Source organism: Streptomyces sp. NPDC048484 (assembly GCF_040651415.1).
Lineage (GTDB): Bacteria > Actinomycetota > Actinomycetes > Streptomycetales > Streptomycetaceae > Streptomyces.
Genome location: NZ_JBEZJY010000011.1, coordinates 1 through 57,671 on the forward strand (window position 1 = coordinate 1; position 57,671 = coordinate 57,671).

Here is a 57,671-nt window from a genome sequence, read left to right on the forward strand (position 1 = left end):
CCGGTGCGGGAAGGTTTCCTTCCCGCACCGGGACCACCGCCGTGCGAGTTGCCGGTTAGGGCTTCTCCTCGCCGTGGAGGGCGCTCACCTCCTCGGCGGTGAGTGCCCGGTCGACGGCGTGGACCTCGTCGACCGCGCCGTTCCAGAAGTCGACGTTCGAGCCGTCCCAATGGGCGCGGCCGACGGTCAGCGGGCCGGTGCTCGGGAAGGCGGGGCCACCGGTGGTCGTCGCCGCGAGCTTTCCGTCGAGGTACAACCGGATCTCGTTGGTGTCGGCGTCCCGTACGCCGACGAGGTGGTACCAGCGGTCCGTCTCCGCGGCGACGGCCACCTGGGCACGGCGTTCACCGGGTGTGCTGAAGGCGAAGTTTCCGTGTCCGTACTGGAGGTAGAACGCATTGGCCGTAGCACGGGTGTCCTGGCTGACGGCCGTGCCATAGTTGCCGGGGATCCCGTCGAGCCGGACCCAGGCGGACACCGAGTAGCTGCCACTGGTGTCGAGCACCGGTCCCGAAGTCTCCGCGTACTGCTTCTGGCCGTCGAACTTCAGGGCGCTGCCGCTGACACCGTCGGTCCAGGATGCGCCCTCACGCAACGTGAGAGGTTTTCCGCCCGGGCCGGTGTCCTTGGCGGTGGTGCCGGTGCCCTCGTCGAGAGTCCAGCGCCCTCCCTTGAGTTCCTTCGTGCCCGCCGCGGCGCCGGCCGCGATCACCTTGAGGTTGACCTTACGCACCTCGGCGGCATCCATCTTGATGTCGCGCCGGTCGTACGTGTACAGGCCGTTGAGCTCGTTCTCCAGGTCGGTGATCTGTGTGTACACCGAACCCGACAGTTCGGCGCCGGCCTGCTCGACGTAGAACTTCTCGGCGTTCTCGACGTACTTGCGGGTCAGCTCCGCCTTGGTGGTGACACCGCTGTAGATCACGGTCGGGGCGCCCGGCCACATGTGGCCGGGAGAGCGGAGGGTGAAGCCGCCGTGCTCGCCGTCCATCGCGGCCCGTTTGTCGTCGGGGAAGGGCGGGTCGTCGTTGTTGTAGTCGTGGTGGTCGATGATGTCGCCCTTGCCCGAGTCACCTTTCGAGTTGCAGCAGTTGACACCACTGTGGGCATTGACGACACGGGACGGGTCGGCAGCCTTGGCGGCCTCGGCGAGGCGGCCGGTCTCCTCACGGTTCCACTCGCCCCAACCCTCGTTGAAGACGATCCAGCCGATCACGGAGGGGGAGTTGTGGTGCTGGCGCATCATCTCCCGGCCCTGATCGACGAACGCCTTCTGCCCCGTCTCGTTGGTGATGTTCCCGGAGACGAAGTCCTGCCAGACGAGCAGGCCGAGCTTGTCGGCGTGATAGAACCACCGCGCCGGCTCCACCTTGATGTGCTTGCGCACCGCGTTGAAGCCGAGCTTCTTGTGCGCCTCGAGGTCGAAGGCGAGGGCGTCGTCGCTGGGCGCCGTGTAGAGACCGTCGGGCCAGAAACCCTGGTCGAGGGTGGCGAGGGAGAAGATCGGCTTGCCGTTGAGGACCAGCTTGTTGAAGCCGCCCACCCTCTCGACGGCGATCTTCCGCATGCCGAAGTAGCTGCGGACCTTGTCGCTCGACCTGCCGTCGGTCAGGGTGACGTCGAGATCGTAGAGGTACGGGTCGTCGGGGCTCCACAGATGCTGCTTCGCCACGGGCAGGGTGAGCTTCTTGCCGGCCGCTCCGCTGACTCTGCCGACGACCTTGCCGCGGGCGTCACGGGCGACGGCCTCGACGCGGGCGAAGGAGGAGGAGCCTTCGGAGTCGACCGTCACCGCGAGGGTGCCGGTGTCGATGTCGGGCGTGGTGACGATGTTCTCGATCGCGGCGGGGGCCACGGGCTCCATCCACACGGTCTGCCAGATACCGGAGGTCTGCGTGTAGAAGATGCCGCCCGGGTTCGTGGACTGCTTGCCCATGGGCTGGTCCGCGCCGCCGGTGTCGGTGACGGCGACCACGATCTCCTGCTTGCCGGTCCCCGTCAGAGCGTCGGTGATATCGGCACTGAAGGCGTTGTAACCGCCGGTGTGGTCGGCGACCTTGGTGCCGTTGACGAAGACGCGGGCCTGGTAGTCCACGGCGCCGAAGTTGAGCTTGAGTCGGTTCGAGCGGTCGTCCTTGCCCACCTTCCAGCTCCGGGGCACGTCGACGACCCGGCGGTAGAACATGTGGTCCTCGTGCCGCTCAAGCCCGGACAGCTGCGACTCGACGGGGAACGGCACGGTGATCTTCTCACCGAGGTTCTTGCCGAAGACCGGCTGCTCACCCGCCTTGGCGGCGCTGAACTGCCAAGGCCCGTTCAGGTTCTCCCACTTGGACCGCTTCTGCTGCGGGCGCGGGTACTCGGGTAGCGGGTGCTTCTTGTCGACCTTGTCACCCCACTTGGTGGTGAGGCGGTGGGTGGAGGCGTTCTCCGCGTAGCGGATGACCTTCGGCACGGCCTTGCCGCCGGCGGTCAGACCGCCCGCACCGTCGTACGAGACCCGGACCAGTTGGTTCTTCTGGATGGGTTCCGAGAGGTTGACGTAGAGCGAGGAGGAGTCTCCGGGGGCGGACGCGACCGACTTGATCGGCATGGCGGTTGTGTCGGCCTCGACCTTCAGATGGTCCTTGACGGCCTGGAGGTTGCCCACCTTGCCATCGAACCGGGCGCGCAGCCGCTTCCCGTTCTCGGCGACGGTCAGTTCCACCGGGAAGACCTCGAAGTCGGCCGGCGGGGTGAACGCGGACATCGGCACGACCTGCTTGGCCAGCGTCGGCGTGGACCAGCGCAGATACATGTTGGCGCCGCCGGTGTCCTGAAACAGCTCCAGGCGGAACGTGTGCTCCTCACCCGCGGTCAGTTTGACGGCCTGGCTGGTCTGCTCCCGGTCCCAGTCGCCCACCCAGTGGTCGATGACGGGCTCGTCGTCGACGTAGAGCCGGAAGCCGTTGTCGCCGATGGCGTAGAAGGTGTAGTCACCCGTGGCCGGCGCCTCGATCTGGCCCGTCCAGCGGGCGGTGGTGTGCTCCGTCTTCCCGGTCAACTCCTTGAAGGTGTCGGTCAGACCCGAGAAGTTGATCTGCGGATCGAGCGTCGTACCACCGAGTTCGGCGAAGTCCCGGGCACCGGGCGCCGACATGCTGAAGTACTCACCTTTGAGACCATGTGTCTCGACGGCGGCCTGTCCGGCGGCGGCCGCCGAGGCACCGCTCGTCAACTCTGAGGCCGCCGCGGTGGGCAGCATTCCGCTCGGGGGCAGCACGAGGGCCGCCATGGCGAACAGCGCCAACACCCTGGCTCTGGCGCTGCTTCTGGCTCTGGGGCGGGTGACGTGTCGTGTCATCGAACCTTTCCTCGTATTGAGGCCATGACCCCGTTCGACTGCCGGAGCAGGGTTACGGGCTCCTGCGAGGTAGCCCGCAGGGGAGGAGCTGCACACAGGCTGAGGCACGTACGGTAAGGCGACCTTTTCAACGTTGGAAACCCTCTGCCAGCGGTATGACAACACGCTCTCAGAAGCCTGTCCAGACCTTGTGCAGCACTCTGTTACCCGGGCGTCACGACGAGGGGATGCCGGGGTGCCGCGAAGCTGTCGGATACGGCGAAGCGGCTTGTCGAGGGATGTGAGTGCTCGTCAAGGCGGTACGTGGATACGCCAGTTCGGGCGGGACGTGCGTCCACAGCGGACTGCAACCGTCCCGTTGAGGGCGGGCCACTGAGGGCCCGGCCGGGCCGAGCCGACGATCCCGTTGCCCGTCGCCACCGTTGGGCTGCGCATTGTAGTGTTGAGCAGTGCGTAGCCAAGACCGGCGGGGCGGCGGATCGCATGAGGATTTAGTACGGTCTACGCAGTCGGGTTGGTAGGTGAGCCGACGGTTCGGCTCCATTGTCCGACTGGGCGCCATGCCCCTTTCCGGCCCCCGCTTTGCGTCCGCAAGTACGTCCAGCAGGGAAGCGGCACCGTGGATGGACGGGAACCGGACGGCGGGGCACTCCGATGAGGTGGGCCACGGGTCAGGGCCAAGGGCTGGGTGGCGACAGCTGTGGCGGGCTCGGGTTCCGCCAATTCGAGGTACCTCCTGAAGTGGCAGACGAGGAACGCGATTCCGGTCCTGCCCCAAGTGCTTGGCGGCGGGTGTTCGCCGTCGGCGATGTGACACAGGCTCTGAGGTCCAGGAGGGCCTGCCTGGAGTCCACGGCGAGATCGGCCCCGGACATTCAGGGGGGGCACCGGATCTTGTGACGGCCACGGCCATGGACGGGCGCGGATACGGGCACGGGAAGCCCACCTGCCTGGCTTGGGCGGTGCGTAGGGTAGGGCGTTCTTGACCGTTCCCCGTAGAACATCGCACGAATCATACCGTCAAGATGCGGAGGCATAACGGGTTCGGGTTCGCCATAACCTGCGCGCCGCGTTCAATGTATTGACACGTCCATTACAAAGGCTTTACGTTCCGGTCATCTGAGAGCGCTCTCAGATGACCGTCGCGTAAGACGTGAGGTGTCGCATGCCATCCCCCCGCACCAGGTCGGCAGCCGGACTGCTCCTGGCCTCAGTCCTCGTCGCCGTCGGCCTCGGCCCGGCCGCCGTACCAGCGGCAGCCGCCACCGTCCCGGTAGGTTCCGGCAGTTACTCCGACACCCGGCCCGCCGGTACGTCGGGCCCCACCACCAACACCGGAACGCCGGTCACGCCCAAGCTGACCGCCGCCGCCAAGGACCGGCCCGTCCCCACCAATGACTGGTGGTCCTCGCTCGCTTTCCAGCGCTACGGCGACAACCCGTATTCGACTCCCATGTACGGGCACCCCCTCACCTACCAGGCAGCGGCCGGCGGTCTCGACGTCGGTTACCCGACGGCTCCCGCGATCGTCGGTGACGGCCGCCAGTACGAGTACGCTCACAAGCGCGACCTCACCATCGGACTGACCGGCCTCAACTCCCCCGACACCAAGGCCGACGACTGGTCCGACTGGACGGTCACCCCCCAGTGGTCCGACGGCACCCGCACCCTGCGCACCACCATCGGCCACGGCTCCCCGTTCGTGTACGCCACGGGCTCGGGCGGCAACGCCCAGGTCACCACCGCCGGCGCGCCCACCGTCTTCGCCGACCAGGACAACGTCCTCGGCATCACCGTCGCCGGACACCATTACGCCCTCTTCGCGCCGACCGGCAGCGACTGGAACGTCGCCGGCTCCACCGTCACCGCGGGCCTCGGCTCCAAGGACTACTTCTCCGTCGCCGTGCTGCCGTCCACCGACGCGCTGGCGACCTTCAAGAAGTACGCCTACAGCTTCGTCACCGACTCCAAGGCGACCTGGAGCTCCACCGGTGGCACCGTCAAAGCCACCTACACGCTCACCGCCGAGGCAAAGGAAGGCACCGAGCGCGGCACGCTCCAGGCCCTCTACCGCCACCAGTGGCTGAACACCACGGACTCCCTCACCTCCTACACCTATGTCTCACCACGCGGCACCATGAAGGTCCGCGAGTCGGCCTCCTTCACCACGACTCAGAAGGCGGCGGCGGTACTGCCCGGACTGCCCAAGTCGACCGGCGTGGACACCGCCAGGCTGCGCGGTTACCTGGACGAGGTCGTGAACGCCGCCGACCCCTTCTCCGGAGCCTCCGACACCTACTGGACCGGCAAGGCCCTCGGTCGCCTCGCCCAACTCGTGCCGCTGGCCGACCAGATCGGCGAGACCGGCACCCGCGACAAACTCCTCGGCCTGATCAAGGGCAAGCTCCAGGACTGGTTCACGGCGGGAGGCGCGAACGAGTTCAGCTACGACAAGGACTGGAAGACGCTCACCGGCTACCCCGCCTCCTACGGCAGCGACACCGAACTCAACGACCACCACTTCCACTACAGCTACTACGTATACGCGGCGGCCGTCGTCGCCCAGTACGACCAGGGATGGGCCGCCGAATCCGCCTGGGGTGGCATGGTCAAGACCCTTGTGCGGGACGCCGCCAACCCCAGCCGAACCGACACCACCTTCCCCTTCCTGCGCGGCTTCGACGTGTACGCGGGCCACAGCTGGGCCTCCGGCCACCAGGGTTTCGCCGCCGGCAACAACCAGGAGTCGTCCTCCGAGTCCACCAACCTCAGCGCGGCCCTCGTCCTCTGGGGCTCCGCGACCGGCGACACCTCACTGCGTGACCTCGGCACCTTCCTGCTGACCACCGAGTCGGAGTCGATCGCCCAGTACTGGTTCGACGCCGACGAGCAGGTTTTCCCGTCCACCTTCGGCCACGACACGGCCGGCATGGTGTGGGGCAGTGGCTCCGCCTACGCCACCTGGTGGACCGCCAACCCCGAAGAGATTCACGGCATCAACGTCCTGCCCGTGACCGGCGGTTCGCTCCACCTCGGCGGTGAGAAGGCCGCGATCCGGCGCAACATCGCCGAGATGGAGCGGGAGAACGGCGGGCCGGCCGCCGAATGGCGGGACATCCTCTGGGAGTTCCAGTCCCTTGCCGACCCGGGCACGGCCAAGGCGAAGTGGGACGCGGGCAACGCCGACTACACCCCGGAGCAGGGGGAGTCGAAGGCGCACACCTATCACTGGATCAACACCCTCGACACCCTCGGCGCCCCGGACGCCACAGTGACCGGTGACATTCCGACCTCCGCCGTCTTCACCAAGGGAACGACCCGGACGTACGCCGCCCACAACTACGGATCGACGGCCCGAACCGTCACCTTCTCCGACGGAAAGACCCTCGTCGTGCCGGCCCGTTCCAGCGCGAGCGGCACCGGGACCGGTTCAGGGGACCCGGACCCCGACCCCGAACCGCCGACCGGCAACACCTTCCAACTGCGCACCGGCGGCGCACTCACCACAACGACCAACGGCACGGCGGGTAGCGACACCCTCGTCTCCGGCGGCGGCGCCAACCATGACGGAACCCCGTACCAGCCCCTCCTCTACGAGGCCCGCGGCGTCAACGGCACACTCACCCCGGGCGCGCAGAGCGCGTTCCGGCTCCAGTTGGACGCGGACAGCGTGGTCGGACTCGGCCAACAGGCCCGGATCAGCTACGACTTCACCGGTGACGGTGACTTCGAACGCACCGAGACGTACAACTACTTCGCGACCGATCCGGTCACCGGATGGGAGGAATACACGCAGGCACGCGCACTCAAGGCATCCACGGGTACACAGGGCGACCTGGACGGCGGCACCGTGCGCCTTGAGGTGTGGAACGCCATCGGAAACGGCCCGTCAAAGCTGCAGACGGGCACGGACAAGTCCGTGCTGGTGATCCCCTACAGCTGAACCGGTGGAAAGCAGGCGTCGGGCACTGGCGTCAGTCCCTTGCCCGCCGCCGCACCAGCGTGGTTCGAGGTGATCCCAGCCACCGGGACCGTACCGCCTGGCGAAACTCGCAGAATCTGCGCCGGGAATCTGCGCGGAGCGTTCGCAATCCGCGTGTTCGTGGATGAGTCCGGAAACCGCCCCGACACGGTGGCGCCAAGGCCGCCGGACGAGCATGGCGGACCACACCCGGCCGAAGCACGAAGTCCTTGATGGCGGTGGCCCATTGTGGCTGGTCATCGCCGGCGCGCGATGACCGGCCAGGCGCGGGAGTCGAACCATACGCCGTTGCCGGTGTCGTGTGCGTCGAGAGTCGCGCAAAGCCGATCGAGTGCGCGCTTGGCGGACGCGGGATCCAGGTCGGTGACCAATGCCTTCGCCATCCACGGCTGGAGTACGGCGGCACGCGCGCGGTCGGCGTCCGGGCCGTAGCAGACGGGCTCGCGTACGTCGACGACGTCCGCGGCTGTGAAGCCGGCCGCGGTCAAGTGGCCGACCACGACGTCCGGATCAGCCAGTGTGAAGGGGTCGACGGCCGCTCCGGCCGACGTCGATGAAGCGTGCCCGCCGGAGAGCGCCGCCCGGATCGCGGCATACCACTCCTGGCGGTCGGCGGCTTGCCGGACCAGCTGCACGAAGCGCGCATCCGGACGCAGGGTTCGGCCGATGTGATGCATGCCGGTTTCCCTCGCCCAGGCGCTGCTCTCCCTCCACCTCTTGCACTTGGACATCGAAGCCGACGGCCTGCCGAGTGATCTTCGCACCACGTCCGTGCACCACACATGTTGCATCGGTTACGGTCATCCCGGCCGCCTCTGAGCTGTGTATTGCCGAACCGCACACGCGCGGCACCCCAGAGGGACGTCGGGGATTTTGACGAGTCCGGCGCCGACATCGAGCAGGGCTGGGTGGCCCGCACGGCCTGCTGGAGTGACATCGAGCGACGACTGGAGACGACACGACGAGCGGATGGCCCCCGTAGGCAGGCGGCAGCCCGTACGCAGACGGCAGCGTGACCGGCACGGTCACGCTGCCACCGAGCGACCTCGGCGATCGAAAGGCGAGGGCCGACGAACGTGCGGAGCCCTACCTGAGAGTGATCGCGTAGACCTGCACCCGAGGATCGTTCTGCAGGCCGACGGAACGCACCGTCTTCGACGCGTCGAGGTCGGCGGAGGCACCGAACAGCCGCACCGGCGGGCCGTCCACGCCCTGCCCGCGCTTGATCCGGTGCGGCATCTCCAGCGTCACGGAGGCGCCTTGTGGTGCCGCTCCCGCCCAGTCGCCCACGGGGATGGGCACTTCGGCGGTGGTTCCGTCGGTGTAGCGGACGGTGAGCATGGTCGTCACCGGGCCATGGTGAGCCACGGCGATCACGCGCAGCGCGTTGTACGAGTCGGCCGGGAGCAGCATGGCCTGACCGCGGGCCTCGACGAAGTTGGCAGCCGTCCCGGACGGATCGGGAGCGTCGTAGGTCACGCCGTCCCAGACGACCGGACCCGCCGCGGGCAGCAGATCACCGTCGAAGCTCCAGCCGCCTCCGTCGAAGTCGCCCTCACCGGAAGCCGCGACGGTCGCGGTTCCGTCGTGGTTCACCTCTTTGCCGAGGCCGACGGCACACTGCTCATCGATGTCCGCCGTGCAGTGGGCCGCGGCGCGCACCTCGATGGTCGCGACCCGTTCCACGGGTTTCACACCCTTCGCGGTCGCTGTGATCCGCAAGGTGTACGAACCCGGCGCGGTTCCGGCCGGCACGCTCACGTCCACCGCCGCGGTCCGCTGAACCGGAAGCCGATGGGACGTGAGCGAGAAGGGCGCGGAGGCCTTCGCGGTCCAGCCGCTGGGAGCCTTCGCGCCGACGCTCACCCGCAGCGTGCCGGGGGACTGGCCCAGCACGTCCAGCTTCAGACGGACGCTCTGTGCGCTGTCGGCCGATGGCAGGACGTCGGAGCTGGTGCGCAGGGAGGCGTCGAGGTGCCGGCGTGAATCGGCTGCCGCACGGTTCACGGACGGCGGTTCGGCGCCCTTGCCCGTACCCCATGCCGATGGCTTGTCGGCCATCTCGAAGGCGAGGTTCCCCCCCTTGGCGACCGCGTGCCAGTCCAGCCAGGTGGCGCGCAGGTTTTTCCCGTCGAACTTCGCCTGCTTCACGTAGCGTTGGGTGTCGCTCGTACCGGGTGCCTTGACGGTCAGGGTGCCGCCTTGCTTGTTCCCGTAGGTGCCGACGCGAATGACCGCGGAGGGGAACTGCGGGCTGGAGACGGCGAGAAAGTCGCCACCGTTCGTCGTCGGGTACAGGCCCAGGGAGGAGAAGACGTACCAGGCCGACATGGTGCCCAGGTCGTCATTGCCGGTCATGCCGTCGGGCCCGTCCGTGAAGAGCGTCATCGCGGCGCGGACCACGGTGGCGGTCTTGGCAGGTGCGCCGGCCCACAGGTACATGTACGGGGAGTGCAGATCGGGCTCGTTGTTCGGGTTGTAGGTCGGCTTCCCGTAGTAGTCGTACGGTGCGGAGATCCAATCCTTGCGAGCGGTTCCGGCAGGGTCCGTGAGGAGTTTGTCGTAGGCGAAGAAGGCGTCGAGCCGCTTCTCGGTCTCCCGCTTGCCGCCCATCAGGGAGACGAGTCCGGCCGGGTCCTGGGGCGCCAGCCACTGGTACTGGTAGGCGCCGCCCTCATGGAACTGGTGGCCCGCTTCGACGGGATCGTAGGGCGCCAGCCAGGTGCCGTCGGTCGTACGTGGCCGGAACTGCTTGATGGAGGAATCCCACAGGTTCCGGTACCACTGGCCGCGTGCCGCGAACACGCGGGCGTCCGCGGTGTGTCCCAGCCCCTTGGCCATCAGTGCCAGCGACGCGTCCGCCGCCGCGTACTCCATGGTCGCCGAAGCGGGATGGCGGCAGTCGTTGTCGCCGCCCTTGTCCGGGCAGTCCTTCCCCGGCTCCAGCCCGCTGGGTATGTAGCCACGCTCCTGGTACGCGGCGGCTCCCGCACGGCCGTTGTAGGGGGAATCGTCGGGCGGCGTACTGAGGGCGTTCTTCCTCAGAAGCGCGTACGCCTCCTTCTCGTAGCCCGCGAGCAGGCCCTTGGACCACGCCTCGACCAGGAAGGGCGTCACCGGGTCACCGGTCATGATGTTGGTCTCGCTGTTGGCGAGCGACCAGCGCGGCAGCCAGCCGCCGTCCCGTCCGATCGCGACGACCGACAGCGCGACATCACGGGCGACCTTCGGCTGCAGCATCTGGAGCAGTTGGTTCTGTGGCCGGTGGGTGTCCCACAGCGACAGGTTCTGGTAGGGCGTGAACCCCGACGCGAGATGGGTCTTCCCGTCGAAACCCGCATACCGGCCGTCGATGTCTCCGGCGAGGTTCGGGTGCAGTTGCGCGTGGTACAGGGCCGTGTAGAACGCGCGTTGCCGCTCGGCCGACCCACCGCCGACCTTGACGGCGGCGAGCTGCCGCTCCCAGGTCGTGTGCGCCGCCGCGCGAGTGGCGTCGAAGTCGTACGAGTCGTCCGTCTCCGCCGTCAGGTTCTTCCGGGCGCCCTCGACGCCCGTGTAGGAAAGTCCCACCTTGACGACGACGTCACGGTCCGCGCCGGCGTCGAAGGTCACCCAGGCACCATTCCCGCCCACGCCGGCCGCATCCCGCTCACCGGGCGCGGGAGTCGTACCACGCCAGGCGCCGTGCGAGGCGAACGGCCTGTCGAAGGTCGCCGTGAAGTAGACGGTGTGCTTGTCCTTGCCCGCGCAGAAGTTGCCCGCTTCGACCCGGCCCTCGACCGTCCGGTCGCCGACGACATGTACCTCCGAGCCGTACACCTTCTGGTTGGCCTTGCCCGTGTTGAACAGGACGTTGGCGCGGTCGGCCGAGGGGAAGGTGTAGCGCTGCCATCCCGTGCGGGGTGTGGCGGTCAGCTCGGCGTCGATGCCGTACGTCTTCAACCCGACTCGGTAGTAGCCGGGTTCGGCGTCCTCGTCGTCGTGCGAGTAGGTCGAGCGGTAGGCATCGGGGTCGACGCTGTCGACCGCTCCGGTCGTCGGCATGATCGGCAGCTCACCCATGACGGAGCAGCCGACACCAGAGAGGTGGGTCTGGCTGAATCCGTGGATCTTGTTCTGCTGATAGTCGTAGCCTCCCTGGCCGCCGGTGTCCGGGCTGACCTGGACCATGCCGAAGGGGGCACTCGCGCCGGGAAAGGTGTTGCCGAAGTTCTGTGTGCCGATGAACGGGTTGACCAGAGAGGTGAGTTGCGGAGCGGCCGCGGACTCGGCGGGGGCTTGGGCGATGGCAGGGGCTGGGCCCAGGACACCGCCGGCGACGAGCAGCGCGGCGAGGACTGTCGATGCGCGGTTACACAACCGGTGGAGGGGTCTGTGCATGGAAGCGGTCTCCTGTTCCTCACCCGTCATGTGCTGCGCGACATGAGAGGTGATCTGCAAGTGACAGACGAGTGGCCACATGCGATCGGTCGGACGTACAGGGCTCGGGTGGGGGTGTTGGGGGTCTCGGGGTATGGGCTGTTCGGTCCATGTGCTGGGTGTTCGCCGTGTATACGGCTCCTGCACGGTCCAGGCATGCGAGATGCACTCGCAGGCGCCGTACGCGTCCGCTTCCCCATCGCTGGTGACGGCGTGTCGGTGAAAGCTTCGTGCGTGGGCCAGGGGGCGAGGCCCACGGGATGGAGCGCCGGCCCGAGGGGCCCGGCGCTCGTACATCTGCTTGTCTCATGCACGGGAAGGGGGCGGTGTGCAGGTCATCGTGGTGAGCCCCCTTCGCAGCACAATCAGCGGCACATGGCTGGATGGAAGCGGACTAGATCACGCGTCTGACATCGTTGTCAAGACTTCTGACGAGTTGACTGCGACCTAGGAAAGGACAGCTGACGCGAGGTGGTTGAGGTTCGCCCGCCGGTACGGGTTCGGCCGGTCCTGCGGGAAGTCGAGGCGCCGGCCCCTGCTGTGCGCCTTGACGCAGCGGGCGTCGGCCGGCGCGGACGATCTCGCCCGGTAGGCGGACCCGCGTGCCGCCGTCTTCTTCTTCCGTTTCCGTCCGGTGCCGGCGTGGCTGGATGTCCTGGACGGGCACGCCGAGCGTCTGCTGCCGCCGGGCGTGCAATGGCAGCACCTGGTGGAGAGGGGGTGTCCAGGCGCGGCGTGGAAGGTGGAAGGTGGAAGGTGGAAGGTGGAAGGTGGAAGGTGGAGCGTACTGTGCCGACGTTCGCCGGCGCCCGTATCGCCGCCGATGGACAGCTTGCCGGAGCCGAAGGTGTTTCCTGCGCCTTTCCGACCAGGCGGTAGAGGTGGCCTGGTGCGTGGGGGCTGGGCTGACTTCGCAGGCGAGTCGTCGTCGCGAATGTTTTGTGGGTGATGGTGGCGCCGAAGTGCGCAAAACTCCTGTGCGCCGGTTCGTACACCTCTGGGACTTGCCGGTGCCGGAGTCCCCGATCGGACGCAGCGGGTGGCCCACAGGTCCGTGGTGCCGGCGCCCCTCGCGCGGGCCCTCCGGTGCGGCGTCCCGCCCTGCCGCCCCAGATCCTGCTCCGGGACGCTACTGCGGGGTAGAGCCTGCTGGATCAGCTTGTCCAGGTCTTGAGCTGAGCGGCAACCTCCCGTACGGGGAGCCCGTCCCGGGCCGCGCGGGCCAACGGAAGAACGGTGTCCGGACCGGGGCTCACCGGAAGGCCGCACGCCGACAGGTAGGCCGCGGTCATGGGTGTGCTCGTCTGCGCGTACGACGGCGAGGAAAGCGTGCGCGAGCATGGCCAGGGTGACCCAGCGGGACCAGGAGGCATAGCGGCGGACCTGGTGCTCGTCGAGTGCGGCCAGGCCCTTGCCCCACTGGGTGCTCCACCACGTAGCCGCACGCGTCGTCGCGGACCTGATCGGCATCCCACTTGGCCCTGCCCAACAAGTGCTGCATGCCGTCCTGAGTGCTCTCGCCGGCCCACTCGGCGATGGTCCAGCTGTTCTTGCGCGGCAGGTCGGCCAATAGACCGAGCACCAACCGCGCCGCCCTGCGCCGGGGTTCGACCCGGGCGAAGCGCCCCGCGATCCGGCCCATCAGGCCCATCAGGCCCTCGAACGCGTCCCGCCAACGGGCGGGTTCAATGCTGTGACCTGCGGCCACCGTCTCTTCGTCAGTCCACACAACTCACGATGATCGACGGTGGCCGCACCCGTCTCCACAACGCGTCAGGGTCGCGCAGTTCCGCCTGCCGTCCTGAGTCAGGAGGACATGTGCAACGTGGTGAAGTCTGGTGGGTGGAGTTCGACGAGCGGCGGCTGGTCGTACTGCTGGCGGCAGACGACGCGTCCAGGATCCGGGCGATGCAGGTCGTCACTCCTGCGGGCGTCGACATCAGCGGTCTGGGCGTCGAAGTGCAAGTCGGCGCCATGGAAGGCCTGCCCTTTGAAGGCGTGCTGCGGTTCGCGTTCCCGCGCCCGGGCTTTACCCCCTGCACGTGGCTGACCACCGTGTCCCGGGACGACCTGATCGAGCGGGCAGGCGTCCTGTCCTCCGCGAAGCTCAGCGAGATAAGGGACGCCCTCCGTCTCGGTGAACTCGGGTAGGCGGAGAGGCGCCACTCACCATCGAGATCACGATCTGTGGCTGGAGTACTAAGCGCTCGCCCCAATTCGGCGAAAACACCGAGGAAAGTCCAGATCCAGCTCTCCGCGAGAGCAGAGATAAACCGATTCATCCCCACACGCTGGCGGGGACCACATGGTCGTGCCGGTGGTCGGGTTCAGTTCACCCCCAAGTCGGCAGGGACCACGGACCCTCTTCTGTCTGAATCTGATACGCGATCGGTTCACCCCCGCGTCGGCGGGAACCACTGCATCACCTACGAGTGGGAGCACGCACTCGACGGTTCACCCCCGCGGACGCGGGGGGGCAGCCGAAAGGCCAACTGCACAGGTCAACGACACACAGCCACCCAATGCGGCATGCCACAGGGGCAGCTGGTCCCTTCCAGGACAAATAACCACGGATACGCCCCCTCGTCCGACCACGTCCCCTCATGCCCGAACACTGCAACTCGGACAGTGCCCTCCCGAGCTCGATCGGGGCGCTCGTAGAGCGCTGGGGCGACGCCCTCATGGTGGCCGCACGCACCTCAGCACGCGAAACTATGGTGTCCCACCACATGTGCCGCTGACCTGGGGATTCCTACGGTATGGCGACACGAAAACGTCCCCGCCAACCGCTTGGAAGTGGTGCCGATGTCCTCCCCCGCGACCGCTCCCCCACCACCCGCCAGCCTCAAGCGCATCGTCGCCGCCAGCCTCATCGGCACGACTATCGAGTGGTACGACTTCTTCCTCTACGGATCCGCCGCCGCGCTCGTCTTCAACAAGCTGTTCTTCCCCGGCTCCGACCCGATCGTCGGCACTCTGCTGTCCTTTCTGACGTACGCGGTGGGGTTCGCGGCCCGGCCGCTCGGGGCGCTGGTCTTCGGGCATTACGGCGACCGGCTCGGGCGCAAGAAACTCCTGGTCCTGAGCCTGCTGTTGATGGGCGGGGCGACCTTCTCGATCGGCTTGCTGCCCACGCACGCGTCCATCGGTACGGCGGCCCCCGTGCTGCTGACCGTGCTGCGCCTGGTGCAGGGCTTCGCCCTGGGCGGGGAGTGGGGCGGCGCCGTCCTGCTGGTGTCGGAGCACGGGGACGCGCGACGACGCGGGTTCTGGGCCTCGTGGCCCCAGACCGGAGCACCCGCCGGGCAGCTGCTGGCGACGGGTGTGCTGTCGCTGCTGACCGCCGTGCTCTCCGACTCCGCGTTCACGGCGTGGGGCTGGCGCATTCCCTTCCTGCTGTCGGGGGTCCTGGTGATCGTCGGTTTGTGGATTCGTCTGTCTGTCGATGAATCGCCCGTGTTCAAGGCCGCCCTGGCCCAGGCCGAGGCGCGCAGGTCGGTCCAGAACGCGCCCGCCGAGAAGCTGCCTCTGGTTTCCGTGCTGCGGTACCACTGGCGGGACGTCTTGATCGCGATGGGCGCGCGCATGGCGGAGAACATCAGCTACTACGTGATCACCGCCTTCATCCTCGTGTACGCCACCACGTCGACCGGCCTGTCCAAGCAGACCGCGCTGAACGCCGTACTCATCGCGTCCGCGGTGCATTTCGCCGCGATCCCGGCGTGGGGTGCCCTGTCCGACCGTGTGGGCCGCCGGCCGGTGTATCTGCTGGGTGCGGCCGGCATCGGTCTGTGGATGTTCCCGTTCTTCGCGCTCATCGACACCGGGAGCTTCGGGAACCTGATCCTCGCCGTGACCGTGGGCCTGGTCCTGCACGGAGCCATGTACGCACCGCAGGCCGCGTTCTTCTCCGAGATGTTCGCGACCCGTATGCGCTACTCCGGGGCCTCGATCGGCGCGCAGTTCTCATCGGTCGCGGCGGGCGCGCCCGCGCCCCTCATCGCGACCGCGTTGCTGGCGGACTACGACAGCTCGACCCCGATCGCCCTGTACGTGATCGGGGCGTCCGTGCTGACGCTGGTCGCCGTCGGCGTGGCGAAGGAGACCCGGCACCGCGACCTCGCGGACGTGGACGCGGAGGCCGCCGGCAAGATGTCCGACACGGAGGCCGCGAAGGATTCGGCCCACCCCGCGGATGCCCGTACCGTCTGAACGGGTCTGGACCCGCCTGGACCCGTCTGAAACGTCGTACAGCGAGCCGGCCCTCTCGCCCGCCCCCTCGCCCCCCTCGCCTTCGTGCGTGCGGGGGGGGCAGTCGCGGGGGTCAGTGCCGGCCCTGTGGCGCCATCGACGACAACCGGTGCAGCCGCAAGGCCAGTTGGATCTCCAGCGCGCGGGCCGGGCTCTGCCACTCGGCTCCGAGCAGCCGGCCCACCCGTTCCAGGCGCTGCGCGACCGTGTTGACATGGACGTGCAGTTCGTCCTTGGTACGCGCCGGGCTCATCCCGCAGGCGAAGTACGCGTCGAGGGTGCTCAGAAGATCGGTGCCGCGCTTCTCGTCGTACGTGACGACCTGGCCGATGGTGCGCTCGACGAAGCCGGGGATGTCCCTGCTCCCGGCCAGCAGCAGCCCCAGGAACCCGAAGTCCTCGGCCGCGGCTCCGTCGCCCGGGCGGTCCAGGAGCCGCAGCGCGTCGAGGCAGCGCTGCCCCTCGGCGTAGGCCTCGGCCACGCTCTCCGGACGGACGGCCAGTTCCCGCACGGGCGCGGAGGCGCCGACGGTGACCGCCTCGTGAACCGCCGTACCCAGGTCTCTCGCCGTGCGGCGGGCCAGGTCCGTCGCGGTGTCGCCGGGCCCCAGAGGCAGCAGCAGGACGGTGCCGCCGTCGCGCGCCGCGGCAAGTCCGTGCCGGGTGGCGGCGAGGTGGGACGCCGCGGACCACAGCCTGCGCCGGGCGGCGGCCTCCTGGTCGGCGTCCGCGGCCGTGGTGTCCAGACGGGCGGCCAGCACCACGTGGACGGCGTCGAGGTCTGCGTCGAGCCGGGTCGCGCGCTCGCGCAGCAGCCGGGGATCCCGGTCGCGGGCGTCGAGCAGGTCGTCCAACAGCTCGCCTCGCACGCGCTGTTCGGCCTCGGCGGCCGAACGACGGGCGAGCAGCAGCAGCGAGGTGACCATGGCGGCCCGCTCCAGTGTGCGCTGGTCGACGGGGTCGAGTCGTGGGTGGCCGCGCAGCACCAGTGCGCCGAGCAGTTCGCCGCCGGCGGCGACGGCCGCGACCCAGTCGCCCCCGTGGCGGACGGCATGCCCTTCGGCTCGTGACACCTCAAGAGCGTCACCGGGGGCGGCCTCCGCGTCGGCGAAGCGCACGGTGCTGTCGAGGACCTGGGAGACCGCGGCGGAGACGTCGTGGACCCCGCCGCCCCGCAGAACGAGTTCGGCCAGCCGGTCGTGGACGTCCGAGGCGCGCTCGATCACCCCGCTGCGGTCCCGGATGATCTCGTTGGCCCGCTCCAGGTCCGCCAGCGCCTCCCGGGTCTCGGTGAGCAGGTTCGCGGCGTCGATGGCGGCGGCCGCCAGGGCGGCGAACGAGCCGAGCAGCGCGATCTCCTCCCGTTCGAAGACACGCGCACGCCGGTCGGCGGCGAAGAGCACCCCGATGACGTGCGGGCCGAGCATGAGGGGCACGCCCAGGATCGCCACCAGCCCCTCGTCCCGTACCCCCGCGTCGATCGTCAGGGTGTGCCGGAAACGGTCGTCCCGGAAGTAGTCGTCGGTGACGTAGGGGCGGGCCGTCTGTGCGACGAGCCCGCCGAGCCCCTCTCCCATGCCCAGCCTCAGCTGCTGGAAGCGCGCCGCCACCGAGCCCTCCGTGACCCGCATGTACGTGTCGCCCTTGGCCGGGTCGTTCAGGCTGAGGTAGGCGACGTCCGTGCTCAGCAGCGAGCGGGCGCGCTGCACGATCGCCTGGAGCACGGCGTCGAGGTCGCGCAGGCCGGCCAGATCGTGGGCCGTCTCGAAGAGCGCGGACAGTTCGGCCTCGCGTCTGCGGCGCCCCTCCATCTCGGAGCGCACGCGCAGGGCGAGCAGTTTGGCGTGCTCCAGAACGGCGATCCGGCCGGGCGCCTGGCCGTCCGCGCGGGCGAGCAGCACAGGCTGCTCGTACGCGTCGGCGGACGCGCCCCTGGCCAGCAGTTCCAGGAACGGCGCTTCAGCGCTCCCTTCGGAGTGCCCGGCCGATTGCAATTGATCGCGAGACATGTCCACCAGGATTACCCGTCGCACCGACAGCCTGACCAGCCCTGTGGAAAACTCGCGCTCAGTGTGCGGTCCAACCGCCGTCGAGCACCAGTGAGGTCCCGGTGACGAAGGACGCGGCCGGGCCGCACAGATACGCCACCGCTTCGGCGACCTCCTCGGGTTCGATGAGGCGCTTGACCGCGCTGTCCTGCAACAGGACTTCGGTCAGCACCCGCTCGCGCGGTATGCCGTGCGCGGCCGCCTGGTCGGCGAGCTGCTTCTCGACCAGGGGCGTACGCACATAGGCGGGGTTCACACAGTTCGAGGTGACTCCATGGGGGGCGCCTTCCAGTGCCGCGGTCTTGGAGAGACCCTCCAGTCCGTGTTTCGCCGCCACATAGGCCGACTTGAAGGCAGAGGCTCGGAGCCCATGGACGGAGGACACATTGACGATGCGGCCCCACCCCTGCCCGTACATGTGCGGCAGTGCCCCGCGGATGAGCCGGAACGGGGCCTCCAGCATCACGGTCAGTACGGTGTGGAAGGTGTCGGGAGGGAACTCCTCGATGGGCCGCACCAGTTGCAGTCCGGCGTTGTTGACGAGGATGTCGGTGCCCGCCGCGGCGGATTCCGCCGCGTCCAGGTCGGTGAGGTCGAGGACGTGCGGCTCGACGGTACCCGCGAGGCCCCGGGCCTGTTCGGTGAGTGTCTCCAGTCCCTGGGCCTGCCGGTCGACCGCTCGCACCTTCGCCCCGGCTGCGGCGAGCCGCAGCGCGCACGCGCGGCCGATACCGCCTGCGGCGCCGGTGACGAGGGCGGTACGGCCGCCGAGGTCGAGGGACGGGGCGTGGGGGCCTGCGAGGACGCTGCGCGCGGTCATGGTCCGACCCTAGGGAGTTGTCCCGACCCGACCGATGTGGTCACCACCCACACTTCGACCTCATGTCATGGGGTCGAACCACGTGGGCTCGTCTGACAGCGCCTGCTTGATCCGGAACCGCCCGTACTCGTCCAGTGCCGGCAGCGCGTCCACGGCGAACCAGCCGACCTCCAGCGATTCGTCGTCGTTGACCCTGGCCTCGCCGCCGACGGCCCGGCACCGGATGGTGATGTCCATGAACTGGCAGACGTCCCCGTTGGGATACGTGATCGGCTTCAGCGCCTGTACGAGCACGACGCGCTCGGCGACACACCGCACGCCCGTCTCCTCGTGGACCTCCCGGACGGCGCAGGCCGCGGGCTGCTCCCCCGGTTCCGACATTCCGCCGATGACGGCCCACTTGCCGGTGTCGACCCGGCGCCCGAGCAGGACTCTGTCCTCGTCGTCGAAGACGATGGCGGTGACTCCGGGAAGCCAGAGCAGCTGCTGGCCGGCGGTGGCCCGGATCGTACGGATGAAGTCAGGAGTAGCCATGGACCGACCCTAACGGGCCAGTACCGTCACCCCGCCGCGTTCCGAACACGCCCGCCCGGCATCAGCTGCAACGGGCGTACGGCTACAGCCGGTGACGCCTACAGGTCGCCGGCGCGTCGCCCGCGCACCGCAGACGTCACCGCCCAGCCGAGCCCGCCCGCCGCGATCAGGACCAGCACCATCTCGGGCGCGATCCCGAGGCTGGTGGCGGGGGTCTCGGAGGAACGCAGCGGCACCTTCTGGACGAGTGAGTCCGCCACGAACATGCCGGTCCGTTGGGTGATCCTCCCGTCCGGCATGATCACGGCGCTGACGCCGCTGGTCACCGGGACGGTGACGGTACGGCTGTGCTCGACGGCACGGATACGGGACATGGCGAGCTGCTGGTAGGTCATCTCGCTGCGGTCGAACGTGGCGTTGTTGCTCGGTACGGAGATCATCTGGGCGCCGTGCGTGACGGTGTCGCGCACGGCCCAGTCGAAGGCGGCCTCGTAGCAGGTGGCGAGGCCGACCTCGGTGCCCGCCATGGTGAACACGCCCGGCTTGTCGCCCCGGCTGAAGTCCTGGCGGACCATGGACGTCCAGTTGTCGTTGATGGCGCCGATGAGCGAGCGCATCGGGAGGTACTCGCCGAACGGCTGGACCTGCCGTTTGTCGTAGGTGGCGCCGGGGCCCTTCGCCGGGTCCCACAGGATCTGCTCGTTGTAGAGCCTGCCGTTCTTCTCCACGACGCCGCCGACCGAGATGGGCGCGCCGATCGCCCTGGCGGCCTTGTCGATCACGGCGTAGGCGTCGGGGTTGCGGAACGGGTCGATGTCGGAGGAGTTCTCCGGCCACAGCACGAAGTCGGGCCGGTCGACCTTGCCCGCCTTGATCTGCGCGGCGAGGCGTTCGGTCTCCCGCGCGTGGTGGTCGAGGACGGCGCGGCGCTGGGAGTTGAAGTCGAGTCCCGCGCGCGGCACGTTGCCCTGGATGACGGCGACGGTCGCGGTGCCGTCCTCGGCCCGGTCGCTGACCAGGGGGCGTGCGGCGAAGGCGCCGATCACGGGGAGCACAAGACTGAGCAGGGCCACCGCGGCGGCCCCCCGGTGTACTGCCCGGGTGCGCCGCGCTTCGAGGCCCAGCCGGACGGTTTCGTACAGGCCGAAGCCGCACAGGACGACCGCGAACCCGAGCACGGGGGTGCCGCCCACCGCCGCGAGCGGCAGGAAGACCCCGTCCGCCTGGCCGAAGGCGATCTTGCCCCAGGGGAAGCCGCCGAACGGCGCACGCGCGCGTGCCGCCTCACCGGCGATCCACAGGGCGGCCGCCCACACCGGCCGGCCGGGCAGCTTCGACACGGTCGCGATGCCGACACCGACGAGCCCGACGTACACCGCCTCGATGATGACGAGTGCCAGCCAAGGGCCGGGGCCGACCTCCACGCCGGTCCACACGAGCAGCGGCAGCAGGAAGCCGAGGCCGAAGAGGTAGCCGAGACCGAAGGCCGCCTTCCGGCTGCGGCCGCGCAGACACCAGCCGAAGACCGCGAAGGCCGGCACCGCCAGCCACCACAGGGTGCGCGGCGGAAAACTGACGTACAGCAGCACTCCGGAGAGTGCCGCGGCGGCGGCCGGAACGAGCCGTCGCGCCAGGTGAGCCACTCGCGAAAGGGGCCGGTCCTGCGGTTCGAGCTGTTCCGGCTCGTCTACGGAGGTCGCTGTGACGGTCACTCGGGGAGTGTACGGCGCGTGACCGAGCCTCCGACAGCGCGGCCCCGGCGCCTGACCGGGCGCTTCCCCTCCCTTGCCGCATCGTTTCTGCCCAACTCGTCCACAAACCGGCGCATCACCCGTTACGGTGTGCCGAAGCCTCCGCCGTACAGGCCGTTTCCGGCCGGGCGGTCGGGGCCCGTCACAGGTCGGGGGGCGTCGGGGTGGGGTCCACGGGGATGACTTCGGCGGCCGGTCCGGCGTCGGCGCACGAGAGACGCAGCGCAGCGGACGCGGCGGGTGTCATAACGCTCGGAGCCTGCGCCGCCTGGTCTCTGATCACGGCCGCGGCACACGGCGGCCGGCCCGAAGGGGTCCTGCTCGCGGTGCTCGCCGTCGCCGCCGGCTATGCCTCGGGACGAATCTGCGGCGAACTGCTGCCGGTCGCCGCGCCCGGCGCGGGCGCGCTCACCGGACTCGGTCTGGCCGTGGCGGCCCCGCACATCAATCCTGGCAGCCAGGCGACCTCGCCGCTCGGGCAGACCGGCGCGACCGCGGCGCTGCTCACCCTCGCCGCGGGGGCCGCGTGCTGTGCTGCCTGGGCGGCCCGCCCTCCGGGACTACGGCTCGGCCTGCGCCTGCTGGCCGCCGGTATCGCGGTCACCGCGGCCGTCCTGGGATCCACGTCGGGTTTCGTGGCCTGTCTGGGAGTGCTGCTCTGCTCACTCGCCGCGGACCGTATGCACCGCCGGCCCGTGGGGCTCGGCGGTCTCGTTCTCGCCGTGGCGCTGGTCACCGGGGCGACCTGGGCGATCGCCGAGGACGCCCTGCCGGACGGTCTGACCACGTCCCTGGAGGGGCAGCTAACCCAGCACCGGGTACTGCTGTGGCACGACGCGCTCGACATGGCGGGCCGGGAACCAGGGCTCGGCACGGGCCCCGGACGCTTCGCGGAGCTGAGTCCGACAGCCACGCAGACGCTGCCGCCCGACGGCAAACCCCACTCGGCTCCGTTCCAGCAGGCCGCCGAGCAGGGCATCCTGGGCGTCGTCCTGCTGGCCGCGGTGTTCTGCTGGGTCCTGTACGCACTGTGGAAGTCGCCGCGCCCTACCCCAGTCGTACTCACCGCGGGCGCCGCGTTGACGGCACTGGCCGCGATCAGCGCGGTCGGCAACGCGCTGAGTTTCACGACGGTCACGGCCGGCGCGGGTCTGCTCGCGGGCCTGGCCACAGCACGTCCCGCGTCGGCCGAACCGGAACCGGCGCAGGACACGGTGGATCCCGGTGGACAGGCCCGCAGCGACCCACTGGAACGGTGAGGCCGAGCGCCGGTCCTGCGCGCGAGTGCGGTCCTGCGCCGCCCACGGCTGAAGGCGAGCGCGGCTGAAGGCGAGCGCGGTCTGCGTCACGGCGAGACCACCCGGCCCGGCACCACGGCGGAACCAGCCCTGTCCGGCACCACGGCGGAACCGCCCCGGTCCGGCCCCGCGGCGAAGCCGACCACGGTCCTGCGTCGCCGGGCCCGGGCGCTCTGCGATGCCCAGGGTGTCAGCGGGTCCGGCCCGTGGCGGCGGCCCTCAGCCGGTCACGGATCACCCGTACGGCCGCCTCCGCGTTGTCCACGGTGATCGTGAACGTGTGTCCGTCGCCCAGAAGGAGCACCAGGCCCTCGCCCCGTCGCACGACCACGGCGGTCCCCTGGTCGGGCCGCCAGCGATAGCCCCAGCCGCCCCACTGCCGCGGGGTGACCCGGGGCGCGAAGTCGGCGCCCGTGATGTGCGACAGCGGGATACGGCGGCGCGGGACGCCCATGTGGCCGCAGCGCACTTCGAGGCACTCCTTGTCGACCTTCACCGCGACATGTACGAACGCGAGGGTGCCGAAGAGAACCAGAAGCCCTGCGGCGATACAGCCGACCACGGACATGGCGAGGGCCGCGATGCCCGACGTCCAGGTCGAGTCGACGGCCAGCTGGATGCCCAGGGCCAGGCAGGCGGCACCGATGCTCGCGAGCAGCCACTGCATACGGTTGGAGGCGCGCCCGTGCCAGACCTCGGTATGCGGGGCGTCGGCAGCACCCTGTTCGCCGTGGGGGTGGTCCGTCATGCCAATGAGCCTACTCATGTTCCGCAGAGCGGGCACCTGGTCGCGAACCGTCGTTGTCCCGGGCGGACGCGAAACTTCCGCTGAGCGAGCGGCCTCAGCGCGCGGGACTGACCGCCTGGAGCAGTCTGCCCTCGTCGTACGTCAGCGCGGTCGCGGGCAGTACGCCCTCGCGTCCGCCGAGCAGCACCGTGAGAGTGCCCTGGTCGGGCGCTTGCGGATCGGGCATCTCGCCGATCCGGCGCAGCGCCTGGGCAGCCACGGCGCCTGCGGAGCCGTGCAGGACGAGGGGCGCCGCGCCGGTCCGCCGGACGGCCGCGCGGATGCGCTCGGCGACCAGTTCGTAATGGGTGCAGCCCAGGACGACGGCCCCTACATCCTCGGGGGTGCGCGCCGCTGCCGCGGCGATCGCGGCGTCGACGGCCGCCTGGTCGGCGTGCTCGACGGCGTCCGCCAGTCCCGGGCAGGGCACCTCGGTGACGGTCACTCCGTCGGCGAACTCCCGGATGAGCCCCCGCTGGTAGGGGCTGCCGGTGGTGGCGGGCGTGGCCCAGATCGCGACGGGTCCGCCGCCTGCCGCGGCCGGTTTGATCGCCGGGACGGTGCCGATGACGGGCACCTCGGGCTCCAGGCGGGCGCGCAGCGCGGGCAGGGCGTGCACGGAAGCGGTGTTGCAGGCGACGATCAGGGCGTCGGGCCGGTGCGCGGCGGCCGCCTCCGCGACGGCGAGGGCGAGGGCGGTCACGTCCTGTGGTGTAAAGCGTCCCCATGGCATGCTGCCTGGGTCCGAGGAGAGAACGAGCTCCGCGTCGGGGCGCAGTCGACGTACCGCGGCGGCCGCCGCGAGCAGTCCGATTCCGGAGTCCATGAGCGCGATCTTCACCCGGTCACCATAGTCGATCCGCCTCGACGGACCGCCGTGGTGGGGCAGACTGCGGCGGGTGAGCGCCCTTGTGTGGACCGCTGTCGGATCGCTGGCCGCCTGGTTGTGGCTCCTTCTGGGCCAGGGTTTCTTCTGGCGTACGGACGTCCGGCTGCCGCCGCGCCACGCCCCGGACAGCTGGCCGTCCGTGTGTGTGGTCGTACCGGCTCGCGACGAGGCCGCCGTCCTGCCCGAGAGCCTGCCGTCGCTCCTCGCGCAGGACTATCCGGGGCGGGCCGAGATCTTCCTCGTCGACGACGGAAGTGCGGACGGCACCGGGGAGCTGGCCCGTGAGCTGGGGCGGCGGCACGGCGGGCTGCCGCTGACCGTCGGCTCGCCCGGGGAGCCGCCCACGGGCTGGACCGGCAAGCTCTGGGCCGTGCGTCATGGCATCGACCTGGCACGCGCGCGTGAACCCGAATACCTGCTGCTCACGGACGCGGACATCGCCCACGCGCCGGACAGTCTGCGGGAGTTGGTGGCCTCGGCCGTGACCGGGGACTTCGACCTCGTCTCCCAGATGGCCCGGCTGCGCGTGGAGAGCGTCTGGGAGCGGCTCGTGGTGCCCGCGTTCGTGTACTTCTTCGCGCAGCTGTATCCGTTCCGGTGGATCGCCCGGAAGCGGTCGCGGACCGCCGCCGCGGCGGGCGGCTGCGTCCTGCTGCGGACCACCGCCGCCGAGCGGGCCCGGATTCCGGACGCCATCCGGCAGGCCGTCATCGACGACGTGGCGATGGCCAGGGCCGTGAAGGGCTCCGGAGGGCACATCTGGCTCGGCCTCGCCGACCACGTCGACAGTGTGCGCCCCTATCCGCGGCTGCATGATCTGTGGCGGATGGTCTCGCGCAGCGCGTACGCCCAGTTGCGGCACAACCCGCTGGTGCTGGCCGGCACCGTGGCCGGACTCGCCGCGGTGTACCTGGTGCCCCCGGTGGCCCTCGTCGTGGGGCTCGCGGCGGGTGAGCGCGCGGCGGCGGTCGCCGGAGGGTCGGCGTGGTTGCTGATGACGGCGACGTATCTGCCGATGCTGCGCCACTACCGGCAGCCACTCCTGCTCGCGCCGCTGCTGCCGGTCACCGCCCTGCTGTACCTCTTCATGACGGTGGATTCCGCGGTGCAGCACTACAGGGGGCGCGGCGCGGCCTGGAAGGGCCGCACCTACACCCGCCCGGACGCGGCGCCCGAGCAACCGTGAGCCCTCCGGCGCAACGCGGGCCCGTCCGGCCGGCTCACTTCCTGCCCGGGGTCCAGTTCATGCCCCACCCGTAGGTGTAGTCCACGGTGCGCTGCGGGCTCACGCCCCGGTCGGGGACGAGGAAGCGCGCCTCGCGCTGGACGACGAGGTCGTTTCCGGTGTTGGTGATGAGGGCGAGCGCGCACACCGTGGAGGGCACGGTGCACTCGCCGAGCGAGAAGTCGACGGGCGCGCCGTGCAGCGGCTGGAGGGTCACGGAGGCGTCGAGGTCGGCGAAGGAACGCGCCCCTTCGTAGATGGTCACGAAGATGAGGATGCGGCGGAAGTCCCGGAGGTGGTCGAGGTTGACGCTGAGGTTCTCGCCGCTCGACACCGCGCCGGTGCGGTCGTCGCCGTCGAGCAGGATGAACGGGGGCTGGTGCAGTGCTCCGAAGGCGTTGCCCAGAGCCTGGACGACGCCCTTGCTCCCGTCCGAGAGTTCGTAGAGGGCACACAGGTCGAGGTCGAGGTCGGCGTGCATGGCGATCGCCCGGCCCAGCTTGGCCTGCCATCCGGAGAACTGCTTGCGGACCGTCCAGTTGAGGTTCACGCGCATCGCGCCGGAGGTGCCGCCCTGCTTGGTCAGCGAGACGGACGGCGCGTCCTTCGTGAGGGTGACCTTGGTCAGGCGGACGGGAGCCGTGGGCTGGGCGGGCGGTACCGGAGGGGCGGGCGGCGGCGTCATCGGCGGGGCTACAGCGGCAGGCGGGGCCGCGGCGGCCGGGGGCGGGGCCATGGGGGCGGGCGGGGCCGCCTGCTGGGGCTCGTCGACCGTGATCCCGAAGTCCGTGGCCAGTCCCAGGAGCCCGCTGTCGTAGCCCTGCCCGACGGCACGGAACTTCCAGGCGCCCTGTCTGCGGTAGAACTCGCCGAGCACGAACGCGGTCTCGACACCCGCGCCCTCGCTGTCGAAGCGCGCGACCTCCGTGCCCTGCTGGGCGTCGAGGACCCGGATGTAGAGCCCGGGGATCTGTCCGAACGTGCCGCCGTCCGTGGAGGCGGCCAGCACCACCGTCTCGACCGCGGGCTCCACGCGCGCGAGGTCGACGAACAGGGTGTCGCTCACCTGACCGCCGGCGTTGCGCTTGCCCTCGTGGCGTACCGCGCCGGAGGAGTGCGCGGGCTGGTTGTAGAACACGAAGTCCCTGTCGGAGCGAACCTTCCCGGCGGCCAGCAGCAGCGCCGAGGCGTCCGCGTCGGGTACTCCGGTGCCGGCCCGCCAGCCCAGCTCGACGCGCAGACCCGTCGTCGGCACCGGAACGTTCGAACCTTTAGACATTGACATGTCCGCCCCCATCGGGTGTCTCCACGAAGACCGCGCCTCGTCACGTTCGGTCGCTCTGCGCCAACCTAATCCCCCGGGCGGCCAACGCCCACGACCGCGCACGGGAGATCGTCGGCCAACCCGCCGGTAACCCACCCGGAACTCGGCTTTTACCCGATCCGGACCCCGCCCGGTGCCCCTTTTCGATATATTCACCCGCATTGGGGGTCCCGCGTCACGGCCGACACGGAAAACAACCCTCTTATCGGTCTCCCCAACCAGCACATCGTGGGCTTAACTTATGTGCCATGACCTCCCCCCGCTCCACCTATGGCGGTGGTTACTATTCCGCCTCCTTCCCGGACACTCCGATCTACGACTCTCTCGTGGCCGAGCGGGGCACCCCGCAGATCGCTCCGATCCGGGTCCCCGCGGCTTACGACACGGGCGGCAACCTGCCCGCGCTTCCGTCGGCGCTGCCCGCTCTGCCCGCCGCGCCTTCTCAGCAGGCTCAGGCGTACGGCTACCCGCAGGCCCAGCAACCCGCTCCGTTGCAGCAGGCCGCCGCGCCGTACATCCCGCAGCAGAGCGGTGGGCCGCGCAGCTACCCCGGCCCCCAGGCTCCGCAGCCGCAGCGTCCGATGACCGGCGGCACGGGCTACGAGGCCATGCGCCCCGCGGCACCGCGGCCCGCCCCGGCGTCGTACCAGGACCCGTACAACAACCAGCAGTACCGCGGCTACTGAGGGCGATTCGGCGGAGGTTGTCCGTGCTCTCCGGCAGGATGACCTCATGTCGAAGCCGGTACTGCACTCGATCCACGTCCACCCGCTGAAGGCGGCCGCGGGGCGCGCCCCGCGCGAGGCCGTCGTGGAGCCGTGGGGTCTGGCGGGCGACCGGCGCTGGATGCTGGTCGACGAGAAGGCCAGGGTCGTCACGCAACGCCAGCAACCGCGCTTGGCGTTGGTCTCCGTCGAACAGGCAGCCGAGCAGACAGCCGCCGGAGCGGTCCTGTTGTCCGCGCCCGGCCGTGTGCCACTGACCGTCCCCGTGCCCGAACCGGGCGGCACCACAACGGTGGAGATCTGGAACGACAAGGTGGAGGCGGTCCCCGCCGGGGCCGCGGCGGCCGCCTGGTTCAGCGACTACCTCGACGCGGCCGTACGGCTCGTGCATCTCGACGCCCCGGCCACGCGCAGGCCCATCGACCCCCGGTTCGCGCGGCCCGGCGAGACCGTCAGTTTCGCCGACGGCTACCCTCTGCTGCTCACCGCGCTCGCCTCGCTGGACGCCTTGAACGCGCTGATCGCACAGGGCGACCGGCCCGAAGAGGGCCCTCTGCCCATGAACCGCTTCCGGCCGAACCTGGTGGTCGGGGGGACCGCCGCCTGGGCCGAGGACGGCTGGTCCCGGATCACCGTCGGGGAGGTCGTCCTCCGCGTCGCCAAGATGTGCGGCCGCTGTGTCGTGACCACCACCGACCAGACGACGGCCGAGCGGGGCAGGGAGCCGCTGCGTACCCTCGCACGCCATCGCCGTTTCGGCGACAAGCTGGTCTTCGGGCAGAATCTCGTACCGGAGTCCTCCGGCACGGTCCGCGTGGGCGACCCGGTGAGGATCCTGGAATAGGCCCCCGCCCGGGAACACGGACGCCGGGCACGGCCGTTGAGCCTGTGTGAGAAGTTCATGAGAGACCGGCAGGAGAGGTGATTTCGCTCTCTCCTGCCCGGCCCCGCGCGTGAACGGCTCCGGTCGGGGTTATCACGGACGCGGAAGGGGGTGCAGCGGTGCGGGCAATCAGGGGACTCTGGCGTTGGCGGTACAACCCGCTCCGGCGCACGACGGATCTCACCGAGGCGTGGCTGGCCCTGGGAGCGCTTCTGCTGATCCTCGTGGCCGCGCCCCTGGCGGGCCTCCTGGTCGGCGGACTCGCCGAGGACGCCCTCCAGCAGTCCGTGCTGGAGCAGCGCGAGAACCGCCATCCGGTGGTCGCGACCGTCGTCGGGCGAGCTGACCGCACTCCGCTCGACCCCGACCCCGAGACGGCCACCGGGCGGGACTCACACAGCCGGGTGCTCGCCCACTGGACCGCTCCGGACGGCACCGCCCAGCGCGGCACGGCCATGGCGGCCCTCGAATCCCCGCGGCGCGGCGACCACTTCACGGTGTGGACGGACGAGCGCGGCCGAATAGTGGGCCGGCCGCTGGACACCGCGACCGCGGCGACGCACGCCGTCCTGGCCGGCTTCGGCACGGCCGCCGCGTGCGCGGGCATCGTCGAGGGCACCCGGCGCCTGGTGGTCTGGCGCATGGTGCGGCGCAGGTACGACCACTGGGACCAGGCCTGGTCCCGGGCCGGGCCGGACTGGGGCAGGACGGGCACGGGCAGCTGACAGCCTCCTGGCTCCGGTCAACCTCGCGGCTCCGCACACGCTACGGTGGAGCGGCCGACGTGTTCGGCACCGTCGTGAGAGGCTGTCTCCCGTTCCCCGCGAGCCGAGTTGACGCGGCCGGGCATCAGGAACACCGCTTCTCAGGACCCGTGTACGACGAGGTGGGGGCACAGCAGCGCCATGGCACAGGGCACGGTCCAGGTGACGCACACCGGCACGTCGCGGTGGCGGCGCCGCACAGGTGAGTACGCATCGCTCGCCGCCGCTCTGGAGGCCGCGGCCGACGGTGACGTACTCACCATCGCTGCCGGAACCTACCGGGAGAACCTCGTGATCCAGCGGGCGGTGACGCTGCGCGGTCCCGAGGGCTCGGCCGGTTCCGTGCGCATCGCGCCCGTCGACGGAGTGCCGCTGACCGTGCGCGCCTCCGCCGTGGTCCAGGACCTGCTCGTGGAGGGCCAGGACTCTGCCGCGCCCGCGCTGCTCGTCGAGGAGGGCACGCCGGAGATCACGGACATCCGGATCGTCACACGGTCCGCGGCCGGCATCGAGGTACGCGGCGGCGCCCGGCCGACGGTGCGGCGGTGCACGGTGGACAATCCGGCGGGCATCGGCATCTCCGTACTCGACGGCGGGGGCGGGGTGTTCGAGGAGTGCGAGATCGTGGCGGCCGGCCAGTCGGGCGTCTCGGTGCGCGGCGGTGCCCATCCGCGTCTGGAGCGCTGCCGGGTGCACCACACCGCGGGCGCCGGCCTGTCGGTGACCGGTGAACAGTCCGCCCTCGAAGCGGTGGGCTGCGAGGTGTACGAGGTCCGGGGCAGCGGCGTGCAGATCTCCGCGCGGGCCACGGCGCACCTCACGGACTGCGATGTGCACCGCACGACCTCGGACGGCGTCACGCTCGACACGGACGCCGTGCTGACCCTCGCCGACTGCCGCATCCACGACATCCCGGAGAACGCGGTCGACCTGCGTTCCCGTTCGGTCCTCACCATGACCCGTTCCACCGTGCGCCAGTTCGGGCGCAACGGACTGTCGGTCTGGGATCCCGGCACCCGGGTGGACGCCAACCAGTGCGAGATCCACGACAGCACGGGCGACTACCCCGCGGTGTGGGTCAGCGACGGCGCGACGGTCGTCCTCGAATCCTGCCGGGTGCACGACGTGCCGGACGCCCTGTTCGTGCTCGACCGCGGCTCGCGCGCCGACGTCGTCGACAGTGACATCTCGCAGGTCCGCAACACGGCCGTGTCGGTGAGCGACGGCGCGACCGCGCAGCTCGACGACTGCCGGATCCGGGACGCCGCGACCGGCGCCTGGTTCCGTGACCACGGCAGCGGTGGAACGCTTTCGGGCTGCACGGTGGACGGTACGCAGACGGGTGTGATCGTCACCAAGGGCGCCGATCCCACCATCGAGCGGTGCACCGTCACCTCGCCCGCGGAGGCGGGTTTCTACGTGTCGGCGGGCGGCCGCGGCAGCTTCCACGGCTGCCGGGTGACGGGCAGTGGCGGATACGGCTTCCATGTGATCGACGGCTGCCGGGCGACGCTGAAGAAGTGCCGTACGGAGCGGTGCGCCCGCGGTGGTTACGAGTTCGCCGACGCGAGTGGCGACCAGGCGTCCGGCGCGGGCCCTCTGGTGGAGGACTGCACGAGCGACGAGAGCGCTCACGCGCGGCCCCCTGCCGTGGAGACCGCCGTGCAGAGCGGCGGCCGGTCCTCCGGCCTGCTGGGGGCGATCCCGGGCCAGCGCGTCACCGAGCAGGAGCCGTTGGTCGCCGCGTCCGAGCCGGAGCAGCCCTCGCGCACCTCGGAGGCGGTGCTCGGTGAACTGGACCTGCTGGTGGGCCTGGACAGCGTCAAGCGCGAGGTGCGGGCGCTCACCGACATGATCGAGGTGGGCCGCCGTCGCCGGCAGGCAGGTCTGAAGGCGGCCTCCGCCCGGCGCCATCTCGTCTTCACCGGCTCCCCCGGCACCGGCAAGACGACGGTCGCCCGGCTGTACGGCGAGATCCTGGCCTCGCTCGGTGTCCTGGAGCAGGGACACCTCGTCGAGGTGTCCCGCGTCGACCTGGTCGGCGAGCACATCGGTTCCACGGCCATCCGCACGCAGGAGGCGTTCGACAAGGCGCGCGGCGGTGTCCTGTTCATCGACGAGGCGTACGCGCTCTCGCCGGAGGACTCGGGGCGCGACTTCGGCCGCGAGGCGATCGACACGCTGGTGAAGCTCATGGAGGACCACCGGGAGGCGGTCGTCGTGATCGTCGCGGGCTACACGGCCGAGATGGAGCGCTTCCTGTCGGTCAACCCCGGTGTGGCGTCCCGCTTCTCACGGACCATCACCTTCAGTGACTACGGCGCCGAGGAGCTGCTGCGGATCGTGGAGCAGCAGGCGGACGAGCACGAGTACCGGCTGGCGCCGGGCGCGGCAGAGGCGCTGGTCACCTACTTCACGGCGATCCCGAAGGGCCCCGCGTTCGGCAACGGCCGTACCGCCCGGCAGACCTTCGAGGCGATGGTGGAGCGGCACGCGGGGCGGGTCGCCCAGTTCGACGAGCCGAGCACGGACGACCTCACCCTGCTGTACGCGGAGGACCTGCCGGAACTGCCGTGAGCTCTACTCCGGTGGCGGGTCCGACCGGTGCCCCCGCGGTTCTTCCGGCTCGCCGCACGGGCGTGGTGCCGGGACGTCCGGCCTGAGCCGCGCGAGGAGCTTCTCCCGCTCCTCGGCGAACGCGGGGTCCGCCTGGTAGTCCGAGTGGCCGAGGATCGGCGCCGGCAGCGGGTGCTCCGCGGTCCGGCCGTACGCGAGCGGGTCCTCCAGGGCCTCGTGGTCGACCTGGGGACCACAGTCGCCGGGCAGCCGCATGGGACCGCCGATGGGGTCGGTGGCCCGGTACAGGTTGCGCCAGCAGTCGACGTCCCGGTGCAGGCCGCTGAGCGCGGCAGGCCCGAAGTGGGCCGGGAACCAGCGCCCGTAGAGCCGCTCCAGCGGCGAGCCGTAGGTCAGCAGTGCGACCCGCTTGCGTACCGACGGCTTGAGCTGCCACGCCGCGGCGGCCGCGAGAACGCTGCCCTGGGAGTGGCCCGAGAGGACGAGGCGGCCGCCGGTGTCACCGGTCCAGCCGGCGATGCGCCAGGTCAGGTCGGGTACGGCACGCTCGGCGTAGCAAGGGGGCGCGAAGGGGTGTGCCGCGCGCGGCCAGAACGTACCGACGTCCCACAGGATGCCGATGGTCCGGCGGGCCGTCCGGTCCTTGTAGGCGCGGCGGCCCCAGGTGACGAACAGTATGAAGCCGACGCCGATCAGCCAGGAGCCGAGCGCCTGCGCGGTCTCGGCCGCGCCCCGCACGACGGCGTACGTGCCGTCGGCCGCCCGGCCCGGGGTCTCTCCGGTGGCCATGGCGCCCGCGAGTGCCAGACCGCCCAGGATCAGCGTCACGACGGAGGTGATTCCGATGATCCGGGGCGCCCGGTCGGTGAGGGAGGCCATCGCGCGGATGCTCGCGATCCGGCGAGTGGTGGCCTCGTCCTTGGGCTGGTTCCCGTAGGCGAGTTCCACCGCGGCCGTCTCGGTGCGGCGCAGCAGCACGGTGCGCCGGGCCAGCCAGCCGACGAGGGCGAGCAGGACGAGCAGCAGGGGCGGGATGACGGACGCCTGCCAGGTCAGCAGCACGGGCGGTCCCTCGATGGTTCCGCCGGTGCCGTCCAGCCAGTCGGCGACGCGCTGGGAGACTCCGCCGGACATCACACCTCCCAGGGCGCAGGCCAGCATCGCGACGGCGGGCCCGGCGAGGCCCCGCATCGCGGTACGGGGGTCCGGGTGGGAGCGGTAGAGGACATGGGCCACGACGCCGAGAGCGATCACCAGCAGGCACTCGACGAGCGCGATGGTGCCGAAGGTGGTGTCGCCGGGCAGCCGGTGGCCCGATCGCCAGCCCGGGCGCGACCAGCCGGCGTAGACAAGGGTGAGTGCGAGCAGGGCGAGCGAGCCGATGGGCAGCCAGCGCACCAGGGCCGCGTCGAGATGCCGGTCGAGCCGGTGCTCGCTGCGGCCCCGGCGGCAGACCACCCACAGCACCACGGCCGCCCCCACCACGAAGGTCGCGTCCAGGAGCCGCCCGAGCACCTCCAGGGCGGCCGGCCCGCCGGGCTCGCGGTCGTGACGGGAGGCTGCGGTGCCGACCGCCGCGGCGACCGTCAGCAGACCCGCGGCGGTGTGTGCGACGCGCAGCCGGGCCACCAGACGCCGTCCGTACCAGAAGCCGGGGCGGCCCAGTCCCGCCCTGCTGCTCTCCTCCTCCGGCTCGGTCTCGCGCTCCATCGGCTGCTGGGACTCGTACGCGTGCCAGGTGCGGTGCGAGAGGTACCAGAGGAGGCCGGTGAGCGCGGCCGGCACCAGTGAGGCGAGGGCGAGGCGGCGGCCTGGCTGGCTCCACCAGCCGCTCTCCGACACCGCCGGGGAGAGGAAGCCGAGCCAGGAGTGTTCCCCGGCGCACGAGCGCGTACCCGCGCACTGCCATGCGGCCAGGTCGAGGGCGACCTCGCAGACCGCGGCGACCAGGAGCACCGTGAGGGTCAGGCCCACGAGGCGCACGATCAGGCCGTAGAGGCGTACCGCCGCCCTGCGGTTGTCGCTCACCGTGGGCCGCATCCAGTGGGCGAGGTTGACCACCATGAACGGCAGGAGCAGCAGCCACAGGGCCCGGGAGCCGTTGCCCGAGGTGAGATTGCACCAGACGTACGCCTCGGGGATCGGTTTGCCCCGATGCTCGTCGGGCCGCCGCGCCGCGTTCTTCTCCGCTTCGGCGTCGTCGGCCCGGCGGAAGACCGCGGCCGTGTCGTCGCCGGTGATCCGGACCGTGCGCGGATCGTTCAGCATTTCCTGGGGTGTCGTGCCTCCGACACCGTGGACCAGGAGTTCGAGTGCGGTGTCGGCCGTCGGCCGCCGCTCGGAACCGTTCGCCTCATCGCTCGGGGCATGCCCCCGCTGACGCTCCACTGTTCTGTTTCCCCCGTGATGCCCGTACGACATGTGTCATGTCCCGCTACGAGGATGCTCTCCACCGGCCCTGTGCGCACCACTCGTCACGGAATCTCCCCGATCCGTGCGACAGTGCCGAACACAAGATGACAGCGTGACGTGTGCGAGTCGCCACAGGCAGTGGCGCGACCTGCGGTGACCCGTGCGAGGATGAGGCGTCCCGCGGTCCAGAGGTGGGAGGGAACGACCTTGTCAGTGCTGACGCAGGGGCGTTGCAGGGGTATGTCGAGCAGGTCGGGACGAAGGGAACCGGAGCGGGCGTGAGCGAGAACCAGAACCTCCTCGCGGAGCAGCGGCGCGCTCTGATCCTGGACGAGGTGCGTCGGCGCGGCGGCGTCCGTGTCAACGAACTCACCAGGAAACTCGGCGTGTCCGACATGACGGTCCGACGCGACCTGGACGCGCTCGCCCGCCAGGGCGCAGTGGAGAAGGTGCACGGCGGCGCCGTCCCGGTGGTCGAGGCGAGTACGCACGAGCCGGGCTTCGAGGCCAAGTCGAGCCTGGAGCTGACGGCCAAGGAGGACATCGCGCGGGCGGCCGCCGCGCTGGTGGCGCCGGGCACGGCGATCGCGCTGTCGGGCGGCACGACGACGTTCGCGCTCGCTCATCAGCTCCTCGACGTGCCGGATCTGACGGTGGTGACCAACTCGGTGCGGGTCGCCGATGTCTTCCACTCGGCGCAGCGTACGACGGGGCAGCGGCAGGGGGCGGCGACGGTCGTGCTGACGGGCGGGGTGCGTACGCCGTCGGACTCGCTGGTGGGTCCGGTCGCCGACCAGGCGATCGAGGCGCTCCACTTCGATGTGCTCTTCCTCGGGGTGCACGGCATATCGGTGGAGGCGGGTCTTTCCACGCCGAACCTGGCGGAGGCCGAGACGAACCGGCGACTCGTACAGTCCGCGCGGCGTGTCGTCGTGGTCGCGGACCACACCAAGTGGGGCACGGTGGGCCTGAGTTCGTTCGCAGCGCTGGAACAGGTCGACACACTGGTGACGGACGACGGGCTGCCCGCCGAGGCGCGCTCGGAGATCTCCGAGCATCTGCGGCGCCTGGTGGTGGCGGGGGAACCCGAGACCGGGTCCGAGTCCGAGGACGGTACAGACAGCTGACGGGCCGCCAGCTATGGTGGCCCGTGCCTCGTCCTGTATTCGTTCCCGCGAGGGGGTTGTGCGCATGGCTCACCGACTGCGCCCTGTGGGACTCGACTTCGTCGGGACCGCTCCTGTGCGTCTGGTGTTCGCGAGGGTGGTGACCTCGCCTCCCGGCGCGGTCTACGGCGCACTGGCCGAGGACGTGACCGGCTGGCCGCAGTGGTTTCCCGCCGTGTCGGCGGCACGCTCGACCGACGACGGCTCCGGGCGGCAGATCCGTCTCAAGGGCGGCACTCGCTTCGAGGAGACAGTCGTCGCGGCCGAGCCCGCCAAGGTGTACGCGTACCGCGTCGACGTGACGAACGCTCCCGGCGTGCGCGCCCTCGTGGAGGAGTGGCGGCTCGCACCGGACGGCTCCGGTACGCGGGTGCAGTGGACCTGGGCCGCCGACGGCACAGCCGCGTTCCGCCTCGGCATGAAGGCGGCCCGCCCGGGCCTGGGCCGGGCGTTCCGCGACGCGGTGACGAGACTGGACCGGCGGCTGGGTTCGACGCACGCGCCCTGACGGCACTCGGGTGGGGCCGCGTGACCGCCAGTAGCAGCAACCCCCGGCGGCGCACTTCTCAGCCCGGCCAGACCCCCGTGGCCAGCAGCGACTCGATCGTGGCCGCGTAGGGCGCGATGTCCAGCCCCTGACCGGCCAGCCAGTCGTCCGAGTAGTACTTGTCCAGGTAGCGGTCCCCGGGGTCGCACAGCAGCGTCACGACGCTTCCGGTGCGCCCCGCCGCCGCCATCTCGGCCACGATCTTCAGCGCGCTCCACAGCCCCGTGCCGGTCGAGCCGCCCGCTTTGCGCCCGATGGCCTGCTCCAGCGCCCGCACGGCCGCCACGCTCGCCGCGTCCGGCACCTTCATCATGCGGTCGACGGCCCCCGGCACGAAGCTCGGCTCCATGCGCGGCCGCCCGATGCCCTCGATGCGCGAGCCGCAGTCGGTGGTGACCGCGGCGTCGCCCGTGGTCCAGCCCTCGAAGAAACAGGAGTTCTCCGGGTCGGCCACGCAGATACGGGTGTTGAACTGCATGTAGTGCACATAGCGGGCGATGGTCGCCGAGGTGCCCCCGGTCCCCGCGGTGGCCACGATCCACGCGGGCTCGGGATACCGTTCCAGCTCCAGCTGGCGGAAGATCGACTCGGCGATGTTGTTGTTGCCTCGCCAGTCCGTGGCCCGCTCCGCGTAGGTGAACTGGTCCATGAAGTGACCGCCGGTCTCGGTGGCGAGGGCCGCCGACTCCTCGTACATCGTCCGCGGGTCGTCGACGAAGTGGCACTGTCCGCCGTGGAACTCGATCAGGCGGCACTTCTCAGGGCTCGTGGTGCGGGGCATGACGGCGATGAACGGCACACCGATCAGGCCGGCGAAGTACGCCTCGGAGACGGCCGTGGAGCCGCTGGACGCCTCGATGACGGGGCGGCCGCGACGGATCCAGCCGTTGCACAGGCCGTAGAGGAAGAGCGAGCGGGCCAGGCGGTGCTTGAGGCTGCCGGTGGGGTGGGTGGACTCGTCCTTGAGATACAGGTCGATGCCCCAACGCTCGGGCAGCGGAAAGCGCAGCAGATGGGTGTCGGCCGATCTGTTCGCGTCGGCCTGGACCTTCCGTACGGCTTCTTTGAGCCAGTGCCGGTACTCCGCGTCGCTGTGATCGACATCCAGTGTGGCCGTCGGCTCGTGGGGGCGGGCCTGCTGCGGGGTGGTCACGGCGGGGCTCCTTCGCGTTGCGCCGACGCCGGGTCACACCGTCGGACGTCTCGATCATAGGCACCTTCCGCACGCTTCTCACCTGCATAAACATACCTTTGAGTACCCCAAAGGAACCGCTGGTGCCGCAGGTCGTGAGAGAGGCTCGGGGGCGCATTCGCGCGAGTGCGCCGAAGGGCATGTGCCACGCAATGATGCGCACTGGTGCTCGACGCCCGGCGCGGGCAGACTGCACGCACGGGACGCCGCTCCCCCGCGGGGCACCGTTCCCGGACGGGGCGGACACTGGAAGGGGATCCGCGCCGGATTCTCGACGGGCACGAGCGAAGCGCACGAACCGAAGCGCACAAGGGGGCGGGGCACATGGCGGAGCCGGAGTTCACAGCCACAGGCGTGCGGATCGGAAAGAGGCTGCGTTCACTCACCCGGGCCGGACAGGTCCGGATCAGCGACGGCAGGCTGGAGTTGCTCACCAGTTACGGCAGCGAGATCGACAGCGCGCCGGTGCAGGCGGTCCGGGCGTCGAAGCCCTGGTTCGCCCACGAGGACCGGGCGCTGGCGGACGTCAACGGCACCCGTTATCTGCTCACCCTGGGCGACCACGACCCGGCTCCCGGCGAACCCGGTCCACCGGCGGCCCGCCGGTTCATCGAGGCCGTGCGCAACGCGGCGGGGCGTAGCACGGCGGAGCGCAGTCACTAGGGCCTGTCTGGAGTCCGCAGGATGCCCTGGCCGCCGAGCACACCGCGAGTTGCGGGGCCGCACCTCTTGAGTCACTCTGTTGTCACGTCACTCTGGGTTTACCGGCGATAACGCTGCGAACCAGCCCGCCGGCCATCGACAGCAGGGCGGCCGGCGCGCGCAGGCAGCCCGCTGGATCCGTACTCGTCTTCTTCCGGACCTCAATTCGGGGAGTCGCAGCGTGATCAGCCAGCCAAGCAGGCATTGCACGGTGGAGCTCCATGCTCTGCCCTCGCGGATCGGCCAGGTCCGCAGAATCGTATCTGCGCAGTTGCGCTACTGGCATCTGGATCCGTTGATAGACCGGGCCGCGCTCGGTGTGACCGAGCTGTTGACCAACGTCCACCTGCACGCCCGGCCCGACAAGCTGTGCACCGTCGAGATCGAGCTGCTGCTCGACCGGCTCACGGTCTCGGTGCACGACCGCGATCCCCGCCTTCCCGAGGTGCGGGACGCCCACGCCACCGCGACCTGCGGACGTGGCCTGTCGATGGTCGCCGCGGTGAGCGAGAGCTGGGGTGTGCGGCCGAACGGCGAGGCGGGCAAGGTCGTGTGGTTCACCCTGACGGCCCCCTCCCCCACGGCGACACTGCCGCCGGCCTGCCCGCCGTACGCGGCGGTCGTGGAATCGCCCGTCCGTGCCTTCGTGGAGGTGGAGCACGCCGCCGACGCGCTCCAGGGCGGACACGCTCCCGCCCGGTCAGCCGTTGCCGGCTGACCGGGCGGTGACAAAGGTTCCCTCTCCGGTTCCCTCCCCCAGAGCCCGTGTCTCACTCGGTGGTCCGCGTATCGCCCGGTGGCGCCGGCTCGCCTCCCGGGCACGAAGGCCCGGACCCCGGTTCATTCGGTGGCGATGGCCCGCAGCACATCGAGGCGTGCGGCCCGCCGGGCCGGGCGCAGGCCCGCGAGGGCGCCGGCCGCGAGGCCCACCGCGGCGACCACGAGGAGCTGGACCGGCGGCACCGCGAAGGCGAAGGTGCTGTCCGACGCCCCGTCGGACGCCTTGACCAGCACCCAGCCGAGGAACCCGCCCAGCGCGAGCCCGCCCACCGTGCCGAACGCGGCGACCAGCACCGACTCCCAGCGGACCATGGCGCGCAGCTGCGACCGGGTCTGTCCGACGGCCCTCAACAGGCCGAGTTCGCGGGTGCGTTCGTGGACCGCGAGGGTCAGCGTGTTGGCGATGCCGAGCAGCGCGATGAGCACCGCGAGCGCGAGCAGCGCGTAGACCAGGGTGAGCATCATGTCGATGGCACCGGCCGAGGACTGTGCGTACTCGTCACGGGTCTGCACCTCGGGATTGCCGTACGCCGTCGCGACCTTCTCGACCGCCGCCCTGCCGTCGGACGCGCTCACGCCGTCCTTGAAGGTCACGGCGACCACGGTGTCGGAGTCCTGGGTGCGGTGCGGGGCCCATGCCTCGCGGGTGATGACGTACTCACCGGCGAGCTCCGACCGGCCGTAGACCGCGCGGACGCCGAACGTCTCCTCCTTGCCGTCGGTGAAGGTGAGCCGGGTGGTGTCGCCGGTCTTGAGGCCCCGCTTGTCGGCCTCCTGCCCGGTGACGGCGATACCGTCGGCGCCGAGGTCCCCCATCGAGCCCCGTACGTCGCCGAGATCGAAGGTCCGCTCCAGCGCGACCGGGTCCGTGACCGTCAACGCCCTTCCCTGGCCGTCGACTTCGGCCACGCCGCGGCCGAGTCCGACCGCCGTGTCGATCTCGGGCCGCTCGGCGATCGCACCGGCGAGCGCGGGACTCAGACCGCTGCCGCCCGCGCCGAACGACGGGGTGCTCACCGCGATGTCGCCGGCGAAGGACCGTGACACCGTCTGGTCCATGGTCGCCTTCAGCGAGGCACCGAAGACCGTGAACAGTGACACGACGGCGACACCGATCATCAGGGCACTGGCGGTGGCCGCGGTCCGCTTGGGGCTGCGCAGGGCATTGCGCCTGGCCAGCCCGCCGGTGACGCCGCGCAGCCGGTCGAGGGGGCTCCCGAGGACGCGTACGGCGGTGGTGGAGGCGACCGGGCCGAGGACCACGAAGGCGGCGAGTGCCAGGACCGCGCCTGCTCCCGCGAGCCACAGGGAGGGGCTGACGACGACGCCGGTCAGGGTGAGGGCGATCGCCGTCGCGGAGAGTCCGCTCCCCACGACGGCGCGGGTCCGGGATGCCCCGGACTGGTCGACGGACGTCTCGCGCAGCGCCGCCAGCGGTGCGGTGCGCCCGGCACGTACGGCGGGAAGCAGCGCGGAGCCGAGGCAGACCACGACGCCGACCGCGAGCGGCAGGGTCATGGACAGTGCGCTGATCACCAGGTCGCCCTCGGGGAACGGGAATCCGATGAGCGGGAACAGTGCCTGCAGGCCGGCGGCGATACCGATGCCGCCCGCGAGACCGGCGGCGGACGCGGCCACGGCGACGGCGCTCGCCTCCACGAGAGTCGATGCGGTGACCTGGCGGCGGGAGGCGCCGAGGGCACGCAACAGGGCGTTCTCACGGGTGCGTTGGGCGACGACGATCGCGAAGGTGTTGTGGATGGAGAAGGTCGCGACCAGCAGCGCCACGCCGGAGAACACCAGCAGGAAGGTGGTGAAGAGCGTCAGGAACTGGCCGGAGATCATGTCGGTGTTCTCCTCGGCCAGCTCCTGACCGGTGATCGCCTCGATTCCTTCGGGCAGTACGGGGGTCAGGGCGTCGACGAGTTCCCGCTGATCCGTGCCGGGCCCGGCCCGCACCAGGATGCTCGCGGCCTCGCCGGGCTTCGCGGTCAGGTACCTCTCGGCGTCGGAGCGCGTCATGCCGGTGAAGGTCACCTGCGCCATGCCGTCCGCGCCGCCGAAGGTCGCGAGGCCGACGACCGTCACCTCGACGGGGTCGGGCGTACGCAGGGTCGTCGTGTCGCCGATCCGGAGGCCGCCCTTCTCGGCCGCGCCCCGGTTGACGACGACCTCGCCGGACTTCGACGGGGCACGGCCCTCGGCCAGGCGGTAGGAGTTCAGCTCGGGGTCGTCGATCCAGTTGCCCGCGAGGGTGGGCGGGCCCTGGCCGCCGATGGGCTTGCCGTTCGCGCCGACGAGCTGGCCCGCGCCCTGGATGTCGGGCGCGGCCGCCGCGACACCCGGGGTCCGCTCGATCGCCGTCACCAGGCCGGTGTCGACGGGCTGCCGTACGCCTTGGCTCTCGTCCGGAGTGGTGATGGTGCCGGCGCTGCGGACCACGGCATCGGTGCCGCTCGTGGCGCTGCCGAACATCGAGTCGAAACTCGCCCGCAGGGTGTCGCCCATGACGAGCGTGCCCGCCAGGAAGGCGACACCGAGCAGTACCGCCAGGAAGGTACCGGCGAAGCGCCGCTTGTGCGCACGCAGGGAGGAGACGCTGATCCGTACCGCCGCGTTCATGACGGAGCCCCCTTGCTGTCGCTCCTGCTGTCGAAGGCCTTCAACCGGTCCAGGACCCTGTCGGCCGTCGGGGACTCCATACGGTCCACGAGGCGGCCGTCGGCGAGGAAGACGACCTCGTCGGCGTGCGCGGCGGCAACCGGGTCGTGGGTGACCATGACGACCGTGCGGTCCATCTGGCGTACGGCCCGGCCCAGAAGGTTCAGAACCTCCTCGCCGGAGCGCGAGTCGAGGTTGCCGGTCGGTTCGTCGGCGAAGACGACATCGGGTTGTCCGGCGAACGCCCTCGCCACGGCGACGCGTTGCTGCTGGCCCCCGGAGAGCTCCGCGGGCCGGTGGTGCAGTCGGTCGCGCAGGCCGACGACGTCCACGAGGGCGTCGACCCACTCGCCGGAGGCGTGGTCGCCCCCGCGGCCGGCGAGGTCCATGGGCAGCGTGATGTTCTCGGCGACGGTCAGCGTCGGTACCAGGTTGAAGGCCTGGAAGACGAAACCGATACGGTCGCGCCGCAGCAGCGTGAGACGCCGGTCGTCGAGGGTGCTCAGCTCGGTGTCTCCGATGAAGGCGGCGCCCGACGTCAGGGTGTCCAGACCCGCCGCGCAGTGCATCAGGGTGGACTTGCCGGAGCCCGAGGGCCCCATGATCGCGGTGAAACGTCCGGCCGGAAAGGTGACGCTCACCCCGTCCAGGGCCCGCACGGCGGTGTCACCGCGGCCGTACACCTTCACGGCGTCGGCGACGCGCGCCGCGGTCCGCGTGGACTTCGTGGCGGTCGCCGTGCTCATACCGCACCGCCCTTGCCCGACTTGCCCGCCTTGCCCGTACGTCCGTAGCGCTCGTCCAGGCTCGTGCGCCCGAACTGCTCGTCCAGGACGGAGAGGCGGCGCCAGTACTCGTCCTCGTCGATCTCGCCGGAGGCGAAGCGCCGACCGAGCATCGCGATCGGCGAGTCGCCGGACGGGCGGGTCCGGTCCGGGCCGTGCCAGGGGCCACGACGGCCGCGCCACACCGTGCGGCGCAGGACGGTCACGACACCGATCACGGCGGTTGCCCAGATCAGCGGGAAGAGAAGGATCCACGGGCCGGGCCCGCCGTCCCAGTGCGCCAGGGTCTGCATCTGAAGTCATCTCCTCGGATGTTCCGGTGTGGTGTTCCGGAGTGGTGTTCCGGTGATGCTTCGAGGCTCCCGCCGGGAGGGGGTCCAGGTCGTCGTACGGCCAGCGGCAGTCCGCGTACCTCCGTGGGAGTAGGAACGGGGGCTTCGACTGCTCCCAGGCAGCGTCTCGACGGCGATCCTGCAGCGGCGGGCACGGGCCAAGGCGGCATGTATGGCACCTGGAGCCGGGCACGGGCGCCCTCCTGCGCGCCGTCGGAGAGCCACCTGCACCGGCCCGGTGACCCACCTCACACCCGGCTTCTGTCAGGAATCGCCGCGCTGTCCCGCTCAGGGGGCAAGCGATACAGACAGGAGCCACACCATGAAGCACCGCGTCCTCGTCCTCGGCGCCGGATACGCCGGGGCCTTCGCCGCCGGGAGCCTGGCCCGCCGCCTGGCGCCCGCCGACACCGAGATCACCGTCGTCAACGCCGAGCCGGTCTTCGTCGAGCGGATGCGCATGCACCAGCTCGCGGCGGGCCGCGAACTCGCGACCCGGCGGCTCGCCGACGTGTTCGCGGGCACCGGGGTACGGCTGCGCGTGGCGCGTGTCACCGCGGTCGATCCGCAGCGCCGGACTGTCGCCGTGACCGGCGAGGACGGTGACGGCGAACTCGGGTACGACACGCTGCTGTACACGCTCGGCAGCCGGGTCGCCGACCACGGTGTCCCCGGCGTGGCCGAGCACGCCTTCGACGTCGCGGGACGGCCGTCAGCGCTGCGGCTGCGCGACCGCCTCGACAAGCTGGGCGGAGCCGGCGACGTGCTGGTCGTGGGCGAGGGCCTGACCGGCATCGAGACCGCCACCGAACTCGCCGAGTCGCGTCCCGGTCTTTCCGTGGCGCTCGCCGCCCGCGGCGAACTGGGAGCCCAGCTCTCCCCTGGAGCCCGGCTCCACCTGCGCGAGACCTTCGACCGGCTGGGCATCACCGTCCACGAGCACACCGGCATCGAAACCGTCGGGGCGACGTACGCGGTCGCCGCGGACGGCACCTCCTTCCCGGCCGACGCGACCGTGTGGACGGCCGGCTTCGCCGTCGCCCCCATCGCTGCCGCCGCCGGCCTTGAGGTCACCGAGGACGGCCGGATCGTCGTCGACGATCGCATGCGCTCGGCCTCGCACCCGGACGTCTACGCCGCGGGCGACAGCGCGTACGCGATCGGCGACAACGGCCGGCCGCTGCCGATGTCCTGCGCCTCGGCGGGGTTCACCAACATGCAGGCGACGGAAGCGATCGTGGGACGGCTGACCGGACGCGGGATTCCGCACGTCAAGAAGACCTACGTGTACAACCACATCAGCCTCGGGCGGTACGACGCGATCTTCCAGAAGGTCGATCACGACGCACGGGCGAAGTCCTGGTTCGGCGGCCGGAAGGCCGCGCGGCTCAAAGCCGGCATCCTCAGGACCAGTCTGTGGGCCACCTCGCACCCGACCTTCGGCATACCGAGACGCAAGCGCCGCCTCAGCGCCGCCACGGCGGCCGCCGGAACCACGGCGACCGTCACCGCGCCCGAGAACGCTGCCGCATAGGGTCGTCCGCATGGAGAGCACCGCCGCTGATCGCTTCGAGGCCGGCCGGGCACGGCTGGCCTCGCTCGCATACCGTCTGCTCGGCTCGGCGGCCGACTCCGAGGACATCGTGCAGGACGCGTATCTGCGCTGGCACGCCGCCGACCGGGAGCGGATCGAGGTGCCGGAGGCGTGGCTGACCAAAGTCGTCACCAACCTGTGCCTGGACCGGCTCCGCTCGGCACCGGTGCGCCGCGAACGCGCGGCCGGCGCCTGGATGCCCGAGCCGCTTCTCGACGGCGACCCGATGCTCGGCCCGGCCGACACCTTCGAGCAGCGCGAATCCGTGTCGCTCGCGGTCCTGACCCTGATGGAGCGGCTGTCACCGGTCGAACGGGCCGTCTACGTCCTGCGCGAGGCGTTCTCCTACCCCCACTCCGAGATCGCCGGGATTCTCGACATCTCGGAGTCCGCGAGCCAGCAGCACGTCCACCGGGCCCGGCGGCGGGTCGTGGCCGCGCGCCGCGGCGGCGGTGAGGTCGACCCGGCGTCGGCGCGCAAGGTCCTTGACGAGTTCCTCGCCGCCGCGGCCTCGGGAAGCACCGTACGTCTGGTGGCGCTTCTCACCGACGACGCGACCGCGGTCTCCGACGGCGCGGGACTCGCCAGGACACTGTGGCGCTACGAGACCCCCGAGCGCGTCGCCACCATGATGCGCACCGCCTTCAAACCCACTCCCGCGAAGCGGCGCCTGGCCGGCGGCTCACCCGCGTTCCACATCGGGCAGGTCAACGGCTGGCCCGCCGTGCTCGCCGTGCTCGACGACCGGATCGTGGGCGCCGCGGCGTTCGAGATCAGCGACGGCAAGGTGTCGGCGCTGCACGGCTTCGCCGCCCCGGAACGGCTCACCCGCCTCACCGGGATGTGGCGGCAACACGAACTCGACGCGCCGCCAATCCACCAGTGGTGACCGGCGTCTGCGCCGCCATCCGAGCGGATCACGGCGGAGTCGGGCGGCGGCTGCGGGCCGTCGGGGTCAGCGGGGTCAGCGGTTACGTGGGGTTACCAGGCCGGATTCGTAGGCGAGAACGACGAGTTGGGCTCGGTCGCGGGCGTGGAGTTTGGTCATGGCCCGGTTGATGTGGGTCTTTGCGGTCAGTGGGCTGATCACCATGTGCTGGGCGATCTGCTCGTTGGACAGTCCCTGCGCGACCAGGGTGACTGCCTCGCGTTCGCGTCCGGTCAGCCCTTCCAGTTCCGTGGCGGCGCCGGTGTGGAGCGGCTGGGTGACATAGCGGTTGATCAGCTTGCGGGTGATCGAGGGCGCGAGCAGGGCGTCGCCGCGCGCCGCGACCCGTACGGCGTGGAGGAAGTCTTCCGGCACGATGTCCTTGACGAGGAATCCGGCGGCGCCGGCGCGCAGCGCGTCGAAGACGTATTCGTCCAGGCCGTAGTTGGTCAGGATGACGACGTGTACCCCGGTCAGGGTCGGGTCCGCGGCGATGAGCCGGGTTGCCTCGATGCCGTCGATGACCGGCATCTGGATGTCGATGAGCGCGATGTCGGGCAGGAACTCCCTGGCCAGAGCCAGCCCCTCCTTCCCGTCGGCGGCCTCGGCCACCACCTCGATGTCGTCTTCGAGGTCGAGGAGCGCGCGGAATCCACTGCGCAGGAGGGGCTGGTCGTCGACCAGCAGGACGCGGATCATGATGGTCCGTCGGCCGGGAGTTCAGCGTGGACCGCCGGGAGTTCAGCGTGGACGGTGAAGCCGCCCTCGCCGCGCGGCTCCGTGTGCAGGCGACCGCCGAGGGTGGTGACACGTTCGCGCATGCCGAGCAGTCCGATGCCGGGCGCCGGAGTGGTGTCCGGTGTGGCCTTGCCGTCGTCATCGACTCGTACGGTCAGGGCGCCGGGACGGTAGCCGATGTGCACCGACGCTGTGGCGGCATCCGCGTGACGGGCGATGTTGGTGAGCGACTCCTGCACGATCCGGTACACGGTCCGGCCCACTGCCGCCGACACCTCGTGCCGTTGTCCCTCGATCGTCAGCGTCGCGTCCAAGCCGGTCGAACGAGACCGTTCCACCAGGTCCGGGACGTGGTCGATCCCCTGCGGCGGCGTCCTGTCGTCGTCGCGCAGCACCTCCAGGGTCGCCCTCAACTCCCGGGACGCCTCACGACCGGCCTCCCGGATTGCGAGCAACGCCTGCGGTACTTCTTCGCCGCGCTTGCGGGCCACGTGCACGGCGGCTTCGGACTGCACCTTGATCACCGAGATCTGGTGTGTGAGCGAATCGTGCAGCTCACGCGCGATGTGCAGCCGCTCCTCATCCGCGCGGCGTAACGCTGTCTCCTCCCGGGTGCGCTCGGCTTCGTCCGCCCGCCGCTCGGCCTGCCGCAGGGCTTCCCCCGCTGCACCGGCCGCGATCAGCCAGGCGATCTCCAGGGCGCCCCGGGCCTGCGCGAGGGCCTCGCTCGCGTCGTGCAGGGAGACCAGGGCCGCGAGCGGGAGAGTGACGAGGAGGGCCACGGAGGCGGTCACCGTGACGATGTGGTGTCCGGTCCGCATCGCGGCGTACACCGCGAACAGGAACGAGACGGCCGGCACATCGAAACCGGCCGCCTGGTAGCCCAGCGCGCACAACCCGGTGACGGCCAGAACGGGAACCGGAGCACGGCTGCGTGCGGCCAGCGCCAGGCCGCCGACCGCCAGCAGCGCGTAGCCGAGCAGGTCGAGTCCCGTGGCGGAGTGTCCCTCGGAAACTCCTGTGACCAGCAGCGCCGCCGCCACACCAACGGCGATCGCCCAGTCTCTGACATCGGCCCGAACGCTGAACCGCCCTGTGGTCATACGCGGACCCTAGCCGGATGCCGCTGCGTGCGAGTCCCGCTCGCGGACGAGCGGTCGCCTACCGCACCCGCAGTACCTTTCCGGCGCCTGCGCCACTCGCAGCAGCCGGATGCGCCACCTGCGGCAGCCCGAAGTGCCTCCGCCTGCAGGACGACCGGCGATGGGTCCGGCGGCCAGGATCAGACACCAGCCCCACCTGGGAATCGAGACGTCCGAAAGAGGAGAGGGACATGAGTTCATCAGTAGCCCTGAGGTCGGTCCGACTGCTGTTCGCCGCGGTCGGCATCGCACTGCTCGGGGTGTTCGCGCTGGCTGCACCGGCTGCCGCACACGTCTTTGCCCAGCCGTCCGCCGCCAGTGTTTACACCATGAGCGCCGGGCGGCTCGGGGCCACCACGGCCGCCGTGCTGGGGCTGATCGGCATGGTCGTCGGCGGGCTGGCGCTGGCCCGCCCCGCCGGTCGTTTCGGCACGCACAACGGGCGGCTCGGAGTCGGCGTGGCCCTCGCGGCGGGGTTGATCGCCGTGGCCCTCGGCGGGCTGGTGGCAGGAACCTCCGACGGCTCTCTCGGTACCGGCAACGGGCTGGGCGGAGCCATCGTGGCACTGATCGTGGGGCTGATCGCCATGGCCCTTGGCGGGCTGGCTCTGGCCCGCTCCCGCCACACCGTACTGAGCCACAACGACCCGAGGTAGACCGGGCGGGGGCGAGGGGCCCGGGGGGGGCCGAGGGGGCTGTGGGGGGCCGAGGAGGCTGGAGGGCCGAGGGGGCCCGGGCCGGCTCAGGTTGGTGACGATGTCGGGGTCGCGCGGGTCTCACGTCGGCCTCAAGTGTGTGCCAGCGCCGCGATCGGGTCGTCGAGCACCGGCTGCCACGCCAACTCGGCCGCCCCCACAAGACTGTTGTGGTCCAGCGTGCACGCCAGGATGGGTACGCCGCCGCTCTGCCCCCACAGGCTCCGGTCCGCCACGACGGCCCGCAGCCTCTCCGGGTCGGCGTCGAGGAGGGTGCGGTGCAGGCCGCCGAGGATGATGCGGTCCGGGTTGAGGATGTTGACCAGGCCCGCGAGACCCAGGCCCAGCCGGTCGATCAGCGCCTCGACGGCAGTGCGTACGGTCGGGTCGGCGTAGTGGTCACGGATCAGCTCGTTGGCCTGCTGGAGCAGTGACACCTCGGGGCCGGGGTCACGGCCGGCCGCCGTAAGGAACGCCAGGGGGTCCGCCTCGACGTCCAGGCAGCCCCGGCTGCCGCAGTGGCAGGGACGGCCCTCCGGGCTGACCGTGAGGTGGCCGACCTCCAGCGCGAGGCCCGAACTGCCCGTGTGCAGACGCCCGTCGAGCACCAGCGCACCGCCGACACCCCGGTGCCCGGTCGCCACGCACAGCAGGTCGCGGGCGCCGCGGCCCGCGCCGTGCCGGTGTTCGGCGAGCGCGACGAGGTTGACGTCGTTGGCGGCGAACGCCGGACCGGTGATGCCCGCCGCGCGGACGCACTCCGCGAAGATCTCCCGCACGGGCGCGCCTGCCGGCCAGGCCAGGTGGAGCGGGTTGAGCGCGGTGCCCTCGGGTTCGGCGACGGCCGACGGGACGGCGACGCCGGCACCCACACAGCGGCGTCCCGTCTGCCGGAGCAGTTCGGCGCCCGCCTCCACGACCGAGCCGAGCACCTTCGCCGGGTCGGCGTCCACGGTCTCGCAGCCGGGAGCGGTCGCCACGATCCGGCCTCCGAGGCCCACCAGGGCGGCCCGGTAGCCGTCGGCGTGCACCTGGGCGGCGAGGGCGACGGGGCCGTCCACGGCGACTTCCAGGCGGTGTGAGGGGCGGCCCTGCGAGCCGGCGGCGGCGCCGGGGCGGGCGTCGACGTGGATCAGACCGAGCGCCTCCAGCTCCGCGGCGACCGCGCCCGCCGTGGCGCGCGTGACGCCCAGCTCGGCGGTCAGCACGGCGCGTGTCGGCGCGCGTCCGGTGTGCACGAGCTCCAACGCGGGTCCGAGCGCACCCCGCCCTCGGTCCAGCCGTGTCCTGGTGCTTCCTTCTCCCGCCGCGCTGGGGGTCGCATTGCCGCTCATGAGGGCGAGTCTCCCATGATCCGGTCGCCCGGTGACCGGTCAGACGGCTCCGAGGCCACTCACCCGCAACGTGACGTTCAGACGGCCCGTCAGTCCCAACTCGGGCGGCGCCGTGCCCGCGTGGACGCGCGGTACACCGTGGTAGGCGAGCCGGGACGCGCCGCCGAACACGAACAGGTCGCCACTGCGCAGCTCCACGTCCGTGTAGGGGCGACCTCTCGACCCGGTGTTGCCGAAGCGGAAGACGCACGTGTCGCCGAGGCTCAGCGACACCACCGGGGCGTCGGACTGCTCGTCGCTGTCGCGGTGCATACCCATGCGGGCGTCGGCGTCGTAGAAGTTTATGAGCGCGATGTCGTAGTCGTAGTCGTACGAAGGTGCTGGTGCTGGTGCCGGTGCCGGGGCCCCTGCCGTGTCGGCAGCGTCTCCGAAGGTGTCCCGCACTGCCAGGCGCCCCAGCTCCGCGAGCCAGGCGGGGAGCTTCTTCACGGGCGCCCCGTCCCCGTCGACGACCGTCGCCGCGTAGCCGTACGGATACCAGTGCCAACCGAGGCAGACCTGCCGGGAGGTCATGGTGCCGCCGCCGGGTGTACGGACCGTGCGCAGCCCGGCAGGCGGGCGGGCCCAGTCGCGGCAGGCCTCCAGGAGCTCGCCCTGACGCTCGGATGTCAGCCAGTCCGGCAGGTGTACCGCACCCGGCGCGATCTCCGTCCGGCTCCTGGGAAACAGTTCGGCGTCCATGCTCCCCATCCTCGCGCAGTCCGCGCACCGGGCCGCCGCCCCGCCCTGATCTGCGCCTCGGCTAGCCTGGACCCGATGACCGACCGTATGACGACCCCCTCGGCCGAGCTGATGCTGGCGCGCTTCCCCGAGGACTCCCGTGACCAGCTCCGTGCGTGGGACGCCTCCGACGAGTATCTGCTGAAGCATCTCGCAGCCGACGGCCAGTCGCTGGAAGGCACGGTCGTCGTGGTCGGTGACCGCTGGGGCGCCCTCACCACGGCCCTCGGCGCACACGGGCCGGTGCAGATCACCGACTCGTACCTCACACGGGAGGCGACCCGCGCCAACCTGGCGCGCAACGGCGCCGACCTGGCATCCGTACGACTTCTCACCACCCAGGACCCGGCGCCCGAGCGCGTCGACGTGCTGCTGGTGCGCGTCCCCAAGAGCCTCGCGCTCCTGGAGGACCAGCTGCTGCGGCTGGCACCCGCCGTGCACGAGGGGACGGTCGTCGTCGGCACCGGCATGGTCAAGGAGATCCACACCTCGACGCTCAAGCTGTTCGAGCGGATCCTGGGACCGACCCGGACGTCGCTGGCCGAGAAGAAGGCCCGGCTCGTCCTGTGCACACCGAACCCCGGGCTCGTACGCCCGGCGAACCCCTGGCCGCTCAGCTACACGCTGCCCGACGGCATCGGCCCCGTCTCCGGCCGTACCGTCGTCAACGAGGCGGGCGTCTTCTGCGCCGAGCGCCTGGACGTCGGTACCAGGTTCTTCCTCCAGCATCTGCCGTACGAGCGGGGTGCCGGGCGGGTCGTGGACCTGGGCTGCGGAAACGGCGTGGTCGGTACCGCGGCGGCGCTGGCGCACCCGGAGAGCGAGGTGCTGTTCGTGGACGAGTCGTACCAGGCGGTGGCCTCGGCGGAGGCGACGTACCGGGTGAACACCGACGACACCGCGGATCACGGCAAGGCGGAGTTCCGCGTCGACGACGGCCTGAACGGCGTCCCTGACGCGAGCGTCGACCTGGTCCTGAACAACCCGCCCTTCCACTCGCACCAGGCGACGACCGACGCCACGGCGTGGCGGATGTTCAGCGAGGCGCGCCGGGCGCTGCGGCCGGGTGGCGAGCTGTGGGTGGTCGGCAACCGTCATCTCGGCTACCACGTGAAGCTGCGGCGCCTCTTCGGCAACAGCCGGCTGGTCGCGAGCGACACGAAGTTCGTGGTCCTCAAAGCCGTCAAGCAGTAAGAAGGCCGGTCGGGCTCAGACAGGCAGTGACTCGGGCGCCGTTCCGCTCTCGCCGCGCAGGGCTCGCGGGGACCCGCCGAGTTCCCGTCTGCAGGCCTTGTTGAAGGCCTGCAGATCCGGAATGCCGACCGACGCGGCGACCGCCGGGATGGACAGGGTCGAGGCCCGCAGCAGGTGGCGGGCGCGATCGAGCCTGCGGCGGCGGATGTACGCGACGACCGTGGTGCCCGTCGTCGCGCGAAAGAGCCGGGTCAGGTGGTTGTGCGAGACGCCCGCGGCCCGGGCCACGGCGGGCACGGTGAGCGGGGCGGCGAGGTTCGCCTCGACGTACGCGACCGCGGCGGTGACGGCCGGGTGCGGGCCGGGGCGTTCGGCGGCCGGAGCGAGATGGGCGATACGCCACAGAGCGGTCCAGATCTCGGCCCGGGTGCGTTCGGGTTCGCCCGGTGCGGAGGCGACCGCCTGGAGCAACAGGCCGGTCAGCATCGGGAGTTCGGCTCCGGCGTCCTGCAGCACGGGCACGGTGCGCGGCGCCCCGGCGGGGGCGATGCGCAGGTGTGCGTACAGGTGCTCCGAACGGCCCTGGTAGCGGTAGCGGACCGTCGTGCCCGGTGGTACGAGACCCACCCGGCCGGGACGGATGAGGTGCGGTGTGCCGTCCACGGTCAGCTCGGCCTCGTACTGGTACAGGTGCAGCTGCCACAGCTCGGGCAGGCGGAAGACGTCCGTGCGGCTCGCGACACCGTGCACGCCCACGCCCGCATTGGCGACGACGGGCGGCTCGCCCAGGTGGATGAGTGTCTCCCGCATGGTGAAAAACTACCAGTGGTGGTGAAACGGACCAACGCGCCGCACGGCTCCCGCTCCGTACGGTCGGCCCATGACGCATCCCGAGCATCGTCCGGCACACCCCGAGCACGCTCCGCCACATCCCGAGCGCCCTCCGGCACACCCCGAGCACGCTCCGGCACATCCCGAACGCCCTCCCCTCCTGGACTCGGTGCGGATGGCCCGCTTCGTGGCTCACGGCTCGTTGCGCCTGGACGCGGTGGTCCCGGCGCCGATGAACGCCGAGGCGGTCGGCTTCCTGGAGCGGGGCGTACCCGACGTGCCGTACGGCAGCACGGTGGCGGACGCCTATCCCGAGGGCTCGTTCGTGCGACGGCTGCTCGATGTTCCGGCGGTGGCCGGGGTCCTGCGCGGCCTCGTGGGCCCCGGGCCGCGCGTCGACCACCACGCGGTGCACGTCCGTGAGCCGCACGAGGGTTCGGCGCAGCCGCTGCACGGTGACGCGATCATCGATGTCCGCACGGACGCCTTCGACATCCAGCTGATGTACTACCCGCAGGACGTGACCCTGGACATGGGCGGCACCCTCAGTGTGCCGGGCAGCCACCTGCGGCGCACGAACGAGTCGGACACCGGCCGCTACCAGAACCTGCTCGGCCAGACACGGCTCGTCTGCCCGGCGGGCACCGTGGTGTTTCTGCACCACGGTCTCTGGCACGGCGGGCGGCGCAACGACAGCGACGCGATGCGGTACATGTTCAAGATCCGCTTCAATCCGGCCGTACGGCAGCGACGCCTGTGGGACACCTCGGACCTCGCCGACCCGCGGGTGGCCGGGGAACTCTCGACGACGTTCCCCTGGTACGAACCCGCCACCGGCCGTCTGGAGCTCTACAACCGCGTGCTGTTGTGGCGCTCACTCACCGGGGACGAGTCCTTCGACCTTGAGCACTGGGTCACCCGTGTTTCCAACCGCCCGCAGGAGGGCGCCGCATGAGTACCCGTCAGCAGGTGCTGGTCCTCTACCTGGGTACGTCGGCGCTGGACTCCCCGGTGGTCGGCTGGTCGGTGTACGACGGCACGGGCCGCACCTCTCCGACCACCGGGGACAGCGACGAACCCCCGTACGCGACCGGCGTGGACGCGCTGCTGGACGGCTGGCGGCTGTTCCAGGCGGCCCAGTTGATTCCGCCGTATCCGGGGGGTGAGTACGACGTGTCGTTCCTCAAGCACGAGTTCTTCTTCGAGAGGCTCGTCGACACGCCGGCGGGCACGCCGGCGGCCCCGTAAGCGGGCACGTCGGCGGCCCCGGCGGCAGGCTCGTCAGCGGGCGTCCAGAACGCCGACGATCCGCGCCACCGCCCTCGCCATGGCCTCGCGCGCCACCACGAGGTACTTGCGCGAGTCCACCGCCTCGGGGTGCGCGGTCAGGAACTCCCTGATCGCGTCGGTCATCGCGATGTTCAGCGCGGTTCCCACGTTCACCTTGGTGATGCCACCGGCGACGGCCGCCCTCAGCTCGGGGTCCGGGACGCCGGACGAGCCGTGCAGCACGAGCGGTACGTCGACGGCTGCGGCAAGGCGCTCCAGGAGGTCGTGGTCGAGGGTGGCGGTGCGCGTGGTCATGGCATGCGTGCTGCCGATCGCCACGGCCAGGGCGTCCACGCCCGCGTCAGCGACGAAGGCGCGGGCCTCGGCCGGGTCGGTACGGGCACCCGCGGCGTGGGCGTCCAGCGGCGGCTGCCCCGCCTTGCCGCCGACCTCGCCCAACTCGGCCTCGATCCACAGCCCTCGGGCATGGGCCCAGTCCGCTGCGGCCCGGGTGGCGGCGAGGTTCTCGGCATAGGGAAGACGAGCGGCGTCGTACATGACGGAACTGAATCCGGCGTCCGCCGCCTGTCGGAGCAGACCGTCGCTCTGGACGTGGTCGAGGTGCAACGCGACGGGGACGGCCGCCTGTTCGGCCGCGGCGGATGCCGCGCGGGCCAGCGGGAGCAGCCGTCCGCGGCGGAACTTCACCGCGTTCTCGCTGATTTGCAGGATGACTGGGGCGTTCGCCTCCTCGGCACCGGCGACGACGGCCTCGACGTGTTCCAGGGTGATGACGTTGAACGCGGCGACGGCGGTTCGGGCGGCGGCGGCCCGGGCGACCAGCTCACCGGCTGCTGCGAGTGGCATGGACCGTCCCTTCAGGGCGTGGTGAGAATGACCGAGCGAGTGAGGTGGCGGGGCTCGTCGGGGTCGAGTCCCCGGGCCGCGGCGACAGCCACGGCGAGGCGCTGGGCGCGAACGAGTTCGGCGAGCGGGTCGAGGCCGCCTTCCACCCACAACGCCCCCGTGTCGCGGACCTGTTGCGCCAGCCCTTCGGGTGCGTCGCCCAGCATCCAGGTCGCGGTACCGGCGGTGGTGACGCTGATCGGGCCGTGCCGGTACTCCATCGCCGGGTAGGCCTCGGTCCACGCCAGGGAGGCCTCGCGCATCTTGAGGCCGGCCTCGTTCGCCAGCCCGACGCTCCAGCCGTGCCCCAGGAAGGTGAACTGCGCGCAGTCGACGAGCCCTTCGGGCAACGGGTCGGCCAGCGCGGTACGGGCGTCGGCCACGACGGCGTCGGTGTGCAGGCCGAGATGCGCGCGAAGCAGGGTGAGCGCTGTGGTCGCGAACCGCGTCTGCACGACGGACCGCTCGTCGGCGTAGTCGAGTACGACGACGTCGTCAGCCGCTCCCATCACGGGAGTCCGCGGATCCGCGGTGACCGCCATCGTGCGCGTCCGCCCCTTCAGCCGCCCGAGCAGGTCGAGGACCTCGGTGGTGGTGCCTGAACGGGTCAGGGCGATCACGCGGTCGTACGAGCGGCCATGGGGGAACTCGGAGGCGGCGAAGGCGTCCGTCTCGCCCTGCCCCGCCTGCTCGCGCAGTGCCGCCACGGCCTGCCCCATGAACCACGAGGTGCCGCAGCCGACCAGCGCGACACGCTCCCCCGCCGCGGGCAGCACGGACGCGTGCTCCCCGGCCTCCCCTGCGGCCCGGACCCAGCACTCGGGCTGGGTCATCAGTTCTTCCTCGACATGGCTCACGCCGCACCCTCCCAGTGGGATAATCACCCTGACAGGATGATTACTCTTGCAAGATATAGCGAGTTTTCAAGCACAATCAAGCATTGGTCGATGGATGGAGAGTACGGATGTCGCGCGACGCCCGCTGGCAGGCACTCCTGGAACTGCTCGTCGAGCGCGGCCGGCTGGATGTCGAGGAGGCGGCGGCCGATCTGGCGGTGTCGGCCGCGACGATCCGGCGCGACTTCGACCAGCTCGCCGAGCAGCAGATGCTCGTACGCACCAGGGGCGGCGCGGTCGTGCACGGCGTGTCGTACGAGCTGCCTCTGCGCTACAAGACGGCCCGCCACGCCTCGGAGAAACAGCGCATCGCGAAGGCGGTGGCGGACCTCGTGGCTCCCGGTGAGGTGGTGGGCCTGACAGGCGGCACGACCACCACGGACGTGGCCCGCGCCCTGGCCGTACACCGCGACCTCACCTCCGGTTCACCGGCCCTCACCATCGTCACGAACGCCCTCAACATCGCCAACGAGCTGGCCGTACGCCCCCAGTTCAAGATCGTGCTGACCGGTGGCGTCGCCCGACCGCAGTCGTACGAGCTCGTCGGCCCGCTGGCCGACGGCGTTCTCGGCCAGATCTCGCTCGACGTGGCCGTACTCGGCGTGGTCGCCTTCGACGTCACCCACGGCGCCGCGGCGACCGACGAAGCGGAGGCCGCGATCAACCGCCTGTTGTGCGAGCGCGCCGAGCGCGTGATCGTCGCCGCCGACTCCAGCAAACTGGGACGCCGGGCCTTCGCCCGCATCTGCCCGGCCGGCGCGGTGGACACACTGGTCACGGACGCGGCTGCGGACAGGGAGACGGTGGAGCGGTTCGAGGAGGCGGGCGTCAAGGTCGTCATGGTCTGAGCTGTCGGACACCGTCCGCGACTCGGATGCGGCTCAGCACTGCTGGTCGTACTGGAGGCTGGCGTACTGTCGGGCGGCAATGTCCTGACGGGTGCCCACGATCAGGTTCATGGTGAAGACGTCGTAGTCGATCGCCTGCCCGGGTATTTGTGCGAGGAGTACGAAGTCTCCCTCGTCCGGTGCCATGTCCCACGGGTCGGAGAACCCGCCGAGCTGTACGCAGCCGCCGACGCGGGTTTCGCCGGAGGCCGCATCGCGGACGGCTTCCCTGAAACGGTACAGCGCTTCTCCGTCTCCGATCTCGTGCAGGAAGGCGCTCGTTGTCGGGCCCAACTCCCTGTCGAGGCTCAGGCCGGCCACCGGGTACAGGTCGCCCGGTTCGTAGACCGTGATCTCCATGCTCTCGTCGTGGAACTCATACGTCGCGGAGCGCTCGGTGGTCGGTGCTCCGGCAGGGACGTGGAGGACCACGGACGACTCCGGCGGGTATTCGATCGCGGTGAAGAACAGCAGATGTCCGTCGGCCGGCAGTTCGATATCCAGGACGTCGTGGGGCAGGGCCGCGCAGTCGAGGCTCAGTACGAGCGGCTCTCTCACTTCTGGTTCTGGCCAGTTGGTCCCGTACGCCAACAAGGGCAGCCCGCCCGAGCGGCCGACCGGGCGGGCGTTCTCCCGCCGGGACGGAGACAGACTTTCGTACGGCACCAGGTGGAGACACGGCCGGGACCGGGCCATCACCTCCTGAACGACAGGACCGGGAACGCCGTACCTGTCGGCCGCCTCATGAACGAGCCGTTCGTCGACCGATGTCATACCCGCGATCGTGCCACGGGCCACTGACAAGCAGGCCGTCCCCAGTCACCGGGAACGGCACACCCGACGGCCGGCAAGGCCCCCACCGGGCCGAGGTCACGCCGGACAAACGGGTACGCGCGGTCTAGGCACGGGCCTCATCGCCGGGCCGCTGCCGCGACTTCGCGTGCCCTCGGAAGCGGTAACGGCGCTCGGGTCTCCCCGCCGCTCCGTAGCGCAGGGTCACGTCGGCGCTGCCGATGGTGTGGAAGTGCTCCAGGTAACGGCGGGCGCTGACGCGGGAGATGCCGGCCAGCGTCGCGCACTCGGCGGCGGACAGGGTGTTCTCCGCGGTCCGGAGAGTACGTTCGATCAGCGCTGCCGTCTCCACACTCATACCCTTGGGCAGTGTGCCGACGGTCGAGGTCGGCACGGCAGCTCCGGCCAGCACTCGGTCGACGTCGGCCTGGCCGTGCACGACGGTGGCGAGCAGACGGCCACGCCGGCCGGCGTAACGGTCGAGCCGGGCGCGCAGGTCCTCGAACTCGAACGGTTTGAGGAGGTAGTCGACGACGCCGTGGCGGACGGCGCCACGCACCGTGTCCGCCTCCCGTGCGGCGCTGATGACCATGACATCGCAGTCGTGGCCGGCGGTACGCAGCCTGGGGATGACGTCCAGGCCGAAGAGGTCCGGCAGATACAGGTCGAGCAGGACGAGGTCGGGGCGCAGCTCGTCGACGGCGCGGACAGCCTGTTCGCCGGTGCTGGCGACACCCACGACGCGGAACGGCTCGACGCGATCGACGAAGGCGCGGTGGACCCGCGCCACCATGAAGTCGTCGTCCACCACGAGCACGTCGATCGTGCCGGACGTACCGGATGTACCGGACGTGCCGATCGTTTCGGACATACTGATCATTTCGGCCCTGTCGGGCGCCCCGTTCATCGTGTCGCTCCTTCCGCCACCGCGTCGGTGAGGTGGCTGACGGTCATGCGTGCGGTGAACATCGCCCCGTCGGAGGTGTTGGTCACAGAGATCTCACCACCGTGACGCTCGCAGACCAGACGGGTGAGCGCCAGACCGATCCCGCGCTCGCCCTCCTGGGCGGCCTTGGTCGTGAAGCCGTGCGAGAACACCTCCCGGGCGAGTTCAGGTGCGACGCCGGGACCCGAGTCGCGGACCACGATCTCCACACTGGAGGCGTCCTGCCGCAGTTCGACCTCCACCCAGGCCTCATGACCGCCGGGTTCATGGCCGCCGGGTTCACGTCCGCCCGGTTCACGTCCGACGGCCGCGACGGACGCGGCGTCCACGGCGTTGTCGACGAGGTTGCCGACCACCGTCGCCACGTCGGCGGCGTCCTCCGGGGTGAGCCGGTCGAGGGCGGTCCCCTCCGAGATGCGCAGGCTGACCTTCCGTTCCGCCGCCAGGGAGGACTTCGCCATGAGCAGGGCGGCGACGGCGGTGTCACGGACGCGGCGGCTGAGGGTGACGTCCAGCGACTGACGGCGCTGGTTCAACGCGCGG

The 57,671-nt window shown here is 70.8% G+C and carries 45 protein-coding genes and 1 pseudogene (1 of these 46 running past the window's edge); 20 read left to right on the forward strand and 26 right to left on the reverse strand.

The genetic code is table 11. The features are described 5' to 3' along the window. Positions 1-55 precede the first annotated feature (55 nt). A complete protein-coding gene (locus AB0D14_RS13275; RefSeq protein WP_362777878.1) occupies positions 56-3,343 on the reverse strand; it encodes a LamG-like jellyroll fold domain-containing protein in 3,288 nt (1,095 codons plus the stop codon). 1,165 nt (positions 3,344-4,508) lie between these two features. On the opposite strand from AB0D14_RS13275, the gene AB0D14_RS13280 reads away from it, so the two are divergent. Beyond that, positions 4,509-7,286 (forward strand): glycosyl hydrolase, encoded by a 2,778-nt coding sequence (locus AB0D14_RS13280; RefSeq protein ID WP_362777881.1) that lies wholly within the window; start codon positions 4,509-4,511, stop codon positions 7,284-7,286. Between the two features lie 275 nt (positions 7,287-7,561). Here the strand turns inward: AB0D14_RS13280 and AB0D14_RS13285 are convergent, their stop codons facing one another. From AB0D14_RS13285 to AB0D14_RS13295, 3 genes and pseudogenes are all read right to left on the reverse strand, one after another. Then, positions 7,562-8,002 (reverse strand): methyltransferase, encoded by a 441-nt coding sequence (locus AB0D14_RS13285; RefSeq protein WP_362777883.1) that lies wholly within the window; start codon positions 8,000-8,002, stop codon positions 7,562-7,564. A gap of 409 nt (positions 8,003-8,411) precedes the next feature. Beyond that, positions 8,412-11,705 (reverse strand): GH92 family glycosyl hydrolase, encoded by a 3,294-nt coding sequence (locus tag AB0D14_RS13290; protein ID WP_362777885.1) that lies wholly within the window; start codon positions 11,703-11,705, stop codon positions 8,412-8,414. 1,462 nt (positions 11,706-13,167) lie between these two features. Next, positions 13,168-13,386 (reverse strand): annotated as a pseudogene (locus AB0D14_RS13295) (transposase); the annotation flags it as partial. Positions 13,387-13,562: 176 nt separating this feature from the next. On the opposite strand from AB0D14_RS13295, the gene AB0D14_RS13300 reads away from it, so the two are divergent. Next, positions 13,563-13,895 carry a type II toxin-antitoxin system PemK/MazF family toxin gene (locus AB0D14_RS13300; RefSeq protein WP_362777888.1) on the forward strand — a complete coding sequence of 111 codons (333 nt, stop codon included), beginning with the start codon at positions 13,563-13,565 and terminating at the stop codon, positions 13,893-13,895. Between the two features lie 654 nt (positions 13,896-14,549). After that, a complete protein-coding gene (locus AB0D14_RS13305; RefSeq protein WP_362777890.1) occupies positions 14,550-15,956 on the forward strand; it encodes an MFS transporter in 1,407 nt (468 codons plus the stop codon). 112 nt (positions 15,957-16,068) lie between these two features. Here the strand turns inward: AB0D14_RS13305 and AB0D14_RS13310 are convergent, their stop codons facing one another. The 4 genes from AB0D14_RS13310 to lnt form a co-directional block, all read right to left on the reverse strand. Beyond that, on the reverse strand, positions 16,069-18,003 hold the full coding sequence (locus AB0D14_RS13310; RefSeq protein WP_362777892.1) for a GAF domain-containing protein: 1,935 nt from the start codon (positions 18,001-18,003) through the stop codon (positions 16,069-16,071). 58 nt (positions 18,004-18,061) lie between these two features. After that, positions 18,062-18,862, reverse strand: coding sequence for a 3-hydroxybutyrate dehydrogenase (locus AB0D14_RS13315; protein ID WP_362777894.1), 801 nt, complete (start codon positions 18,860-18,862; stop codon positions 18,062-18,064). Positions 18,863-18,922: 60 nt separating this feature from the next. Next, positions 18,923-19,396, reverse strand: a complete 474-nt coding sequence (locus AB0D14_RS13320; RefSeq protein ID WP_362777897.1) for an NUDIX domain-containing protein — start codon at positions 19,394-19,396, stop codon at positions 18,923-18,925. Between the two features lie 98 nt (positions 19,397-19,494). Next, positions 19,495-21,108, reverse strand: coding sequence for an apolipoprotein N-acyltransferase (gene lnt / locus AB0D14_RS13325; RefSeq protein ID WP_362777899.1), 1,614 nt, complete (start codon positions 21,106-21,108; stop codon positions 19,495-19,497). A gap of 218 nt (positions 21,109-21,326) precedes the next feature. Here lnt and AB0D14_RS13330 point away from each other — a divergent pair, with 218 nt between their 5' ends. Then, positions 21,327-22,406, forward strand: a complete 1,080-nt coding sequence (locus AB0D14_RS13330; RefSeq protein ID WP_362777901.1) for an O-antigen ligase family protein — start codon at positions 21,327-21,329, stop codon at positions 22,404-22,406. Between the two features lie 229 nt (positions 22,407-22,635). Here AB0D14_RS13330 and AB0D14_RS13335 read toward each other — a convergent pair whose 3' ends face one another. Both AB0D14_RS13335 and AB0D14_RS13340 read right to left on the reverse strand, forming a co-directional pair. Then, entirely contained in the window at positions 22,636-23,193 is a 558-nt protein-coding gene (locus AB0D14_RS13335) for a hypothetical protein (RefSeq protein ID WP_362777904.1), read from the reverse strand. Between the two features lie 94 nt (positions 23,194-23,287). Next, complete coding sequence (locus AB0D14_RS13340) at positions 23,288-24,073, reverse strand: aspartate/glutamate racemase family protein (protein WP_362777906.1); 786 nt, start codon at positions 24,071-24,073, stop codon at positions 23,288-23,290. Positions 24,074-24,131: 58 nt separating this feature from the next. Between AB0D14_RS13340 and AB0D14_RS13345 the strand changes: the two genes are divergently transcribed. Further along, positions 24,132-25,307, forward strand: coding sequence for a glycosyltransferase (locus AB0D14_RS13345; protein WP_362777908.1), 1,176 nt, complete (start codon positions 24,132-24,134; stop codon positions 25,305-25,307). A 34-nt stretch (positions 25,308-25,341) separates the two neighbouring features. Here AB0D14_RS13345 and AB0D14_RS13350 read toward each other — a convergent pair whose 3' ends face one another. Beyond that, the gene (locus tag AB0D14_RS13350) at positions 25,342-26,625 is read right to left on the reverse strand and encodes a TerD family protein (protein ID WP_362778185.1); all 1,284 of its coding nucleotides are present in this window, start codon (positions 26,623-26,625) and stop codon (positions 25,342-25,344) included. Positions 26,626-26,918: 293 nt separating this feature from the next. Between AB0D14_RS13350 and AB0D14_RS13355 the strand changes: the two genes are divergently transcribed. The 4 genes from AB0D14_RS13355 to AB0D14_RS13370 all read left to right on the forward strand — a co-directional run bounded on the left by AB0D14_RS13355 (position 26,919) and on the right by AB0D14_RS13370 (position 31,619). Then, positions 26,919-27,356, forward strand: a complete 438-nt coding sequence (locus tag AB0D14_RS13355; protein ID WP_362777911.1) for a DUF6643 family protein — start codon at positions 26,919-26,921, stop codon at positions 27,354-27,356. 46 nt (positions 27,357-27,402) lie between these two features. Then, positions 27,403-28,239 carry an MOSC N-terminal beta barrel domain-containing protein gene (locus AB0D14_RS13360; RefSeq protein WP_362777913.1) on the forward strand — a complete coding sequence of 279 codons (837 nt, stop codon included), beginning with the start codon at positions 27,403-27,405 and terminating at the stop codon, positions 28,237-28,239. 158 nt (positions 28,240-28,397) lie between these two features. Continuing rightward, positions 28,398-29,003 carry a hypothetical protein gene (locus tag AB0D14_RS13365; RefSeq protein ID WP_362777914.1) on the forward strand — a complete coding sequence of 202 codons (606 nt, stop codon included), beginning with the start codon at positions 28,398-28,400 and terminating at the stop codon, positions 29,001-29,003. A gap of 180 nt (positions 29,004-29,183) precedes the next feature. Then, the gene (locus AB0D14_RS13370; RefSeq protein WP_362777916.1) at positions 29,184-31,619 is read left to right on the forward strand and encodes a right-handed parallel beta-helix repeat-containing protein; all 2,436 of its coding nucleotides are present in this window, start codon (positions 29,184-29,186) and stop codon (positions 31,617-31,619) included. A 3-nt stretch (positions 31,620-31,622) separates the two neighbouring features. Here AB0D14_RS13370 and AB0D14_RS13375 read toward each other — a convergent pair whose 3' ends face one another. Then, a complete protein-coding gene (locus AB0D14_RS13375) occupies positions 31,623-33,887 on the reverse strand; it encodes a hypothetical protein (protein ID WP_362778188.1) in 2,265 nt (754 codons plus the stop codon). Positions 33,888-34,309: 422 nt separating this feature from the next. Here AB0D14_RS13375 and AB0D14_RS13380 point away from each other — a divergent pair, with 422 nt between their 5' ends. Next, complete coding sequence (locus tag AB0D14_RS13380) at positions 34,310-35,158, forward strand: DeoR/GlpR family DNA-binding transcription regulator (RefSeq protein WP_362777917.1); 849 nt, start codon at positions 34,310-34,312, stop codon at positions 35,156-35,158. Positions 35,159-35,222: 64 nt separating this feature from the next. Then, positions 35,223-35,705: an SRPBCC family protein gene (locus AB0D14_RS13385; RefSeq protein WP_362777919.1), complete on the forward strand. Its 483-nt coding sequence runs from the start codon at positions 35,223-35,225 to the stop codon at positions 35,703-35,705. A gap of 58 nt (positions 35,706-35,763) precedes the next feature. Here the strand turns inward: AB0D14_RS13385 and AB0D14_RS13390 are convergent, their stop codons facing one another. Then, complete coding sequence (locus tag AB0D14_RS13390; protein ID WP_362777921.1) at positions 35,764-36,897, reverse strand: PLP-dependent cysteine synthase family protein; 1,134 nt, start codon at positions 36,895-36,897, stop codon at positions 35,764-35,766. Between the two features lie 363 nt (positions 36,898-37,260). On the opposite strand from AB0D14_RS13390, the gene AB0D14_RS13395 reads away from it, so the two are divergent. Continuing rightward, positions 37,261-37,599: a hypothetical protein gene (locus AB0D14_RS13395; RefSeq protein ID WP_362777923.1), complete on the forward strand. Its 339-nt coding sequence runs from the start codon at positions 37,261-37,263 to the stop codon at positions 37,597-37,599. A 220-nt stretch (positions 37,600-37,819) separates the two neighbouring features. Further along, positions 37,820-38,356: an ATP-binding protein gene (locus AB0D14_RS13400; protein WP_362777926.1), complete on the forward strand. Its 537-nt coding sequence runs from the start codon at positions 37,820-37,822 to the stop codon at positions 38,354-38,356. 122 nt (positions 38,357-38,478) lie between these two features. Here the strand turns inward: AB0D14_RS13400 and AB0D14_RS13405 are convergent, their stop codons facing one another. The 3 genes from AB0D14_RS13405 to AB0D14_RS13415 are packed head-to-tail and all read right to left on the reverse strand — an operon-like array spanning position 38,479 to position 42,157. Further along, the gene (locus AB0D14_RS13405; RefSeq protein WP_362777929.1) at positions 38,479-41,040 is read right to left on the reverse strand and encodes an FtsX-like permease family protein; all 2,562 of its coding nucleotides are present in this window, start codon (positions 41,038-41,040) and stop codon (positions 38,479-38,481) included. Continuing rightward, the gene (locus AB0D14_RS13410; RefSeq protein ID WP_362777931.1) at positions 41,037-41,825 is read right to left on the reverse strand and encodes an ABC transporter ATP-binding protein; all 789 of its coding nucleotides are present in this window, start codon (positions 41,823-41,825) and stop codon (positions 41,037-41,039) included. The genes AB0D14_RS13405 and AB0D14_RS13410 overlap by 4 nt, the downstream gene beginning before the upstream one ends. Further along, positions 41,822-42,157, reverse strand: coding sequence for an SHOCT domain-containing protein (locus AB0D14_RS13415; protein ID WP_362777934.1), 336 nt, complete (start codon positions 42,155-42,157; stop codon positions 41,822-41,824). The genes AB0D14_RS13410 and AB0D14_RS13415 overlap by 4 nt, the downstream gene beginning before the upstream one ends. A gap of 361 nt (positions 42,158-42,518) precedes the next feature. Between AB0D14_RS13415 and AB0D14_RS13420 the strand changes: the two genes are divergently transcribed. Together AB0D14_RS13420 and AB0D14_RS13425 are read left to right on the forward strand one after the other, a co-directional pair. Further along, the gene (locus tag AB0D14_RS13420; protein WP_362777936.1) at positions 42,519-43,730 is read left to right on the forward strand and encodes an FAD-dependent oxidoreductase; all 1,212 of its coding nucleotides are present in this window, start codon (positions 42,519-42,521) and stop codon (positions 43,728-43,730) included. Between the two features lie 10 nt (positions 43,731-43,740). Then, positions 43,741-44,679 carry a sigma-70 family RNA polymerase sigma factor gene (locus tag AB0D14_RS13425; protein WP_362777939.1) on the forward strand — a complete coding sequence of 313 codons (939 nt, stop codon included), beginning with the start codon at positions 43,741-43,743 and terminating at the stop codon, positions 44,677-44,679. A 75-nt stretch (positions 44,680-44,754) separates the two neighbouring features. Here AB0D14_RS13425 and AB0D14_RS13430 read toward each other — a convergent pair whose 3' ends face one another. Together AB0D14_RS13430 and AB0D14_RS13435 are read right to left on the reverse strand one after the other, a co-directional pair. Continuing rightward, positions 44,755-45,417 carry a response regulator transcription factor gene (locus AB0D14_RS13430; protein ID WP_362777942.1) on the reverse strand — a complete coding sequence of 221 codons (663 nt, stop codon included), beginning with the start codon at positions 45,415-45,417 and terminating at the stop codon, positions 44,755-44,757. After that, the gene (locus AB0D14_RS13435) at positions 45,414-46,559 is read right to left on the reverse strand and encodes a histidine kinase (protein ID WP_362777945.1); all 1,146 of its coding nucleotides are present in this window, start codon (positions 46,557-46,559) and stop codon (positions 45,414-45,416) included. Before AB0D14_RS13435 ends, AB0D14_RS13430 begins: the two co-directional genes overlap by 4 nt. A 230-nt stretch (positions 46,560-46,789) precedes the next feature. Between AB0D14_RS13435 and AB0D14_RS13440 the strand changes: the two genes are divergently transcribed. After that, positions 46,790-47,254, forward strand: a complete 465-nt coding sequence (locus tag AB0D14_RS13440; protein WP_362777946.1) for a DUF6223 family protein — start codon at positions 46,790-46,792, stop codon at positions 47,252-47,254. Between the two features lie 131 nt (positions 47,255-47,385). Here AB0D14_RS13440 and AB0D14_RS13445 read toward each other — a convergent pair whose 3' ends face one another. Continuing rightward, positions 47,386-48,627 carry an ROK family protein gene (locus AB0D14_RS13445; RefSeq protein WP_362777948.1) on the reverse strand — a complete coding sequence of 414 codons (1,242 nt, stop codon included), beginning with the start codon at positions 48,625-48,627 and terminating at the stop codon, positions 47,386-47,388. A gap of 39 nt (positions 48,628-48,666) precedes the next feature. Further along, a complete protein-coding gene (locus AB0D14_RS13450) occupies positions 48,667-49,368 on the reverse strand; it encodes an alpha-ketoglutarate-dependent dioxygenase AlkB (protein WP_362777950.1) in 702 nt (233 codons plus the stop codon). Between the two features lie 87 nt (positions 49,369-49,455). On the opposite strand from AB0D14_RS13450, the gene AB0D14_RS13455 reads away from it, so the two are divergent. Beyond that, on the forward strand, positions 49,456-50,601 hold the full coding sequence (locus tag AB0D14_RS13455; RefSeq protein WP_362778191.1) for a methyltransferase: 1,146 nt from the start codon (positions 49,456-49,458) through the stop codon (positions 50,599-50,601). A gap of 15 nt (positions 50,602-50,616) precedes the next feature. Here AB0D14_RS13455 and AB0D14_RS13460 read toward each other — a convergent pair whose 3' ends face one another. Next, the gene (locus AB0D14_RS13460; protein ID WP_362777953.1) at positions 50,617-51,411 is read right to left on the reverse strand and encodes an AraC family transcriptional regulator; all 795 of its coding nucleotides are present in this window, start codon (positions 51,409-51,411) and stop codon (positions 50,617-50,619) included. 196 nt (positions 51,412-51,607) lie between these two features. Between AB0D14_RS13460 and AB0D14_RS13465 the strand changes: the two genes are divergently transcribed. Both AB0D14_RS13465 and AB0D14_RS13470 read left to right on the forward strand, forming a co-directional pair. Continuing rightward, positions 51,608-52,387, forward strand: coding sequence for a phytanoyl-CoA dioxygenase family protein (locus AB0D14_RS13465; protein WP_362778193.1), 780 nt, complete (start codon positions 51,608-51,610; stop codon positions 52,385-52,387). After that, a complete protein-coding gene (locus tag AB0D14_RS13470; protein ID WP_362777954.1) occupies positions 52,384-52,680 on the forward strand; it encodes a hypothetical protein in 297 nt (98 codons plus the stop codon). The genes AB0D14_RS13465 and AB0D14_RS13470 overlap by 4 nt, the downstream gene beginning before the upstream one ends. 33 nt (positions 52,681-52,713) lie before the next feature. Here the strand turns inward: AB0D14_RS13470 and AB0D14_RS13475 are convergent, their stop codons facing one another. Together AB0D14_RS13475 and AB0D14_RS13480 are read right to left on the reverse strand one after the other, a co-directional pair. Continuing rightward, on the reverse strand, positions 52,714-53,568 hold the full coding sequence (locus AB0D14_RS13475) for a class II fructose-bisphosphate aldolase (RefSeq protein WP_362777957.1): 855 nt from the start codon (positions 53,566-53,568) through the stop codon (positions 52,714-52,716). Between the two features lie 11 nt (positions 53,569-53,579). Then, a complete protein-coding gene (locus AB0D14_RS13480) occupies positions 53,580-54,464 on the reverse strand; it encodes a sugar isomerase (RefSeq protein ID WP_362777960.1) in 885 nt (294 codons plus the stop codon). Between the two features lie 107 nt (positions 54,465-54,571). Between AB0D14_RS13480 and AB0D14_RS13485 the strand changes: the two genes are divergently transcribed. Beyond that, on the forward strand, positions 54,572-55,351 hold the full coding sequence (locus AB0D14_RS13485; RefSeq protein ID WP_362777962.1) for a DeoR/GlpR family DNA-binding transcription regulator: 780 nt from the start codon (positions 54,572-54,574) through the stop codon (positions 55,349-55,351). 33 nt (positions 55,352-55,384) lie between these two features. Here AB0D14_RS13485 and AB0D14_RS13490 read toward each other — a convergent pair whose 3' ends face one another. The 3 genes from AB0D14_RS13490 to AB0D14_RS13500 all read right to left on the reverse strand — a co-directional run. Then, the gene (locus AB0D14_RS13490; RefSeq protein WP_362777963.1) at positions 55,385-56,164 is read right to left on the reverse strand and encodes a DUF1963 domain-containing protein; all 780 of its coding nucleotides are present in this window, start codon (positions 56,162-56,164) and stop codon (positions 55,385-55,387) included. Positions 56,165-56,288: 124 nt separating this feature from the next. Then, positions 56,289-57,053: a response regulator gene (locus AB0D14_RS13495; protein ID WP_362778196.1), complete on the reverse strand. Its 765-nt coding sequence runs from the start codon at positions 57,051-57,053 to the stop codon at positions 56,289-56,291. Between the two features lie 32 nt (positions 57,054-57,085). Beyond that, positions 57,086-57,671, reverse strand: partial view of an ATP-binding protein gene (locus tag AB0D14_RS13500; RefSeq protein WP_362778199.1) — the end only. Its footprint extends 1,166 nt past the window's final position; only the last 586 of its 1,752 coding nucleotides appear in the window; its start codon lies beyond the right edge, outside the window; the stop codon is at positions 57,086-57,088.

Bases quoted from the DNA above. Each gene is read 5' to 3' on its own strand.
- AB0D14_RS13420 (WP_362777936.1), top strand. From the start codon at position 42,519: ATGAAGCACCGCGTCCTCGTCCTCGGCGCCGGATACGCCGGGGCCTTC.
- AB0D14_RS13335 (WP_362777904.1), bottom strand. From the start codon at position 23,193: ATGACGGACCACCCCCACGGCGAACAGGGTGCTGCCGACGCCCCGCAT.
- AB0D14_RS13395 (WP_362777923.1), top strand. From the start codon at position 37,261: ATGGCGGAGCCGGAGTTCACAGCCACAGGCGTGCGGATCGGAAAGAGG.
- AB0D14_RS13405 (WP_362777929.1), bottom strand. From the start codon at position 41,040: ATGAACGCGGCGGTACGGATCAGCGTCTCCTCCCTGCGTGCGCACAAG.
- AB0D14_RS13490 (WP_362777963.1), bottom strand. From the start codon at position 56,164: ATGACATCGGTCGACGAACGGCTCGTTCATGAGGCGGCCGACAGGTAC.
- AB0D14_RS13465 (WP_362778193.1), top strand. From the start codon at position 51,608: ATGGCCCGCTTCGTGGCTCACGGCTCGTTGCGCCTGGACGCGGTGGTC.
- AB0D14_RS13425 (WP_362777939.1), top strand. From the start codon at position 43,741: ATGGAGAGCACCGCCGCTGATCGCTTCGAGGCCGGCCGGGCACGGCTG.
- AB0D14_RS13470 (WP_362777954.1), top strand. From the start codon at position 52,384: ATGAGTACCCGTCAGCAGGTGCTGGTCCTCTACCTGGGTACGTCGGCG.
- AB0D14_RS13410 (WP_362777931.1), bottom strand. From the start codon at position 41,825: ATGAGCACGGCGACCGCCACGAAGTCCACGCGGACCGCGGCGCGCGTC.
- AB0D14_RS13445 (WP_362777948.1), bottom strand. From the start codon at position 48,627: ATGAGCGGCAATGCGACCCCCAGCGCGGCGGGAGAAGGAAGCACCAGG.
- AB0D14_RS13385 (WP_362777919.1), top strand. From the start codon at position 35,223: ATGGCTCACCGACTGCGCCCTGTGGGACTCGACTTCGTCGGGACCGCT.
- AB0D14_RS13440 (WP_362777946.1), top strand. From the start codon at position 46,790: ATGAGTTCATCAGTAGCCCTGAGGTCGGTCCGACTGCTGTTCGCCGCG.
- AB0D14_RS13320 (WP_362777897.1), bottom strand. From the start codon at position 19,396: ATGGCTACTCCTGACTTCATCCGTACGATCCGGGCCACCGCCGGCCAG.
- AB0D14_RS13475 (WP_362777957.1), bottom strand. From the start codon at position 53,568: ATGCCACTCGCAGCAGCCGGTGAGCTGGTCGCCCGGGCCGCCGCCGCC.
- AB0D14_RS13305 (WP_362777890.1), top strand. From the start codon at position 14,550: ATGTCCTCCCCCGCGACCGCTCCCCCACCACCCGCCAGCCTCAAGCGC.
- AB0D14_RS13290 (WP_362777885.1), bottom strand. From the start codon at position 11,705: ATGCACAGACCCCTCCACCGGTTGTGTAACCGCGCATCGACAGTCCTC.
- AB0D14_RS13485 (WP_362777962.1), top strand. From the start codon at position 54,572: ATGTCGCGCGACGCCCGCTGGCAGGCACTCCTGGAACTGCTCGTCGAG.
- AB0D14_RS13450 (WP_362777950.1), bottom strand. From the start codon at position 49,368: ATGGACGCCGAACTGTTTCCCAGGAGCCGGACGGAGATCGCGCCGGGT.
- AB0D14_RS13370 (WP_362777916.1), top strand. From the start codon at position 29,184: ATGGCACAGGGCACGGTCCAGGTGACGCACACCGGCACGTCGCGGTGG.
- AB0D14_RS13435 (WP_362777945.1), bottom strand. From the start codon at position 46,559: ATGACCACAGGGCGGTTCAGCGTTCGGGCCGATGTCAGAGACTGGGCG.
- AB0D14_RS13355 (WP_362777911.1), top strand. From the start codon at position 26,919: ATGACCTCCCCCCGCTCCACCTATGGCGGTGGTTACTATTCCGCCTCC.
- AB0D14_RS13360 (WP_362777913.1), top strand. From the start codon at position 27,403: ATGTCGAAGCCGGTACTGCACTCGATCCACGTCCACCCGCTGAAGGCG.
- AB0D14_RS13430 (WP_362777942.1), bottom strand. From the start codon at position 45,417: ATGATCCGCGTCCTGCTGGTCGACGACCAGCCCCTCCTGCGCAGTGGA.
- AB0D14_RS13310 (WP_362777892.1), bottom strand. From the start codon at position 18,003: ATGTCTCGCGATCAATTGCAATCGGCCGGGCACTCCGAAGGGAGCGCT.
- AB0D14_RS13375 (WP_362778188.1), bottom strand. From the start codon at position 33,887: ATGCTGAACGATCCGCGCACGGTCCGGATCACCGGCGACGACACGGCC.
- AB0D14_RS13275 (WP_362777878.1), bottom strand. From the start codon at position 3,343: ATGACACGACACGTCACCCGCCCCAGAGCCAGAAGCAGCGCCAGAGCC.
- AB0D14_RS13280 (WP_362777881.1), top strand. From the start codon at position 4,509: ATGCCATCCCCCCGCACCAGGTCGGCAGCCGGACTGCTCCTGGCCTCA.
- AB0D14_RS13415 (WP_362777934.1), bottom strand. From the start codon at position 42,157: ATGCAGACCCTGGCGCACTGGGACGGCGGGCCCGGCCCGTGGATCCTT.
- AB0D14_RS13285 (WP_362777883.1), bottom strand. From the start codon at position 8,002: ATGCATCACATCGGCCGAACCCTGCGTCCGGATGCGCGCTTCGTGCAG.
- AB0D14_RS13350 (WP_362778185.1), bottom strand. From the start codon at position 26,625: ATGTCTAAAGGTTCGAACGTTCCGGTGCCGACGACGGGTCTGCGCGTC.
- AB0D14_RS13330 (WP_362777901.1), top strand. From the start codon at position 21,327: ATGACTTCGGCGGCCGGTCCGGCGTCGGCGCACGAGAGACGCAGCGCA.
- AB0D14_RS13315 (WP_362777894.1), bottom strand. From the start codon at position 18,862: ATGACCGCGCGCAGCGTCCTCGCAGGCCCCCACGCCCCGTCCCTCGAC.
- AB0D14_RS13460 (WP_362777953.1), bottom strand. From the start codon at position 51,411: ATGCGGGAGACACTCATCCACCTGGGCGAGCCGCCCGTCGTCGCCAAT.
- AB0D14_RS13455 (WP_362778191.1), top strand. From the start codon at position 49,456: ATGACGACCCCCTCGGCCGAGCTGATGCTGGCGCGCTTCCCCGAGGAC.
- AB0D14_RS13495 (WP_362778196.1), bottom strand. From the start codon at position 57,053: ATGTCCGAAACGATCGGCACGTCCGGTACATCCGGTACGTCCGGCACG.